Source organism: Halobellus clavatus (assembly GCF_900107195.1).
GTDB classification, from domain to species: Archaea; Halobacteriota; Halobacteria; order Halobacteriales; family Haloferacaceae; genus Haloquadratum; species Haloquadratum clavatum.
Genome location: NZ_FNPB01000005.1, coordinates 52735 through 107009, shown reverse-complemented (window position 1 = coordinate 107009; position 54275 = coordinate 52735). Strand labels below are relative to the sequence as shown.

The window sequence follows — 54275 nt, the reverse complement described above, 5'->3', positions numbered from 1 at the left end:
CTCTGGTGGACGATCCCGCCGGCGCGCGCGCGGAGCGAATCCACCGGGACGTGATCGATCCGCTGTTCGAGTACGCCCTCCACGAGGGGTTCGCCCCCGCGACGAAGGCGCTCCTCGTCGAGCGAGAGGTGCTCTCCGCGAACGACGTACGACCGCCGCTCGTCGCCGACACAGTCAGCGAGGTCGACGCGCTTGCGGCAGCGCAGCACCGATACTGACACGGAGTCGAGCAGGCGCAGATCGGAGCCACATCGGCGCGTGGTGCCGCAGTCTGTCTGTAGCGAGGACCCCGAGATGAACCACACCACCGAGCGGAAACCGGAGAGTTAAACGGCTCCGAGGGCATCACCCCGAGTGCAGTGCGAGGGTGGCCGAGTCTGGAAAAGGCGGCGGACTCAAGATCCGCTCTCGTAGGAGTCCGTGGGTTCAAATCCCTCCCCTCGCATCTCGTGTCCGAACGACAGTGAGGACCGTGTATGGCACGGGGGATTTGAATCAGGGAGCAGTTCCGCTGTGACCGTGGTTCAAATCCCTCCCCTCGCATCTCGTGTCCGAACGACAGTGAGAGGCTGTACGGCACCCGAAATCTGTTCTGCGAGCACCAGTGATCGACAGCGACCGCTACACCATCGTCACGCTGGCAGGCGGGGAGACACCAACGGGTACTCGCAATCGAAGCAAAACAAGAAAGCATATATCACACACACGGAATGCCCACGTGTCCCGACAGGGACGCCGCCGATCCACTGCCAGGTGATCGGCATAGTACCGGGCTCGCATCCCGAGATCACTGCTTTCTGAAAGTGGCCAAGGGCGCCAGCGGTCACGCTGTGAGCCCTCGGGAATTGAACCGTGGCATCGCAGTCAGGATGGCTCTGGAGCGAGTGGCGGTGGCCCGAAGCTTCATGCCCGGACGGCCCGTTCTATGCCCGTGGATCGTACTGAACTGCGTCGGGCCTGGGACGACGTCGCCGAGATGTACGCACGCCGACGCGACCCCGACGGCTCGGATGGGGCGCTGCTCGACGACCTCCTCGACGACCTCCCCGAGGAACCGCGGATCCTCGATATCGGCCCCTGCGACGGGGCGCGAACGCTCGCGAACCTCCCGGAGGGGACGCTCGGTCTGGACATCTCCCGGACGGCATTGGACCTCGCGAGAGAGACGGTTCCCGCCGCCGAGTTGCTGCAGGGGGATATGTCGACGCTCCCCATCGCCGAGGAGAGCGTCGATGCCGTCACGGCCTACCACGCCGTGTTTCACCTCCCCAGAGACGAACAGCCGGCCGTCTACCGCGAGTTCGCGCGTGTCCTTCGGCCCGGCGGCCGACTCCTGATGACGCTGCCGGGTGGCCGCTTCCAGACGGTCCGGCGGGGGTGGATGGGCGGCGAGATGTTCTTCGCCGCTCCCGGGCGCGAACAGACGCTATCGCAGCTACGCGAGGCCGGATTCACCGATCTCCGAACGGAGACCGCGACCGACCCGCTGGGAAGCAGCACGGAGTTCGTCTTCGGCCGGCTGCCGTGATCGCGGGCCGTCAGCCCTGGTCGCCGGCCGCCTCCCGCTCGTCGATCATCCGCGCGGCCAGTTCCGCCCAGTCGTCGCCGAACATCCTCGCGCCGACGATGACCGCCCGTGAGACGTACGAGAGGACGATCCCGACGTAGACCCCCGAGAGGCCGTAGTCGAGCGTCACCGCGAGCAGGAACGAGACGCCGAGCAGGAACACGTACGATCCGACGACGCCGGCCCAGAACGGCGTCCGCGTGTCACCGCTCCCCTTCAGTGCGCCCGAAAAGGGGAAGTAGATGCCGATGAACGCCATCGCGACGGCGAAGGTCCGGTTGAACCCGGTCGCGAATCGAATCGTCGCGGGGTCGTCGGTGAAAATCGTCGACAGCGGGCCGGCCCCCGCGAACAGGAGTGCACCGAGCGCACCGAGCACCGCGAGGCTGAGTCCGCAGATCGCGAACGCCGTGTAGCGCGCATCGTCCGGCCGATCCGATCCCAGCGCTTGCCCGACCAGAATGCTCGAAACCGTTCGAAACGCCCTGAACAGCGGCGCAGCCAGTTGCTGGTAGAGCCGGTTGGCGATGTGGTACGCGGCCGTGGCCTCGGTCCCGAACAGGAGTAGCAGCGAGTTGAACGGAAACCGGGCGATTTCGGTGCTCAGCCCGCCGGCGACGTCCGGAACGGCCACTTCGAGCAACTGACGCGTCAGGAGGAGACCGCGCGGGCGAGCGAACGACAGCGAGACGCGATCACTGGCGATCGTAGCGGTGACGAGTCCGGTTTCGACCGTCCGTCCGACCGCCGTGGCGACGCCGACACCGACGATTCCCAGACGGGGGAGACCGGCGAGGCCGAGGCCGAGCGCGAGAGACAGGAGGATGTTGAGGAGGGTCGCGCTCCCGTTGATGAGCATCGGCGTCCGGGTGTCGCCGGTGCCCTGGAGCGCGCGGGCGCCGACGAAGCCCGCGATCCGCATCGGTGCAGCGACGAGGATGATCGCCAGATACTGTCCACCGAGCCGGGCAACCTCGGACGAAGCGCCGAGGAGTGCGACGAGGTCCTCGCCGAACGCGAGTCCGACGGCGACGAGCGGCAGCCCGGCGAGAAATCCGAGCAGTAGCGCCTGGGTGATAGCGCGGTCGCGGGTGTCCTCGGCACCGCGTCCGGTCTCCTGACTGGAGAGAGCGATCGCGCCGCTCCCGAGTCCCATCCCGATCCGAAGCGGCAGTCGCGAGTAGAGATCTGCGAGCCCGATGGCGGCCACGGCGGCCGGAGAGAAGAACCCGGTCACGAGGATGTCCACCGTTCGCATCAGCGTGTTGAGCGTCTGCTGGACGGCGACGGGCCATCCCAGTGAGACGGTCTGCGCCCAGACCGAACGGAGACGATCGCTGGGAAACACGTACCAGGCGATACACGCTGCGGGACGAATAGGTTACTGTCGGGACGGCGGCACCGACGGAGGGTGGCGGCTACTCCACGAGCGGTTCGCCGGTCATCGTCTCCGGCCGTTCGACGTCCATCAGTTCGAGGATCGTCGGGGCGATGTCGCAGAGCGACCCGCCGCGCTGCATCTGCCTGGCACCGTCGTCGCCCTCGGGCGTGAGATAGATGACCGGCACGGGATTAGTGGTGTGGGCCGTGTGCGGCTCCTCGGGGGTGCCCATATCGTCGGCGTTGCCGTGGTCGGCCGTGATCAGGACGTGGGCGCCGGCGGCTTCGAGCGCGTCGACGAGTCGGCCGAGTTGCGCGTCTACCGTCTCGACGGCCGCGATCGCGGCGTCGAAGTCACCGGTGTGCCCGACCATATCGGGATTGGCGTAGTTGAGCACCATCGCGTCGGGGTCCTCGCGCTCGATCAGGTCGATCGCGGTGTCTGTGACCCCGGCGGCGCTCATCTCGGGCTGTTCGTCGTAGGTCGGCACGTCCGGACTCTCGATGATCCGACGGATCTCGCCGTCGAACGCCACCTCTCGACCGCCGTTGAGGAAGTAGGTCACGTGGGCGTACTTCTCGGACTCCGCGAGTCGGAGTTGCGTCTTGTCGGCCGCCGCGAGCGTCGCCCCGAGCGTCTCTTTCGGCTCCTCCGGGGGGAACGCGACGGGGAGGTCGAACGTCTCGTCGTACGCCGTCATCGTGACCAGCCGAACGTCGGGCGGGTCGGTCTCGAACGGCCACGCTGGCTCGATGTCCGCGAGCAGCCGAACGAGTTGGCGCGCGCGGTCCGGCCGGAAGTTGAAGAAGATCACTGCGTCGCCGTCTTCGAGGGCGGGGCCGCCGGTCACGGCCGTCGGCTCGACGAACTCGTCGGTGTCGCCGCGGTCGTAGGACTGCCGCACCGCGTCGACGCCGGTCGTGGCTTCGTGGTCGGCCTCGCGCTTCACGATGGCGTCGTAGGCGCGCTTCGTTCGCTCCCAGTTCTGATCGCGATCCATCGCGTAGTACCGGCCGGAGACGGTGGCGACGTCGCCGGTGCCGTGGTCGTCGACGACGGCTTCCAGCGTCGCGAGGTAGTCCTCACCCCCGTAGGGGTCGGTGTCGCGGCCGTCGGTGAACGCGTGAGTGACGGCCTCGACGCCGCGCTCGGCGGCGATTTCGATCAGCGCGTGGAGGTGGCCCTGTTCGGAGTGAACGCCGCCGTCGCTCAGGAGTCCCAGACAGTGGACGCGCCCGCCGGTCTCCTCGACGTGGTCGAACGCCGACGCGATTGCGTCGTTGGTCGCGAAGGTTCCCTCGGCGATCGAGTCCTCGATCCGGGTGTACGCCTGCTTGACGACGCGGCCCGCGCCGATGTTGAGGTGACCGACCTCGCTGTTGCCCATCTGTCCCTCCGGGAGTCCGACCCGACGCCCGGAGACGTCGAGCGTGCCGTAGGCACCGGCGTCGGCGAACCGATCGAAGTTCGGCGTCGACGCCGCTTTCACCGCGTCGCGTCGGGAGTGGTCCCCGAGCCCCCAGCCGTCGAGGATGACTAGCGCTGCCTGCATACCGAACGGGACGCGAGGCAGGGTGGAATAGGCTTCGTTTCTGGCCCTTCCTCCAACCACGTCGACGCCGAACGCGACACCTTCTTTCGGTTGCCCACCGTCGGTCGAGCCGATGAGCGAGGCGGCCGAGCGCGACAGCCGACTGCGGCGACCGATCCCCGAGCGGTGGGTGCAGTACTACCTCGGGAACCCGGCGAGCCTGGGCTGGCTACTCGTCGTCGACGGCGCAGCGTTCCTCGTCGGTGTGAGTTTCTACGTCCACTCCGATCCGTCGCTTGCAGACCTGAGTTCGCTGCTGTATCCTCTCTTCGGCGACTCCCCGACTGCCCTCGCGCTGGCGGCGCTGTCGGTCGCGACGCTTCTGCCGCGGCTCGGCGAGCGCGTGACTGACGCGCCCTCGAATCGCCTGCTCGAACTACTCCACACGTTCGCGTTCGTCTGGCTCGTGAAGTACGGGCTCTGGACCGGGATCGCGCTGAACCTCCGTCCCGACCTGTACGTCGGTTTCACGCCCGCGCTGCTGTGGGAGTACTGGGGTATCCTCCTCACCCACCTGTTCTTCCTGTTGCAGGCGGTGCTGATTCCCTACTACGCGAAGACGTCCCGCAGCGCGCTTCTGGCGGCGCTCGCTGCGCTCCTGCTCAACGACGTCTTCGACTACGGCTTCGGTCTCTACCCACCACTGAGATACGAGGCCGGCCCGGTGTTGGCCGCGATCACGGTCGGACTCTCGTTCGCGGTCGTCGCCTACGCCGCGTGGGTCTTCGATCGGGCCGAACGGGGCAACGACGTCGATCGGAATTGATTCAACGGGAGGCCCGCACAGCGGCTCTGGTCGGCGGTGAGTTCGCAGGAACTTCGATCATCGACGCGAACCGACGGCGAGGTTTTATATACGAAGCCGCGGCCAAGCTCTCCGTGCGCTACTGACGGCCCACGTCGCCTCGCGGTTGTTCGGCACGCCGGCGTGGGGGATAGCCGTCGCGGATCGACGCCGTCGGGTGATCGGTCCCGGCACTCGTGCCGACTGTTCGCAATCCAAGGCGTCGGGTTCGCCGGCAAATGCGTCAACGTCTTACGGGTCGGTGATTTACCTCTCGTTATGGACTCTGCGGTACTCCTCGATCTCCTCGGCAACGAGAACCGCCGGCGCATCCTCCGGCTGCTCTCGCACAAACCGTGTTACGTCACCGAGATCAGCGAGTACCTCGGAGTGAGCCCGAAGGCCGTCATCGACCATCTGCGCCGACTGGAGGAGGCCGGGCTCGTCGAGAGCCGGACGGACGAAAAGCGCCGCAAGTACTTCCACATCGCCCGGAACCTCCGACTCGAAGTGAGCGTCTCGCCGTACCGGTTCGGCGCGAAGAGCGCCTACCCAGCGAGTCGGAGCCTCGATATGCGCGGGCGGTGCCAGCACATCTCCGTCGACTGGCCGAGCGAATCGGCCGAGGAAACGGCGCGAGATGTTGCAGAGAGTGACGCCGACACGAGCCAGCGCGGCGATGCTGGGGCCGAGAGCACCCGCGAACCGGGGTCGCGCGCGGACGATGTAGAGGGGCCAGCACCGGCCGATGCGGAAGGGGCGGCACCGGCCGATGCGGAGAATCCGGCACCCAACGAATCCGAAGATTCCGCACCGAGACCCGACGGCGATCGTGCACAGCGTTCGGCCGGCGACCGATCGGACGACGTCGCCTCTCTGGCCCGCCAGTACGCCTACCTCGACGACGTCGAGAGCGAACTCTCCCTGGCACAGCGGTGGGTACACGGCCGCGTGACCGACGTACTCGACGAACTCAGCGAGCGACTCGGGTCCGAGGTCGACAGCCGGTTCCACGCCGAGGTGCTGGCGGCGTTGGCTCGGGACGCGCGAACCGTCACCGACATCGCCCGGAGCCTCAACACCGAGCACGAGCGGGTCAAGCGCGCGCTCGAACTGCTCGACGACCGCGGGCTAGTCACGCACGACGGCACCGAGTGGCGGATCGTGTAACCTACACGTCGCGCGTCAGCCCGCTGCGAAGGTCGCGACCGAAGTAGTGTCCCAGCAGCGACGCGACCAGCCCGCCACCGACCCCGACGCCGGCGATGGCGAGGCCGAAGTCCGAGAGCACAGACACTGCGACAGGCGCGAAAACGCTCGTGAGCGTGCCGAGGACGAACGCGACGCCGGCGGCCACCGCGCCCGCGAGACCGACTTCGAGGTACCGTCGGCGCGAGCCGACGAGCCCGATCGCGAAGGCGACGGCGAAGAGGCCCAGGAACCGGCCGATCGATCCCACGATCGGGATCGACCCGCCGACGACGACGCCGCCGATCGAGAGGGCCAACACGAGGAGGAACGAGCGCACGGAAACCGTCGGTCCATCGGGAAGTCGCCCGCGCAGCCGACCACCGCTGTCGGCGGTGCCTGCCGTCGCGTCGGTCGCGGGATCTGCGCGCGTGCCGCTCGCCTCCCCCTCCTCGTCGAGCAGCGAGGCCACGTCGACGTCGGTATCGACGTCGAGGTCGGATTCCGGTTCGCGTTCGTCAGAGCGCTGCATACGGGGGGAAGGGACTGCTCCGCCCTGACTCTTGCCCCGCGGCGGTCGCGCCGGCAGCGATCCGGCCGTGCGCACGAACGAATGGATTGAAGTCCGCGCCCCCGATAGCAGAGCGTATGAACCCCGGAGACCGCGTCCGCGTCGAACGCGCGGATGTCACGAACGAGGGCATCCTGATGCCCTCCTCGACCCCGGACCACCTCGTCGTGAAACTCGATGGCGGCTACAACGTCGGGATCGACCGCACGGACGCTGCCGTAGAAGTCCTCGAATCCGACGTCTACGACGTCGGATCGGCGGACACCGAGTCCCAGTCGGAGATCTCCTTCGACGACGATCTCCCCACGATCTCGCTGATCTCAACCGGTGGCACGATCGCGTCGACGGTCGACTACCGAACCGGCGCCGTCACGGCCCAGTTCGACGCCGAGGACGTCCTCCGCGCGGTCCCGGATCTCGCCGGGCGGGCGAACTACCGCGGGCGCGTCGTCACCAACATCCTCTCGGAGAATATGACGCCCGACGTCTGGCAGGAACTGGCCGAGGCTGTCGCCGAGGAGATCCGCGCCGGTGCCGACGGCGTCGTCGTAATGCACGGCACCGACACGATGCAGTTCTCCGCCTCTGCCCTGTCGTACATGCTCGACACGCCGGTCCCGATCGTCTTCACGGGCAGCCAGCGTTCCGCGGATCGCCCCTCCTCGGACAACGTGATGAACGCCGTCTGCGCCGTCGAGGCCGCGAAATCCGACGCCGCGGAGGTACTGGTCTGTATGCACGCCTCGACGTCCGACGACGAGTGCGCGCTCCACCGCGGGACGCGCGTCCGCAAGAACCACACCTCCCGCCGCGATGCCTTCGAAACCGTCGGGGCGGCACCGCTGGGCCGGGTCGACTACGACGCCGAGGTCGTGGAGTTCCGGCGGGAGTACACCGAACGCGGCGCGGTCGACCTGACGGTTCAGACGGCGCTCGACGGGGACGTCGACCTCCTGAAGTTCACACCGGGAATGGACGTCGATCGATACGCGGCGATGCTCGAGGATGCGGCCCTCGACGGCCTCGTCGTCGAGGGGACGGGCCTCGGTCACGTCCACACGGACCTGATCCCAGTCCTCGAATCGCTCGTCGAGGACGGCGTCGTCGTTGCGATGACGAGCCAGTGCCTCGAAGGGCGGGTGTGCGACCGCGTCTACGACACGGGTCGGGACCTCCTCGACGCCGGCGTCGTCGAAGCCGGCGACACCCTCCCCGGGACGGCGAAGGTGAAACTGATGTGGGCGCTGGCGAACCACGACGATCCCGAGAGTGCAATGGTACGGTCCCTCGCTGGCGAACTCCAGCAGCGGTCAGTCCCGTGGACGTAGGGGCCGTTCGACTCCCGACAGGGCCGCAGAACCGAGTGACGACCGCCACCGGACGCCTTCCGCACAATGACTGAACACGACACCAGCGACCGTTCGATCCGGCGCACAGACGGTGGCCAACCCACGTTCGATTGCGACGTCTGTGGCCGGCGCTTCCACACCGAGGACCTCCTCGTGTTACACCGGGGCGTCAGACACCCAGGCGACATCGACGCGAGCGAACAGGAGGCCTACCGCGAGGCCTACGCGGCCGAAGAGCGCGCCATCCGCTCGTTCCGACTCCGCGCGGTCGGCATCCTGGTGCTGCTGTACTTCGGCTTCCTCTTCCTCTACGTGATCTATGCGTCGTGAAGCGACCGAGCGGTCCGACGAGAAGTCGTCTTCGGGACGCGGCCGGAAACGTCGAACGCTGGTCGCCGCGGCCGCTGCGGCGGTGCTCGGGATCGCGCTCCTGGCTCGCGGCGTCGCCGCCAGCAACGCCGCTGTCGGTCTCTCGGAAGCCTCCCGCGACGCGCTCGCGATTCCGCGCTGGCTCTACGTCGCCACCGGTGGGGCTGCGGTCGGCGCGTCGGCTCTGCTGGCGGGGTTCGTTACCGATCGCGGCTTCGTGCGGCGGATTCACGACTGGCGCGACGACGTCCTCTCGAGCGAACCACTCGGACGAGGCGGACGGATCGCGCTGGGAGTCGTGGGTCTCGTCGCGCTCGCACTGGTACTGTATCGGGGGATCGTCGGCCCGCAGCTCGCGACCATCAACTTCGCGGTAGTCGTGGTCTTCGCCGGCGGCCGCGCGGGCCTCACGATGGCTACGTACGCGGTCGGGAACGCGTGGCCGGCGCTGAACCCCTTCCGAACGCTGACCGGCCCGCTCCCGACGGGCCTGGTCGAGTACCCCGACCGGCTCGGCCGGTGGCCGGCCGTCGCCGGCCTCTTGCTGCTCATCTGGCTCGAAACGACCACGCCCGTCACGACCGATCCGCGACTCCTCGGCGTCGCCGTCGCGGGCTACGGGGTCGTGACCGTCGCGGGCGCGCTCCTCGTCGGGCGGGACGCCTGGTTCCGCAACGGGGACCCCGTGTCGGTGTTCCTGCGGTTCTACGGGCGCGTCGCCCCGTTCCGGTGGACCGATGGACGGCTTCGCGCGTCGATCCCGGCGATGCGACTCGTCAGCGGCCCCGCGGAGTTGGCCGACCAGCGAGCGGATGCCGGCGAGAGCCACGCCGCCGGCGATGGAGACACCGACGGTCGACTCGTCACCGGCCTCGACGACGTGGCGTTCGCCGTCGCGCTGGTCTGGGAACTCACCTTCAGCGGCTTCGTCACGACCGAACAGGGTGCGGCCGCGATCCGGACGGTCGCCGGTATCGGCCTCCCGCCGCTGCTCGTCTACGGCCTGCTGTTCCTCGGTGGGTTCGGGGTCTTCTACGGAGCGTTCCGACTCGCTGCACGGGTCGCCGTCTCCCGGATCCTGACGGCGCGCCCGCCGCGGGAACTGACCGTCGCCTTCGCCCCGTCGCTGGTCGCGATCGCCGCCGGCTATCACCTCGCGCATTATTTCGCGTTCTTCCTCTCGCTCGCGCCCTCCCTGGCCGACGTTCTCGCGTCGCCGCTGTCAGCCCCGACGAATCCGGTCGTTTTGACCCTCCCCGGGTGGGTGTCGGCGCTGAACATCGCCTTCGTCCTCGTCGGGCACCTCGTCGCGATCTGGGTCGCTCACTCCACGGCGTATCGGCTCTTCCCGAGTCGGCTCCAGGCGATCCGGAGTCAGTACCCCTTCGTGTTCGTGATGGTCGGGTACACCGCGGTAAGTCTGTGGCTCATCTCGCTCCCGACGACGACACCGGCGTTCCTCGGCTGAGCGACGACGACACCGGCGTTCCTCGGCTGAGCGACGGGACACCCGCATCTCTCGGCTGAGCGACGGGACGCCTGCGTTCCCCGGCTAAGCGATGGGATGCTCCCGTTCTCGGGACGAACGTGGAGACGCTCTCGTGCGCAAAGCACTTGCCCGCTGACGCACTCCCAGCGAGGGGATGCTGCTAGCCGGAACCGTCGTCGCCGATCCGACCACCGTGTACGAGGATGGGGCCGTCGTCGTCGCAGACGATCGTATCGCGGCCGTCGGAGAGCGCTCCGAGGTGGCGGACACCTACCCCGACCACCCGGTTCGGGAGTTCGACCTCCTCGCGCCCGGACTGGTCGGCGGACACGTCCACTCCGTGCAGAGTCTCGGCCGCGGAATCGCCGACGACACCGCCCTGCTCGAGTGGCTCTTCGACCACGTGTTGCCGATGGAAGCCTCGCTCGACGAACGCGAGATGCGGATCGCGGCCGAACTCGGCTACCTGGAGTTACTGGAGAGCGGGACGACGACCGCGATCGATCACCTCTCGGTCGATCACGCGGACGCCGCGTTCGAGGCGGCGATCGACCTCGGAATTCGCGGCCGGATGGGCAAGGTCCTGATGGACAAGCGCGCACCCGAGGGACTCGAAGAGGACACCGACGCGGCACTGGAGGAGACCGAGCGCCTCCTCCAGACGTACCACGGCGCAGCCGACGAGCGGATTCGGTACGCCGTGACGCCGCGCTTCGCAGTGAGTTGTACCGAGGCGTGTCTGCGAGGCGCGCGGGACATCGCGGACCGATACGAGGGCGTCCGGATCCACACCCACGCCAGCGAGAACACCGACGAGATCGAGACCGTCCGAGAGGACACTGGGATGCGGAACATCGCGTGGCTCGACGAGGTTGGGCTGACCGGCGAGGACGTCGTGTTGGCTCACTGCGTCCACACGACCGAGCGCGAGCGCGAGATCCTCGCGACGACCGGGACCCACGTCACGTACTGTCCGTCGTCGAATATGAAGCTCGCCTCCGGGATCGCGCCAATCGTCGACTACCTCGATCGCGGCATCACCGTCGCGCTCGGCAACGACGGGCCGCCCTGCAACAACACGTTGGATCAGTTCACCGAGATGCGACAGGCGAGCCTCCTCCAGAAGGTCGAGCGCCTCGATCCGGAGGTGACGCCTGCGCGGGCCGTCTTCGAGATGGCGACACTCGGTGGCGCCCGGGCCGCCGGCTTCGAGGAGGTCGGCGCACTCCGCGAGGGCTGGCGGGCGGACGTCATCGCACTCGACACCGATCTCACCCGGGCGACGCCGCTTCCCGACCCGCTCTCGCATCTGGTCTTTTCGGCCCACGGCGACGACGTGACGTTCACGATGGTCGACGGGACGGTCGTCTACGACGAGGCTTTCGGCGGCCTCCAGACCGGCGACGGGGACCGGATCCGTCGCCGGGCACGGGAGGTCGCTGCCGAACTCCACGAGTGAGGGCGACTCGAAGCGTCAACGTACCCGACTGAAACCGTCAACGTACCCAACTGAACCGGTACCTCACTTGGGTTCGTACGTGACTCGATAGTCCCCGTCGGTGCGCGTGAATTCGTCGACGACCCGGAACTGGATCGCCCGCTCCTGACGGGTCCGGACGGGAAAGTCGTAGTTCGCGGCCTCGTACGCGAACTCGTCACCGGCCGCCTGACGCTGTTCGACGAACGCCCGGTGGGCATCGAGACGGTCGGTGACGACCCGTTCGGTACGCGCTGGGACGTCGTCGACGCGGCCGTCCAGGTCTGCGAGGATCGCCGGATCGAGTTCGTAGCCGACGGAGTTGCGGCCGGCGACCATCGCCGCGAGCGTCGTCGTTCCGATCCCGAGGAACGGATCGAGGACGGTATCGCCGTACAGCGAGTACATACAGATCAAGCGGTAGGGGATCTCGAACGGATACGCCGCCGACTGGTCGCGGTTCAGTGAATCCCCCTCCCCGTCCGGCGAGGCGGCGCGTGCGTCGGATCCGGAGCCGTCACGATCCCCGTGGAGACGGTCCTGTCGCGTCCCCCGAACGCCCGTCCAGATGTCCGAGAACCAGCAGTTGCGCTCTTCCCAGAAGTACGCCGACTCGTAGCGGCGGGACGCGCCCGGTTCGAAGGACCGGGAGTCCTCGCCGTTGCGAAAGAGGAGCACGTACTCGTGTTCGAGGGTCACGTACGCGTTCGGGGGCACCATTCCACTCCCCATAAACTTCGCCGCGCCATTCGCCGGCTTCCGCCAGAGGACGTCCGGCAGTGGATCGAACCCGAGCGACACGAACGCCTCGGTGACGCGGGCGTGGTTCGGATACACGCGGAACCGGTCGTCGATGGTTCGTGTGGCGTCCCCGACGACGACGGCGGCGATGCCACCCGAGCAAAGCACCCGCGACACCTCCCGCCAGACCGAGTCGAGTACCCCGTGCATCGCCTCGAACGCCGCGTCGCCGTCACCGGATTCGAGGGCGGCCGCGCTGGCCTCGGACTGCGCGGCGAACTGTTCGTCCCACAGCTCGATCATCGGATACGGCGGCGAGGTGACGACGAGGTCGACGGCGTCGTCCTCGATGGCCGTCATCGCGCTCGCATCGCCCGCGTAGGTCCGATGCCGAGTCTCCACGGGTGTTCTATAGACGCGTTGCCACTTAAGCTACGGCCGGCGACAGCGGTCAGTCCTCGCCACCCTGCGTCGGGAGGGTCCGGCGCTCAGACACATAATAGAGACCGACGATGAACCCGGCCGCGGGGACGATGATACCGAGGCCGTACGTGGCGGGGTTTTCGACCCCGAGGCGTCTGGCGTCGAGATACACGAGCGCGCCCATCGGGTACTGGACCAGCAGGGCGGCGATGAACGGGGCGGGAAGCTCTTGGACCATTGCGTCTACCTCTGTCTTGAGAAGCATAGTCCTGGGTGTCAGAGACGGAGGGGTTGTGGAGGACCGCGCTGTCGCTCGGTGAGTTATACTGAAAGGAGTGCTCGGTCAGGGATTTGAACCACGGTCGCAGCGAGACTGCTCCCTGATTCAAATCCCTTCACTGCGCGCTCTTCTTCGTCGTGACCTCCTCAGAAGAGTGCTCGGTCAGGGATTTGAACCCTGGTCCTCGGCTCGAAAGGCCAAGATGATTGGCCGGACTACACCAACCGAGCCTGCATCAGTAACTGGCGGGCAGAATCGTTTAAACATTCCGTTACAGAGGCGGTACGCCACCGCGTCGCGTACGCCACCGCCCGGCTCCGACATCGACCCGTCGTCGACCAGATCGCGCCGTCACCGGACCACGGTCACCGGCACCGGCGAGCGGTTGAACACCGTCTTCGCGACGTTGCCAACCACGAGTCGCTCAGCGATCGTCCCGCCGTGGCTCCCGAGGACGACGGTATCGTACTCGTCGGCTCGGTTGATGATTTCACGGGCGGGATGTCCGAGTCCGACGACGGTATCGATCGATCGACCACGCGCATCAGCGATTTCCTGAGCGCGCTCGAGGACCGGAGCAGCGAGCTCTGCTGCTTTCGCCCGCGGATCGTCGGCCATCGCCACCGCCGTCGCCTCCCCCATCAGTTGCGACGGCTCGCCGACCACGGTCAGGACCGTGACGTCCGCGTCGCCGTGCACGTCGAGTGCGTATTCCAGCGCGTTCTCGGCCATCTCTGAGTCGTCCATCGGAACCAAGAGGCGTGACACCATATCCCACTGCTCGGGCGGCACCCACTAAGCTACTTGCCCTCGAACTCCGGCTCGTGATCGCCCATAAACGCCGTCATTCCCGTCATCAGATCCTCGGTGTCGAAGAGTAGCCCGAAGGACTGCGCCTCGACGTCGAGCCCGGCGTCCACGTCGTCCCATCCACGGTGCATCGCGCGCTTGGTGTATCGCTGTGCGATCGGCGGTCCCGACGCGAGGTCGCGCGCCAACTCGAATGCGCGGTCCTCGAACTCGGCGTTCGGCACGACGTCGGTAAGGAACCCGTACTCCCGCATCGTCTCGGGGAGAAACCGGTCGGCGGTGAAGATGATCTCCTTGGCGCGGCCCATCCCAACGATCCGTGGCAGCCGGACCGTTCCGCCCCAACCGGGCAGCAGGCCGAGGTCGTGTTCCGGCTGTCCGAACTCTGAGCGCTCGGAGGCGATCCGCAGGTCTGCACCCATCGCGAGTTCCATCCCGCCGCCGAGACAGTAGCCGTCGATCCCGGCGACGACCGGCAGGTCGACGCGCTCGAGTCCTGCCACTACCTCCTGGCCGCGCCGGGAGATGTCGGCCGCGGCGTTGGCGTCGCCGACGCCGCCGGCCATCGACTGGATGTCCGCCCCGGCCGAGAAGGCCCTGTCGCCCGCCCCCGTGACGAGGATCGCTCGTATCGCATCGTCGGCTTCGAGCCGCGAGACGGCGTCGTCGAGTTCGTCGAGCAGTTCCGTCGTGATCGTGTTCATCCGGTGCGGACGGTCAAGTTTGATGTGCCCGACCGAGTCGCGGATCTCGACCGTGAGAGTCTCGTACTCGGACGCGTCGGCGACGTCATCGCCGTCACCCTCGTGGAACCGTCCGTCTGAAGCAGCGAGTTCACGGAGGAACGGGACCGGCTCGTAGCGCGCTGCGCCGGTCGCTTCGTGTCGTGTTTCCAGTACGTCGAGGAGGTGTGCGACATCGGCCTCGTCGATCATCTTCGCGGGACCGTCCGACCACCGGCCCCCGAGTTTGACCGCGGTGTCGATGGCGTCGGGATCGGCGACGTCCTCGCCGACGAGTCCGGCCACTTCGTTCGCGAGGACCGCCAGCAGTCGGTCGGCGACGTCGTCGCGGATCCGGTCGGAGGGTACCTGTGCGCCCTCGCCGTCCTCGTAGTCGTAGAAGCCCTCGCCGGTCTTCTGTCCGAGCGCGTCGGCCTCCACTTTCGATTCGAGCAACGGACAGGGACGGTACCGATCGCCCAGTGCCTCGTGCATATAGTCGAGAACGTGGTACCCGACGTCGATGCCGACCTGATCTGCGAGTTCGAACGCGCCCATCGGGAGCCCGAGCCCGTACTTCGCGGTCGAATCGACTTCCGCAATCGTCGCCTCGTCGGTGTGAACGAGCCACGCCGCCTCGTTCATCAGCGGGACCAAGACGCGGTTGACGATGAATCCGGGGCTGTCTTTGCGGACTCGAACGGGGGTCTTGTCCATCGCGACGGCGAGATCCGAAATCAGCGCCGCAGTCGCCTCGGTCGTCTCCGCGCCGGAGATGACTTCCACCAGATCCATCCGGACGGGCGGATTGAAGAAGTGCATCCCACAGAACCGCTCGGGGCGGTCGGTGACGCTGCTCAATTCCGTGATCGAGAGGCTCGACGTGTTCGTCGCGAACACCGCGTCTTCGGGTGCGACGGCCTCGAGATCCTGATAGACGTCCTTCTTGATCGCCATCTTCTCGGGGACGGCTTCGATCACGACTTCGGCGTCGTCGACGGCATCCTCAAGGTCGACGTGGGTCGAGACCCGGTCGAGCGTCGTCGACGCGTCGTCGGGTTCGAGTTGCCCTTGCTCGACGAGTTTGTCGAGTGACCACTCGATCTGTTCGTAGCCGTCTTCGACGAACGCTCTCTCGATATCTCGGAGCCGGACATCGAATCCCGCGAGGGCAGCCACCTCGGCGATCCCGTGACCCATACTTCCCGCGCCGAGAACCGTGATCGTGTTGACGTCGTCGATATCCATACGTCGTCGTGGGCGGCGCGGCGTTTCAACGTTTCTTTGACTCGAATAAGAAACTAGAGAGGCGTTTATTCGTCCACGCGCGTCAGTCGACAGCGTGCCAGAGGTACCGACTCGCGTAACTCCGATACGGTCGCCATCGCTCGGCGTGCCCGATCATCCCTTCGCGATCGTCGTTCTCGAACCCGTAGAGCGTCGCCATCCCGGCCCGGATCCCCAGGTCCTCGACCGGGAAGACGTCGGGACGGCCGAGGACAAAAATGAGGTACATCTTCGCGGTCCAAGTCCCGACGCCGCGGATCTCAGTCAGCGTCGCGATGACCTCCTCGTCGGCCACTCCGGCGAGGCCCTCCCGGGAGAGGTCCCGTTCACGGAATGCTTCCGCGACGTTGCGGACGTAGTCGATCTTCTGCCGTGAGAGCCCGACGTCGCGGAGCGTCGACTCCTCGGTCGCGAGGATCTCCTCCGGCGTCACGTCGACGCGGTCGAAGAGCCGTTCGCGGATCGCCGCGGCTGATTCCGTCGAGAGCTGTTGATTAACGATCGCGACGACGAAGCGCGCGAACTCGTCGTCGGCCGCGCCGATGGGAAGCTCACCGTGCTCCTCGACCAGCGGCCCGAGCTTCGGATCGGTGCGTACCGGGTCCATCGCACGGAGGTGAGAGCGCAGGATGCAAAGAACCCCCGCACCCGACCGTATATCAGTCCTCCGAGCGAACGGACCGTATGGGCGACTCGGACGATCCGTCGGACGCGAGTGCGGCGGTCGCCATCGAACGCCCCGACGTCGACGAGGTCGAGACCCTGGTGGAGCTGTGGGTCGCGCTCGCGGCCGGCCAGCGGGCGTTCGGCTCACACGTCGAGGCCGAGGCCAACCGAGCCCACGTTCGGGACACGCTGGCACGACACGCCGTGACTGGCGGTGTCAAGATCGCGCGGGTCGATGGATCGATCGTCGGATTCGTCACGTTCGGCCCTGAACGCGGCGGATACGATCAGAATGCGACGCGCGGCGTGGTCCGGAACCTCTACGTTCGCCCGGCGTACAGGGGTCTGGGGATCGGAGGCCGGTTGCTCGACGCTGCGGAGGCCGCGCTCAGCGACTCCGGCGTGGCCGTCGTCGCGCTGGAGACGATGGCGGAGAACGCCCGGGCCCGAGCATTTTATCGGGAGCGGGGATACGAACCCCACCGAGTGGAGTTCGAGAAATCGGTCGTGGACGGCGAATCGTCCGATGAAGCCGACAGCAAGGCCGACGACGGTGGCAAGTCGACCGACGACGGCGACAAGTCGACTAACGGCGGTGGCAACACGACCGGCAACAACGGCACGGCGACTGACGACAGCGACAAGACGACCGGCGACGGCAACACCAGCAGTGCGGACACCAAACCGGTCGAGGACGGGCTCGCAACCGCCGGCGAAGACGGCGCGGACGACCACAAGTGAGTGCCTGTGGCGGCACCGATCGGGAGACGACGCTCGGCGAAAACGACACACACTCAAAGGAGGACTGAATACGTCGATTCGCGCCAGGGGAGCATGGGCGGTTCATGCACTCGACTTGTAATCGAGACTTCGTGGGTTCAAATCCCACCCCTGGCTCTCTCACCGGATCCGATGTCGGACCGCAGCACTGTAGCACGGCGCCGAACACTCAGACCAAACAGCCAGGCGGTCAGCGAGTCACACCGATGACGGGACGACTGGTCGTCGTCGCCGGCCTGCCCGGCGTCGGCAAGACCACCGTCTCCCGGGAGATCGCCGAGCGCCTCGACGGCCGACTCGTCCGGACCGACGTGGTTCGCCGGGACTGTTTTTCCGACCCGCAGTACACCGCTGCGGAGCGTGCCACAGTCTACGAGGAGTTGTTCGACCGTGGCCGCGAGATTGTCGCCCAGGGCGACGTCGCGGTCCTCGACGGAACGTTTCGGAAGCGGACGGATCGGGAGCGCGCGGCCGCTGTAGCCGACGCGGAGGACGTCCCCCTCGACGTCGTCGCCGTCGAGTGTACGGAGGCCGTCGTCAGAGAACGGATCCAGAAGCGGGAGGACGACGAGAGCGACGCGGACTTCGAGATCCACCGCCGCTTCCGCGAGCGGTACGAACCGATCGAGAGGGAACATATCACGATCGATAACTCCGGCGACCTCGACTCGATGCAGACACAGCTCGACGACGTATTCTGAGCAGATCGACCGCAGCTTCGAGATCCGAAGCAGCGGGGGCGAACCGGAGGGAACGTGCGTCAGCGGGATGCCCGGTGAGGGCCACCGTGGGGGTGTGGGGAGGGGAAGGTGCGGGTGAACGGACCGGAGGTGTGCGTCGGCGGGGAACCGATTCGGGGGCGGCCCAACCGGGGCACTCACTGCTACGAGGGAAAGGCACCTAAAAGCGACTTAGTCTCAAAGAGCCGTTTGACTTATCGGCTCACTGGCTCCGATTCGCCGGGAGAAGAATCAACGCGCCCGGAATCGAGAGCGTCAGCAATTGCAGAGGATTGTCCCGGATGTCGAATTCGGGATCCATCGGTTGCGTCTGTACGTCGGTGATGTGGAGCGACGAGTAGTAGACGATGACGTGGGTCAGCACGTAGCCGATGATGAACGGCACCTCGAGCGGATAGGAGACTCCCACGTTGGTGAGCAAATCGAAGACCACAGCCACGGCCGACGTGACCGCAAGCAGATCGCCCAGGTGGAGTGTAATTCCCGTAAACGCCGTGACCGCGGTGTCGATTCTCGACGAGGTGGTCGGCGTGTAGAGAAACGCGGTCAGGACACTGGTGGCGATGAGCCCCATCCCAACGAAGAACCCGACGATCGGGTACGCGTACTCCATTACGTGAGGGATGCGCACCGACGAATATAATCCTATCCCCCGGATATCAAATTCGAATATTGGTGTCCTCCCGAGGTAGAGCGCCGACCGAAGCGCAGGTCAGTGATCAGGTCTCGTCGTCACGCTCGCTGTTACTGTTGCCCTTATCGTTACGGCCTGGCGCGTCGCCAGCGTTGTCCGAGCCACCGTTTGCAGCCCCCTGTCCGCTGTTACCGTTTCCCGAATCGCGCTCTCCGGTGGATCCCGTATCACTGTCGTCGTTGTCAGATGATTCGCTTTCAGCGGTGGTGGTATCGTCCGCAGGTGAGCCCTGTCCGTTCCCGCGACGATCCTTCGTCTCGTTGCCCACACCGTCGTCACGACCCGGGGCGTCCTCACTGTTTCCCGGGGCATCCTCTCCGCGGTTCGACTCGTCGCTACGCCCGGGCGCGTCGTCCGCTTCGGCTGGCCTCTCGCCCAGACCACGCCCGGGGTTGTCACCGGCGATACCGCGGGCGATTTCGGCCGTCTCGGGGCCGGAGAGGTTCTGCGCGTCCTCTCGGAGTCGTTGGATGTTCGAGTCGTTGATCCCGTGTCGCTCCCGGACCGGCTCGGGGAGCGACGCCGCGGTCTCGTTGGCCTGTTCGACACGCCGCTCCAGGGAGTTGATCTCGGCGGTCAGCTGCGCAGTCTGCGCTCGGTATCGGCCCTGCGAGATGGTACCGTTCTCGCGGGCGGCTTCGAGTGCTGAAAGCCGCTCACGGAGCTCGCTAATGCGGTCACGGCTATCGTTCAGCGATCCGGCGACGACGGCCGCCTTGGATTCGTTGCTGGCCGCAGCGGCGATCTGCTGACCGAAGCTCCGGGATTCGACTTCGGAGTCGATCTCCGCCCGCTGGACACCGACCACGCCGGCCAGCTGGGCACCCGGATTAGTCCCCGTCTCGTTGTCAGACCCGTTTGCGGTGTCGTTTTCCGGAGTCGCGGTCGGGGTCTCCGTCTCTGTACCCGTCGCGTTCGTCGCCGTCGTCTGTGAGACGGCTCCGCCGTCCTGGATCTGCCCGAACGCCGGCGCTCCGGGCGCCGCTCCAGCCGTCGCAGCGACTCCGATCGGCGCGGCTGCCACGACGACCACGGCAACGAAGAGTGCGGATACTGTTCTCATCGATTCACCATTGCAGCCGTATCGGCATATACATCCATCATCGTTACGCCAATTTTGTCCGGATTAAGTCGGATTATACGCCGTATTTGAGCGCTCTGAAGCCGGTTTCGGTGCGGAGTACGGATCACTCGTCTTCCCCCGGTTCGAGTTCTTCGTCCGGCAGCACGAGCACGTTCTCGCGTCCGAGACGGAACGCATCGAGCGCGTCCGCGTCGCGCATCTTCCGGACGACCTGGCTCGTCTTCGCGTCCGTCCAATCGAGGGTCTGGGCGACCTCCTGCTGTTTCATCCGTCCCCCTTCGTGTTCGACGAGCGCCAGTACGCGCTCCTCGTTGCTCAGGAGTTCGTCTTCCCACGGGGGCGTCTCCGAGTCAGACGCTGCCGCCGAGCCGTCCGCGCCGGCGTCGGCCGCCGCTGAGTCGGTGTCGGCCGTCGATCCAGCCGGGGTCTCACCGGAACCGGAATCGTCGGCCGTCGCTGCCGTCTTGCTCTCCGAATCGGCCGGGGGCTCCGCGCGCTCCGCCGTGGACGCGGCGTGCGCGGTGTCCGGATCGGGACCGCCAGCGACTGTCTCGGGAGCCCGCGAGCGGTCTCGTCGCCAGTAGAGGTACCCCCCGACGACAGCGACGAGGAGCGCGAGACCGATCGCGCCGACGAGGGCCGGGCTCGATCCTAACAGCCCGGAGTCCGGGGAGGCCGTGGTCGTGCTTGTCGAGGGCTCCGTCGCTGGAGCGGGCTCCTCGCTGACGGTCAGCGACGGCTCGTTGACCCCGAAGTCGAGCGGCCCGCTCCAGACGACGATCCGAGATTCGCGCCGCGTGTCCGTCGGCTCGGGTTGAGCCGAATCGAGCGCGTACCCTTCGGGCCAGGCGAACTGCAGGGACGTCTCGCCGTCGAGGAAGAGCCCGGCGAGCGCGTCGCCCGCGCGCAGCGTTCCGTCGTCGACGGCCGAGAAGTTCGTCCAGACGAACGTGTAGGTGATGACGCCGTAGTCCTGGGGGAGCTGTTGCCGGGTCGCTGTGACCGAGACGTTCCGGATGGTCATCTCGCGGCCGGTGGTGTTCGCTGCGGTAGCCGCGGTGGACACCATCCGGCTCCGGAATTCGCCGGTGTACTGCGACTCGTTCGTCCGGATGTCGTCGCGCAGCGAGATGAACGCGTCCGTCGTCTCGTTCGAATCGAGTTGGACCCGATAGTCGATCGCCCACACCGCGTCACCGTTCGGTCGAAGCGTGATCCGCATCGAGACGTCGTCGGGGTTGATTCCCGTCTGTGCGATCGTGTCCGTTGGCTGAGCCGACGCGCCCGGCGCTGTCGCACCGATACCGCCCACCATCGCGACAGCGACGAGAGCGACACACGCGAGCCGCGCTGCGCGCTCAGTCATTTCGTCCACCTCTCAAACCGGCACACACAAACCACTTCCGAGAGTGAGGTCCGGAGCGGTCGGTCACAGACCGGGTCAAACGTCGAAGACGACGTACGCCGACCAGCCTGTCGCCGTCTCTTCGACTCGCATCTCGGAGTAGGTGACGGCCTTCACCTCTCGGGCATCGATCGACGCCAGCGGGACGCCACGATACGTGCCCGATAGGTGCCAGTCCTCCTCGGTGTCGGCGGCGGTGTCGGACTCCGATTCGACCGTCTGGTCCGGCGGAGAGAGCCGAACACGGTGATCGACCGGGAGCACGTCTCGGACGTCCCGCTCGTAGATGAGTTGATCGAGGTAATCGAACAGGAGCGCTTCCAGCCCTTCGGCATCGACCGCGACCGCGAAGTCCGTATGACCCCCGTCGGCCGGGATCGCTTCGCACGAAGCGGCCGCGAGCCCGTCCGCGACGGCTGCGAACAGATCTGCGAGCGTCGATCCGGTCGCCTCGACAGCGACGTCGGCGGTGTGGTCGCGCAGGTCGAACGGCATACACCACACCCGACCGCGGTCGGATATACGTGTGCCGGACTCCGGCGGCGCGCGCCGGTGTCGACCGAGATCCGACGCAGCGACCCCGAAAGCTGTTAGACGCCGCGCGGACTATCAGACTCCGATGACCGTCATCGGCCTCGACGATACCGACTCCCGGGAGCGCGGGATGTGCACGACGTATCTTGCGACTCGCCTAGCGACGGCCATCGACCGGGCCGGTGGACGAATCGAGCGGCGGCTGCTGATCCGGCTGAACCCCGCCGTCGAACACAAGACGCGGGGAAACGCAGCGCTGGCACTCCACACAGATCTCGAACCGGATCGGGCCCTGGAACTCGCGGCCGCGGAACTGGAACCGCTCGCCGAGATGGGGGATCCGCGGACGAGTCCGGGCGTCGTCGTCACTGGGGACGACGCCGAAGCGGTTCCCGATTCGGTTGCGGCGTTCGCCCAGCGGGCGGTCCGCGATCTACTCGACCTCGACGACGCGCTCGGACTGCTCGAGGACCTCGGCTACCGACATCGAGGGTGGGCCGGTGGCCGCGGCCGGATCGGCGCGCTCGCCGCCGTCGGTGCATGGGCCGCCTTCGGGGAGTGGACCTACGAACACATCGCCTATCGGGCGTTCGAGCGGTGTGGCACGCCGCGCGATGTCGACGAGACGTCGGTCTTCGAGGCCGCGAGCGCGTATTATCCCGAGGCGTGGGACACCGTCGACCAGGTCGAGTCCCAGGCGGTCTGCGTCCCGAACGCGCCCGGGCCGATCCTCTACGGCATTCGGGGCGACGATTCAGCGCCGGTGCGGGCTCTCGCGAACGAGATCGAGAGCGAACCCGTCGAGCGATCGGCGACCTTCCTGACGAATCAGGGCACCGATGGCCACCTCCGCGACGGGTCGATCGGCGATCTCCGCGACGGCCGCGCGTACCGCGTCGACGGGACGGTGACGGGAGAGCCAGAGACGCGTCAGGGTGGCCACGTCTTCGTCCCGATCGCCGATCCCCCGTCCGGAGCGACCGCGGAGTGCGTCGCCTTCGAGCCGACGAAGCGGTTTCGCGACCGGGTACGCGCGCTCTCGGCCGGTGACGAGATCACGGCCTGCGGAGAGGTGAGCGGCGGGACGATCAAACTGGAGAAGTTCGCCGTCCGCTCGCTCCGGCGAACCGCGGAAACGACGCCGACGTGTGAGGTGTGTGACCGATCGATGGAGAGCGCCGGCCGGGATCAGGGCTATCGCTGCCGTGACTGCGGAACGTCGGCCCCAGGGCCGGCGACCGTCGAACTCGATCGAGACCTCGAACCGGGGTGGTACGAGGTGCCGCCGTGTGCCCGCCGTCACATCGCGAAGCCGCTGGTGCGCGGCGGGTTCGACGCCCCGACACATCCAGCGCGGTGAGGGGCGGCCGGGTCAGTGTTCGACCACCAGGATCTCCGTATTCGCCCGGCGGTCGACGAACTGACTGCCCGAGGGTGGCTTGACGTCGATCACGAGCGTTCCGGTCTCTTGATTCGCCCGTACATCGGGAGCGACTGACATCGTCACGCGCCCGTCCGCGTCCGAGGTCCCCGTGACGACGCCGTCGAGGGAGGCGCTCCCCGACCGGAGGATCACGGTCGCGCCCTCGACCGGGGCGCCGTCGTCGTCGACGACGGTGAGTCGCAGTTGCTGGTCTCCCGGCTCGATCACGTCCGGCGACGGGCGAACGTCGAGTTCGGAGACCGCGAGGCCCTGCACGCCGGAGAGCATATTCAGCATCACACTCATCGTTGCGACACCGACGACGAGCGCGATGACGAGTCTGATCGGGAGCCCTTCGATCGCCCGGTCGTCCGCCGCGAACCGTCGCAGTTCGTGGAACATAGCCGCTCTGGTCCCGTGTTTGTAGATAAACTGATGGACGAACGTTCAAGTGGGATCGGGCGGCCAGGTTCGCCGATGCACGCAGAAGTGCTCGGCCGTTCCGAGGGCGACGAAGGGGGGCCAGTGGGTCGATTCGGTGCGCACCGCGCGCGGGACGGCAGTCGCGGTACCGCAGTGGGGATCGATCTCGATCGACCGCACGCCGCGCTGGTGGTCGGAAAACGGGGATACGGAAAGTCCTACACACTGGGCGTGCTCGCCGAGGCGGTGGCGCGCGCGCCGGGCATCGCCCCAGTCGTCGTCGATCCGATGGGCGTCTTCGGCGGACTGGCGGACGCGGCCGCCGAGGGGTCGGTACCGGCGCGGATCGTCGAGGAACCGACGGTCCGGGCCGACGCACTCCCGCCGGCCAGCTGGCCGGCGCTGGTCGGCAGCGATCCCGACAGTCCAGTGGGTGCGCTCGTGTGGCACGCGGCCGCCGAGGCTGCGACCCTCGATGCGATGCGCGGCGTCGTCGCGAGTGCGGACGCGACCGACGGCGTCCGCCGGGCCGCGACGAACCGCCTCCGACGCGCTGCGTCCTGGAACGTGTTCGCCGCCGATGGCTTGGACGCGACCGCACTGCTGGGTGGCGAAGCCACCGTCCTGGACTGTTCCGGGCTCGACGATGCGCCGGCAAACGCGGTCGCGGCGGCCATCGCGGCCGCGCTCTACGATCGGCGGGTGCGAGTGAGCCGTCGACGTAACGGAGCGCCGCCATCGGAGCCGCGAACGTCTCGCCTCCCGTGGCTCCTCGTCGATGAAGCGCACGTGTTCTTCGAGGGGGTCGCCGGTGCTGCCCTCCGACGGATTCTCACGCGCGGGCGAACGCCGGGCGTCTCGCTCGTCGCAGCTACCCAGCGGCCGAGCGCGCTCCCGGAGGTAGCCGTCTCCCAGTCGGACCTACGGATCGTCCACCGACTGACTGCCGGCCCGGACGTCCGCGCGCTCACGGCGGCCGACCCGGCCTACCTCGACGGCGACGTGACGGACGCGATGCCGACCGCGCCCGGCGAGGCACTCGTGATCGACGACACCGCCGAGGCGATTCGCACGGTCGCGATCCGGGAGCGAGACACGCCTCACGGCGGCGCGAGCCCGCGGGCCGCGGCGACGGCGGGAGGCGACCGAAACTGACGAGTGCGCCGGCGCGCGACACGCGGTCGATGACCGACAGACTGGTCCCCCTGCTCGTCGCGGTGGGCGGGTTCGTCGGCGCGGCGTGCCGATACGCCGTCGGTGTGGCCGTGCCGGGGCCGGACGCCGCGGGCACGCTCGCGGTGAACGTCCTCGGGAGTTTCGCGCTGGCGGCGTCGGTCAGCGTCGTTCGATCGCGGCGGTTCCGCTACTTCCTCGCGACCGGGATGCTGTCGTCGTTCACTACCTACAGCACCTTCGCGGTGCAGACCGCCTCGCTCGGGTCCGCGTGGGGGCTCGCCAATATCGGTGCCAACTACGCGCTCGGTTTTGCGGCCGCACTCGCCGGACTGCGCCTCGGGAGGCGATTCGCGTGACCGCCTGGCTCGCGGCGCTTCCGGACGCACTACTCGTCGGGGTCGGCGGCTCGCTCGGCGCGCTCGCGCGGTACGGCGTCGACGTCGCGCTCGACGGGGGGCGGTCGAGCACGTTCGCGGTCAACGTCGTCGGGAGCATCGCGCTCGGCGCGCTCGTCACGTCGGCGGCACCGGAGCAAATCCTGACCGTCGCCGGGGCGGGCTTCTGCGGGGCGTTCACGACGTTCTCGTCGTTCGCCGTCAACGTCTCGGAGGCGGCCGCGAACGGACGGTATCGGCTGGCGGCCATCGACGCTGCTGGGACGCTCGTGACGGCGCTCGTCGGGGTTGGGATCGGTGCGGGCCTAGCTGGATTGTGATCGCTCACTCCCCCACGGATCTGCGTAGCACGTGATCGAGTCGTGAGCAGCCACAACCTCCTTTTCTGTTGCTGTGTAATGAGCCGTATGCGCATCGAGTGTCCCTACTGTGATGTCGAAGTCGACGTCACGAGTCTGACTTCTCACGTCCGCCGGATGGAGGGCGACGGACACGGCGCTCACGGGACGGTCCCAACGAAGCGGGTCGACAGTCCCTGGAACATCCGTATCGAGACGAACCCGGCGGAGGCGAAGGCCGACCAGGAATCAGACCTCGACGCGACGTACGTCGAAGAACGGATCCGCCGCGGCCGGTGTCCCGGTTGTGACCTCGGCGTCGTCGGACTCAAAGGGGGCGACGGATGGCTCTCCAGCGGTCGCCGCCGCCTGGCGTGTCCGAACTGCGGGTGGGAGAGTCCCGAGTGGGTCACAATCGATAGCTGATCTAGGGTACACGGGGCTGCTGACGTCGACAGAAGTGAGCAGAGAAGAGAGTTTGACGTAGGTGGGCAATGGGCGAGAGCGCGCTCTCTGCAGTCGCCGTGCGGCCGTGTGACTGCTGGTATTCGAATCTCGCTGCCGCTCGGGTTCGTGTGACTCACATCCCGCTGGCGACGGTTCGATATTCACCGAATCGGCACACTCTTCGGCGGTTCACGTCAGAAAACGCCCGAGGCGGGATTTGAACCCGCGTCACGACCGTGACAGGGTCGTATGATGGGCCACTACACCACCCGGGCACACATCGGAGCAAAGCAAACGCCCGAGGCGGGATTTGAACCCGCGTCACGACCGTGACAGGGTCGTATGATGGGCCACTACACCACCCGGGCTTGCTCCACTCATTCGTAGCCCGGTAGTCTAATTAAGACTTATCATCTGCCGACGGCGTGGGAGCGGTCCCCGCAGGATCGTGGGACCGTGGCTGGCGAGTCCCCTCGTGGGCATCGAAACGACAGAAAACGAGTGACCGGGCCGAAGACGCGATACCAGTCGCCGGGAGCGATCTCAGTCGTCTGCAGAAACCGTCTCTTCCGTTTCCGATTCTGCGTCGGCCTCCGCCTCTTCGGCCTCCGCTTCCTCCTCGGCCTCTTTTTCCTCTTCGGCTTCCTCTTCTTCCTTCTTGTTCTTGATCTTCTTGAGCCGGAAGATCTCCTCGCGCTCCTGCTCTTCGAGTTTCTGTTCGATGTACTCCTGGTTCTCGTAGAGTTCGGGCAGGAGTTTGAACTCGAGCGCGTTGACGCGGCGCTTCGTGGTCTCGATCTCTTTGAGCATCTTCTTCATCGCGGTCTCGACCTCGGCCGCGAGGATGATGGTCTCCAGCAGTTCCTCGTACGCGTCGGCCGCCTCGTCGATACGCGCCGAAGAGCCCAGCAGGCCGTACCCGCGTTCGTCGAGCGACTTCCGGACCTTCGAGGACTCGATCTGTGGGACGACGACGCCCATAATGTTCTTCGATTGGGTCGTGATCTCCGGGTGTTCTTTGAGCGCAGCGGCCGCGCCACGGACAGCGACGTCGCCCTCCATCGCCCGCGCCATATTGAGTTTTGTCTGCGCCGTCTCGTAGTTCCCGTTCAGTTCGGAACGGACGTCCTGGGCCTGATCGAGAATGTCCATAAACTCCATAATGAGGCCGTCACGCTTCTGTTCGAGCGTGTCGTGACCCCGTTCGGAGAGCTGGATCCGATCCTCGATCGCCATCAGGTTCTTTCGAGTGGGTTTGACGTCTTCGGCCATTGAATCCTCGTTGTAAGCCGAGCCTGTTAACCTTTTACTGTTCGGCGGCGAGCCGGGCCAGACCCGCGCGTTCGGCCCGGTCCATCCACGTCACGATTGCGACGTGTGGCAGCGTGAGGACGGCGATGAACACGAGATACAGCGCGGCGAGGGTTCGCACGTCAGTCTGGACGCCGACGCCGACCGCGACGCCGACGAGCAGCGCGATCGAAAGCGCGGTCAGCGGCAGTGCATCCCGGCCCGTCCGGCGGAGCCCGGCCACGGCCCCGCGCTCGGCGAAGGCCGTCCGGGCCGCGGGATCGATAGCGACGAGTCGCGCGATGTGCCGGAGCGAGTGCCACACGCAGAAGTAGATCCCCACGGCGACGATCGGCGGGACGAGCAGGAAGTACGCCCACAGCAGGAGCGTCTCCGCAGCGTCCCGACGCCACGCGGGACTACCGCCGTGGCGTCGACCGAGCGTGAGCGTCGCGAGCGTGACTATCGCGAACGCGCCTCCGACGACGGCCCGCGTCTCGGGGGCGAAGAACCACGAGGCGTCCAGCCCGCCGCCGAACAGGGCGACCCACGCGTCGACGACGTCGCGGTAGCGGTCCGGAAACCGCAGCAGCGGGACGAGCATCGGCAGGCCACCGCGGACGACGAGCGTCCCGAGGCGGGTCACCCGCTCCGCGAGATGGGTCGCACCGAGCGCGTCGAGCGCGTAGACGTCGCCCTGCCCCCAGTGAAACCACGTCAGGGCGATGAAGAAGGCGGCGGACACCGCCGGTGCGACGTACCAGAGCGCGGCGTAGGCGACGCCGAGGACCAGATAGAGCAGGCCGACGGCGGCGAGCCACCGGCCCGTCGGCCGGTCGCCGACCACACGGGCGGGTGCCAGGTGATCGACGGCACCGTGAGGCAGCCCGAACACGACGAGACTCACTGCCAGCGGGGCGTACCGCGCCCACCGCGGGACCGACAGCGACGGGGCGACGAGCGCGCCGAGCACAGCGAGAAGGGTCACGCCGCCGATTGCGAGCCACGCCGGCCAGCCGCCGATCGCGAGCATCGGAGCGCGGGCGACCGAGTCCGGCGTGTGGCCGTCGGTGGAACGCTCAGCCGGACCCACACGCGTCCGTTCGGGTGCCTCTGTGGGTGTCGGTCCGGCCATCGTCACCGGTCGATGTCGATGCCGAGCGTCCGCAGTCGTCTCCGCCAGGCTGCCCCCGGCGTCGATTCCGCGGACAACAGCTCGTTCACCACCGGTCGGTACAGGACGAGCCCCTGCACCACGAACAGGTTCGTCACGAGGAAGAACGTCGCCTCCTCAACCGGCAGTCCGAGGAGGTACAGCCCCGTGGTGTACTGCTCTGAGAGGACCCAGATCCCGAGTTCGATGGCGACTCGGTCGACGGTGCAGAGATACAGGGTGGGAACGAGCGTCCCGACAGTGACGAGTCGGCGACGGGCCCACAGTTGCGGTGCACCGACGGCCCACTGGAGCGCGATGACCGGGGCGGCCCACGCGAGCGTCGCGCCGAGGTAAAACGTCGCGTCCAGCGACAGCAGCCGCCAGCCCGCGACTCCGATGCCCGCGGCGAGCAACAGCGCGAGCGCTCGGCTCCCGACAGGACGGTCGGCCGCCGGCCACTCGGTGGGAACCGAGAGGTGTGAGAGCCACAGCGCGGTCAGCCACGGCTGGACGAGGATGAAGAGGTACTCTTCGATCGGCGCGTGCCCCACGGTCGCGATCGTGGTGCCGTCGCCGTACCACCAGACGCCACGGGCGATGAGGAGGTTGTCCCACGGCGTCGTGTACGCGATCGCGACGACGGTGATGATCGCCACGCCGACCCAGTACCGACGGAGGCCGACGCTGCTCCAGCTCGTTCCTGACTCCCGGATCCGCCCGCGGCTCACGACTCCCGTGGCTGCAAGGAGCATCACCGCCGGCAGCAGGAACGCCAAGTGGAACTGGAGGTACGTGAGTGTCGTCGTCATTATTCAGTCCGTCGGGTTGGAGTCAGGGTTGGCGTAGCCGACGGGAAACGGTTACGGACGCCGCCGGACGCGACGCCTCGAACGCGGCGGTCCGTCGGCGCCCAGTCGCAACAATCAGTCTCGCGATGCGATTACGGAAGGACGGCGGCTGGACCGATCAGTCGGCCGCTTCAGCGCCGGAAGCGCTGCCTGCGGCGTCGAGCACCTCGCGGCTCGACAGCAGGATGATCCCGAAGCCGACCTTGGCGACCAGGTCTAAGACCATGAATCCAGCCGTCTCGATGTTCAGCGAGATGATACCGAGGCCCTCGGTCCCGACGATCCACCACACCGGGTAGACCAGCCAGACGACGACGATCAGCGTCCGGAGGGTGCTGAACGTCGACGCGGCGTCGCCGGAGAGCCGGCTCGCTTTGTCACCGAGGGAGCCGTACAGCATGTAGAGCAGGACGAGCAGGAAGCCCGTCGAGACGCCCCACCAGATGATCCGACGCGCGCCACCGGAGAGGACACCGGCGCCGCCCGAAAGCGTCGCGAGCGCACCCGTCCCGATCATCAGCATATCGAGGCCGACGAGCGAGGCGAGTTCGTTCCGGTTCGCCCCGGCGAGGAGGCCGAGGTCGATGAGCAGGAGCGGCGTGGTGAAGAACCAATCAGTGTACCGCGCCCAGTAGATTGGGAGTTCTTCGCCACCGACCGTGACGGTCGTGAGCCCGAAGCCCAACGCCATCGAGAGATAGTTTACAAACGCGATGGCGGTGATGAATATCGTGACGATGTAGAACTCCTGCCGCCGCCGGTCCGTTTCGCCCCAGCCCCTGGCGATGAAGTACAGCATCCCCAGGAACATTCCGAGCGTGCCGATCCATAGCCAGATTCCTTCGCTACCAGGTTGTGGCATAGTACATATAATTATAGGAGGGTAAAGGGTGTAAGCGGCATACACAACCAGTTGGGCTATCGGTCGGTCTCGCCCTGTGGCCGGAACGTCTCCCGATCGATGATGGCTCCGGCGAGTTTGCGCTGGGCCGCCCGCAGGTGCTGGTGGAAGGTGGATCGACCGATGTTCATCGATTCGGCAATCTCCTCGCCCGTCGCCTCGTGGGGCCACTCGAAGTACCCCGCCGTGTACGCCCGCGTCAGTGCGGCCTGCTGTCGCCCCGTCAACTCGGCTTTGAGGTCGGCCACGAACTCCCGGGACGTCTCGTTGCGCTGTTGGTGTCGGCGGTAACCGGTCAGTTCCGCGTCTGTGAACCGGTGAGTCGCCGCGTCAGCGAGCGATTGTGCCAGCGACTCCCGGCCGACTTCGGCGGTGAGTTTGGCCTCGCCGCTCCCGACGGTCAACTCTCGAAGTTCCGCGCCGTACTCGGCGAGCAGGCCATTGAACCGGGAGCCGGTGAGTGAGAGCTCGATCACCGGATGATCGGCGGATTCCGCGAGCACGCTGTGGACCTGGATCGGTCCGACCGCCGAGGCCGCGTCCTGAACCGCTTCCGTGTCGAGGTCGTCCTCCGTGGCCGCCACCTCGAACAGCATCGAGGAACGGTCGCGGTCGCCGACGGAGCCGGCGTACGACAGCCGACAGCAGAGGGCACTGGCGAAGCTGACGAGGGGATGTTCGCCGATCGAGAGGCGGACCTCGATGACGGATTCGTTTTGGAGGGTTCGCTGACTCTCGAGGGCGTTGATTCCGATGGCGACTGTCCGGCCTAGGGCAGTCAAGACAGCCCGTTCGTAGCTGTGGAAGGGATCCTCGCGAGCGTACACACCGATGGCCCCGTACGTGGCGTCGCCGTAGTGCAGGGAGACGGCGGCCACGGCTGATACGGCGTCCGCGCCCGAGCCGTCGATGGGTTCGATGTGCACGTACTGGTCCGCGACTGCGCCGGAGACGGCGTCGGCCGTGGCCGCGGACACGACGGGCGAGTCGGAGAGCGAACCGCCGCTCTCGGCCGGCGATCCCTCGAGCGGGATCCGACTGTCGCTGTCGACGCCGCCGGTCGACCCGAGGGCGTTCCGGACGCGGATCGACTCGTCGCTGGGGTCGTAGGTCCCGATCCACGCGCCGGCGTACGTCTCGTCGATCGTTCCGGCGACCGCCCGCTCGAGTTCCGAACGTGAGTCGGCCCGTGTTACCGCCTCCGAGATGTCGGTGACCACGCCGTCGAGCCGTTCGAGGAGGCGGTTCTGCGCCGTTCGCTCCCGCTCGATCCGTCCCGCACGCCGGTCGGCCGCCCGCTCGGCGCGCTTGCGGCGGGTGACGTCCTGCTGGAATCCCACGTAGTACGCGACCTCGCCGTCGTCGTCGCGGAGCGGTGCGATCGTGACCTCGTTCCAGAACAGTTCTCCGTCGCGGCGGTAGTTGCGGATTTCGACCGTCGTCGCGCGACCGGCTTCGATGGCCGCGCGCATCTTCGCGACCGGTTCCTCACTCGTTTCTTCTCCCTGCAGGAACCGACAGTTGCGCCCGACGGCGTACTCCGGCGAATAGCCGGTGATCCGCTCGAAGGCTGCGTTGGCGTACACGAGCGGCATATCCGGAGAACGGGCGTCCGCGATAGTGATGCCCACCGGCGCCTCGTCCATCGCCCGCGTTTTCAACGCTTCGTCGACGGCGTCGGTGCTCGCGGAGGTCGCCGCTCGCTGCTCAGTCTCGAAGCCCTGTCCGAGAGCGCGATCGGACCCATCGTCGACGTCAGCCCTCCGTTCCATACCGACCCGAGGGATCGTAGCGACAAAACAGGTGGGGCTCTCCCCGAATCAGCCACAGCGCCGACGCGACGGTGTTGGACGGTGGCCGGTAGAAAGCAAAGCGAGTGCGATCTGCGAACGCCGTTCCGGTGCTCAGTCGGCCGTCGCTTCGGTTTCGGTCTCGCCGCCAGCGTCCTCGCGGTAGTACTCCTCGATGAAGTCCTGGTCGACGCGGTTGAGCTCCTCTTTCGGCAGCATCGACAGCAGGTCCCAGCCGATCTCGAGGGTCTCCTCGAGGCCGCGGTTGGTATCGAAGCCCTGGTCGATGAACTCCTTCTCGAAGCGGTCCGCAAAGTCGAGATACTTGTTGTCACGCTCGGAGAGCGCCTCGCGACCGACGATGTTCACGAGGTCGCGCAGGTCTTCACCCTCCGCGTAGGCGGCGTACATCTGATCGGAGACGTCGCCGTGGTCCGCGCGGGTGAGGCCCTCGCCGATCCCGTCGTCCATCAGCCGCGAGAGGCTAGGCAGGACGTTCACGGGGGGCTGGAGGCCCTGGCTGTTGAGGTCGGGGTCGACGTAGATCTGCCCCTCGGTGATGTAGCCGGTCAGATCCGGAATCGGGTGGGTGTCGTCGTCGCCCGGCATCGTGAGGATCGGGATCTGCGTGACAGACCCGTCGCGCCCCTCGATGCGGCCGGCGCGCTCGTAGAGCTGCGCCAGGTCGGTGTACATATATCCGGGGTAGCCACGACGGCCCGGGACCTCCTCGCGGGCGGCCCCGATCTCACGGAGCGCCTCGCAGTAGTTGGTCATATCCGTCAGGATGACGAGGACGTGGTAGTCCTTCTCGAAGGCGAGGTACTCCGCGGTCGTCAGCACCATCCGCGGGGTGACCGTCCGCTCGACTGCGGGGTCGTCTGCGAGGTTCATAAAGACGACCGAGCGCTCCAAGGCACCGGTGCGCTCGAAGTCCTCCATGAACTCGTTTGCCTCCTCGGCGGTGATCCCCATCGCGCCGAAGATGACGGCGAACTCCGACGCCTCGCCGTCGCCCTCCTCTTCTTCGGGCACGCTGGCCTGGCGGGCGATCTGCATCGCCAGTTCGCTGTGGGGCTGACCCGAACTGGAGAAGATCGGGAGCTTCTGGCCGCGAACAAGCGTGTTCATCCCGTCGATGGCCGAGACTCCCGTCTCGATGAACTCCTCGGGGTACTCCCGGGAGTAGGGGTTGATCGCCGCGCCGACGATGTCCTGTCGCTCCTCGGGGACGATGTCGGGGCCGCCGTCGATCGGCCGGCCCGAGCCGTCAAGGACGCGTCCGAGCAGGTCCTCGGTGACGGGCATCTTCATCGTCTCGCCGAGGAAGCGAACCGATGCCTCCTGGTCGATACCGCTGGTCCCCTCGAACACCTGGATGGCGACGACGCCGTCCGAGGATTCGAGGACCTGACCGCGCAGGGTCTCACCCTGCGCCGTCTCGATCTCGACGATCTCGTCGTATCCGATGGCCTCGTCGACCTCGGCGTACACCAGCGGACCGCTGATCTCGGTGATGGTTTGGTACTCTTTCATATTAGTAGAGACTCCGGAGTTCTTCGGTGATCTCCGATTTGAGGTCGTCGACGTACTCCTCGTAGTCTTCCTGGACGCCGATCCGGTTGATCTTCGGCGCGGCGTCGATATCGATGATCTCGTCGACCGGGACGCCGGCTTCGAGCGCGTCGAACGCCTCGTCGTTGAGCGTCTTGATCGTCGTCAGCATCAGATACGTCTTCTCCGGCGGACAGTAGGTGTCGACCGGGTGGAACGCGTTCTGCTGGAGGTACGCCTCACGGAGGTAGCGCGCGACCTCGAGGGTCAGCTGCTGGTCCTCGGGGAGCGCGTCCTTGCCGACGAGCTGAACGATCTCCTGCAGTTCTGTCTCCTCGTCGAGGACGTCGACCGCCCACTGGCGCTTCTCGGGCCAGTCGTCGGCGACGGCGTCCTGGAACCACGGATCCAGCTGATCCTTGTACAGCGAGTACGACTCGTTCCAGTTGATCGACGGGAAGTGCCGACGCTCGGCGAGGTCGGCGTCGAGCGCCCAGAACGTCTTCACGATACGCAGCGTGTTCTGGGTGACCGGCTCGGAGAAGTCGCCGCCGGGCGGCGAGACGGCCCCGATCGCCGAGACCGATCCCTCGGTCCCGTTGATGTTCTCGAAGTAGCCGGCGCGCTCGTAGAACTGCGAGAGCCGCGCGGCCAGGTACGCGGGGTACCCCTCCTCGCCCGGCATCTCTTCGAGCCGGGAGGAGATCTCGCGCATCGCCTCCGCCCACCGCGAGGTGGAGTCGGCCATCAGCGCGACGTCGTAGCCCATATCGCGGTAGAACTCCGCGATGGTGATCCCGGTGTAGACGCAGGACTCTCGGGCCGCGACGGGCATATTCGAGGTGTTGGCGATGAGCGACGTCCGGGCCATCAGCGGGTTCCCGGTCGAGGGGTCCTCGAGCTCGGGGAAGTCGTCGATGACCTCGGTCATCTCGTTCCCGCGCTCGCCGCACCCGACGTAGATGATGATGTCGGCGTCGGCGTACTTCGCGAGCTGGTGCTGGGTGACGGTCTTCCCGGAGCCGAACGGGCCCGGAATGGCGGCCGTCCCGCCCTTCGCGATCGGGAACAGACCGTCGAGGATGCGCTGCCCCGAGACGAGCGGCGTCCGGGGCGTCTTCTTCTCGACCGTCGGTCGGGCCTCACGAACGGGCCACTCCTGTCGCATCGAGACCTCGGCGCCGTTGTCGAGTTCGACTACCGTCTCCTCGACGGTCATCGATCCCGACTCGATGGCGACGACTTCTGCGGTCTCGTCCTCCTCGAGAATGTCCGGCGGCACCATCACCTTGTGGTCGATGGTGACCGTCTCCTCGACGGTGCCGACGACGTCGCCGCGACCGACTTCGTCGCCTTCCGCGACCTCGGGCTCGAACTCCCACTCCTCGTCGAGTTCGATCCCCGGCGCGTCGACGCCGCGGTCGAGGTACGGACTTCCCATCTTGTCTTCGAGGACGTCCAGCGGACGCTGGACGCCGTCGTAGATGGTGTCGAGAAGGCCCGGACCGAGGTCGACCGTCAGGGGTTCGCCCGTGTTCTCGACGGGTTCGCCCGGGCTGATCCCGGAGGTCTCTTCGTACACTTGAATCGTCGTCGTGTCGTCCTCGATCTCGATGACTTCGCCCATCAGACCCTCGTCGCCCACGTAGACGACGTCGTTCATCCGGGCATCGAGATCGCGGGCGACCACGACGGGACCACTCACGCTCGCGATGATGCCGTCATCACGGACGGCTGCTTCTGTCTGGCTCATAAATTAGTCTTCCTCCATCAGGTCGATACCGATGGCTCGTTTGATCTGGTCTCGGAGGCCACCCGCGCCCGCACCGCCGCCCAGCGTGACCAGCGTCGGTTCGATGCTGGTCTCGACGGCGTTGCGGACCGATCGTGAGAGGTGATCGAGGTCGTCGTCGTGCATCACCACGATGCCGACGTCGTCGTCCTCGAGCACCGTCGAGACGGCCTCGTCGAGCTGTTCGTCCTTCTCGTCGTCGGCCACGGTCTCGAACTTTCGGACGCCAGCGAGGCGGAACCCCGTGGTGAAGTCCGGACTTCCGACGACGGCGATCTCCTGGCTCATAGGATCACCAGCTCCTGTTCGATCTGCTCTTCCGGGAGGCCGGCCTCCCGTCCGCGCGCGATGGCGCGGATGTTGTCGACCTCGCGCTCCTTCGCCAGGATGTACGAGGCGATCGGAGTGATCGACAGCGGAAACACGTGCCCGAGCTGGTCCGTGTACTTCAGGAGCGCCACGTCGAGTGCGCGCTCGAACCTGATGAGACTCTCTGCGCTCTCGAGTTCGTCGAGCGCGTCCGAGAGGTCGTCACCGTATTTCGACTCGCGGATCTTCGAGACGAGCTCGTCGCGGTTCTTCGCCAGCGTCGCGAGCTCACTCGCCGAGAACAGCGACCCGCCCTTGATGAAGTACTCGGCGGGGTCGATGTCGGCACCGGTCTGCGCGAGTCGGAGTGCGTTCCGGGCGTTTCGGAAGTCGATCTCCGCTTCGAGCAGTTCCCGGTACTGCTGGGTCGCCTCGTCGACGACGAGCCCCTCGAGTAGGTGACTGTAGTACGTTCGATCGATCGCGTTCTCGAGCGGCACGAGGACGTCGGTGTCCTCGTAGTCGGCGTATGCGTCGTCGAGACCGGGGCCGAAGATCGTCCCGGAGAGCCGCTCGACGACCTCCTCGATGCTCGGTGCGTCGAGCAGTCGGTCGAGGAACTCGTCGTCGAACTCACCGGCGCGGATGAGGTCGTCGGAGACCGCGTCGCGATCGGCCCCGGAGTAGAGGCCGCGGATGACGGTCTTGACGTTCCAGGCGTCGAACTTTCGCAGGTAACGCGCGATCAGGTCGTAGAGCCGACCGTCGGCCCACCGGAGCAGGTCGTCGAACTGCTTGGCGAGGTTCCGGTTCAGCGCGTACTCGATGAGGTCGACGCCGGAGTGTCGAGAGCCGAGGGCGTTGATCTCGTCCTCGTAATCGGACTCCTCCATAAATCGGGCGATCTCGGCCGGCCCCATCCGAATCAGTTTGCGGTACTCCTCGTCCCCGTACAGGGCGCTTTTGCGCGCCTTGACGCGGGCTGTCACGTACTCCGGATTGGAACCGCCGGCAGTACTCATTGGTCGAACAGTAGTTCGCTCACGTTCTTGAGGTTGTCCTCCCAGACGCTCGATAGCACCGAGTCGAAGGTGTTGTTCACCCGCACGCGGGAGTCGGTGCCCTCGACGACGACGCCGCCGAGACACTCGTACTCACCGGCGTACTCGAAGTCGTCGTAGTCCTCGAGGAGGTCCTCGAGTAGTTCTTCGTCCGAGGCGCGACCGTAGACCGCCACCGACTCCTCGCCTTCGAACTCCGGCGCGGCGTCTTCGAGCAGCGAGCGCGTCAGCGCCTCGCGGCGTTCTCGGGGGAGGTCGACGAGCTCGTCTTCGACCCGCGATCGAACGTCTTCGAGGACGTCGCGGCGAGCTTCGAGGCGCTCTTGTTTCGCCTCGAGTTTCGCGCTCGAGAGCGCCCGTTCGCGTTCCTGCTCGATCTGGCGCTCGACGTCTTCCTTCCGGGCCTCGAGGAGCTCGTCGGCGTCGGTCTCGGCCGTCTCGATGATCTCCTCGGCGCGGTGTTCACCCTGCTCACGTATCTCTTCTGCACGCGCGCGGGCTTCGTCTCGGATATCTTCAACGACGTTGTCCAAACTCATTGATGGAAAGAGCGGAGAGCGCTTAGATCAGGAAGAACCCGACGAGCGCGAGGATGACGAGCGTCTCCGGAAGGACTGTCAGAATCAGACCGTTGACGAAGAGGCTGTCGTCCTCGGCGATGGCGCCCATCGCGGCGGCGCCGATTCCGCGCTCCGCATAGCCTGCGCCGAAGGCGGCGAGGCCGAGCGCGAGTGCGGCGGCGGCGGACGGTTCGATAGCTGGTGCGGCTGCCTGGGTCTGCTGTAGGAGTACTTCGAACATTGTCTTGAATTTCGACTTGATCAGTCGTCTCCGAACGTGCGTTATTGGACAGAGACGACTCTTAAAGGTTCCCAAACTAACTCGCCAGAATCCGTGCGAAACAGCCGCATTCGCCGGTATTCGTCCGATCAGAGAGTCGGCTGTTCGGGCCCGCGGCCTGAGCAATATCCGGCGATTTCGGGACGCCGATTGGAGAGCGGGCCGGCGGGAGGTCGAGGAGACCCGGCTCAGTCCTCAGTGGTGAACCGCCGGTCGTAGCCGAAGGGTTCGTACTCCCGACCGCCGCCCTCGAAGAACTTGTTGAAGAACTCGACGTACTCGAGACGGACCGCCTGCAGACCGGCACTCGTGACGCCGAGCGCCAGGACGAGCAGGTGGCCGAACAGGAGCACGACGAGTCCGATCAGGATCGTCGCGGCGTCGCCGTGAACGAGGCCGCCGAACAGGATCTCGGTGACCTCGTGGCCGTGGTAGGTGTCGCCAACGTGCGGCATATGACCGAGGCCGAAGTGCCACTCGGCTCCCTCGGCCGATTCGGTCGCGAAGACGCCGAAGAACAGGAGATTGACCGTAAAGGCCATCCCCGCCTTCGCGAGTAGCACGGCCGCGAGGCGCGTGTACGACAGCACGTTCACGAGCACGTTCAGGAACTCGACGGCCTCGATCGGTTCGCCGTAGGCGAGGAGCACGAGGCCGACGAGGAAGATCAAGAGCGGGAGCGTGAACGGACCGACGCCCGGGATGGTGAACAGCTCCATCGCCGGGAAGCCGTTGAACCCGAGCGGGAGAACGCCCTCACTGGAGAACGTGGTGTAGAGGAATTCGGGAGCGACAGAGCGGAGCGCGTCGCTGAACACCCACACCCAGAGTCCGTTCATCATCAGAATCCACGAGGCGTTCTCGTAGACTGCGTGCTGGAGATCGTGGAGCTCGAGGTCCTCGAAGAACCCGAAGATCCACGCCACGTTGAGGTGGAAGATGCCGACCAGGACGCTCACGACGAGCCAACCGCGGGCCCAGTCGATGCCGGCGGGCGAGAGCCCCTTCTCGATCGGGGCGTGCGAGAGCCCGATGAGCCCCTCCCAGAGGTAGGTCGCGATCAGGTGGAGGCCGAACACCTCGCCGTAGAGGATGCCGAACAGTACGGTGAACAGTCCGGCCGCGATCGTCACGCCGCCCATACTCCGGAACGCCGGGCGGTCCTGGAAGTTCGTGTAGAGGTAGTAGCCGATGCCGGTGTAGATGAGCCCGTATCCGAGGTCCCCGATCATAAACCCGAAGAACGCCGGGAACGTGAGAAAGAGAATGACTGTCGGGTCGAACTCGTAGTAGCTCGGCCGGTTCACCGCCTGCACGAGGAGTTCGAACGGCCTGACCGCACCGGGATTGTCTTGGACGGTCGGCGGTTCGTCGTCGGCCATCACGACCGTGCTGCCGCCGTCCGCACGCGCGTCGGCGTCAGCAGCACCGCCGTCGGCGGCCGCCGGCGACTCGACGCCACCGGCACCGCCGGCGGGGACGTCCTCACGAACGTGGTCGGTCCCGTCCTTCGAGAACGTCGCGCGCTCGAGTTCCTCGATCTCGACGTGTTCGCCGACCTCGTCTTTGATCGCGCCCTTGAATTCGGTGTAGCGTTCCGAAGGGATCCACCCCTCGGCGATGAACGCGTTCTCGGTGGTCGCGAACGACAGCGGCGCCTCGGTCTTCTGGACGTCGATCGAGAGCTTCTCCTCGGCAGCCAGGAGGAAGCCCGCAGCCTCCACCTTCTCGGATTCGAGCTCGTTCTCGACCGTCGAGAGCTCCGATTCGAGCTGCTGTTTCTCGTGTTCGAGTTCTTTCTTGTACTCGCTCGGGGTGCCGTCGACCTGGGGGATTTCGTACGACGAGAAGTCCGCACTGACCAGCGCGTCCGTCAGTGCGTCGGGGTCGGCGTCGCTCGTGGGGGACGCGAAGATCCCGAGGACGTCCTCGCCGGCGAAGATCTCGTGTGAGCGGAGGTCCTCGGCGTCGACGATCGCGCGTTCGATGGCGTCGCGGTCGCCCTCACCGACGGCCACCTGCAGCGTGTCGTACCCCCACAGCAGGTCGAGGTCGATTCCGAGATCGACGAACGGATCGATCGACTCGATCTGGTCTTCGATGTCGCGGATCTCCTGGCGGAGATCGCCGCGCCGGTCGTCGAGGTCGTTGACGCGGGTCCGAATCTCTTCGAGTTCCGCTTCGATCGCGTCGTCGGTGACAATCCGGGTCGGGCCGGCGTCTTCGCTGTCGACGTCGAGGATGCTCTCGAGCGACCGCACGGTGACGAGCCGTTCGGAAGACTCCTCGGCGCCCTCGACGGGATCGCCCGGTTCGAAGCCCTCCCAGGAACCGTCGTACTCGGTGACGTGCAGGAGATTCAGACCGTGCGCGGTCTCGACGACCTCGTTCATCACGGCCTTTGATCCCGTCACCGAAACCTTGCTCATCTGCTCAGGTCTGAGCATTTACCGCCTCCTCGAACTGACTGATCGCGTATTCGACCGCCTCGTCGGCGTTCTCTTCGGCGGACGCGACCAGTTCCTTCCGTTCGGCTCTGCCCTCCTCGACGAGTTCCTCGCGCTCGGCTTCGATCTCCTCGCGAGCCTCTGCGAGTCGCTCCGCCTCGTACTCGTCCGCCTCAGCTTCTGCGTCGCTGCGGATCTCCTCGGCCTCCCGACGCGCCTCCTCGATTCGCTCGTCGCGGTCTGCTTCCGCCTCCGCGACGATCTCGTCGGCTTCGGATTCGGCCGTTTTGATCCGTTCGAGAACCTCTGGTCTCGGCATACTCGTATCACCGAAACCTTGCGCAAGCGGCGTATAAGGTGTTTGCGGAACTCCCCGGCCAGCGACGGCCGTGTGAGGGCATAGCACGCCAGTTGGAGGACGTCCCTCGGGCCCCGTCGCAGACGTCCGATCGACAACGCCTCGAAGTGGCACCTCGGTGCACTCGGATCCGCACCGTTATGCTTCCCCCGTCCGTACAACCGCGCGATGGGAGTCCTCGAAGACAAGGCCAATGCGCGCCTGTTCTACAAGTACCTCTCGAAGGTATACGACCAGATCAACCCCTTCATCTGGAACGAGGAGATGCGCGACGCGGCGCTGGAATGGCTCGCCATCGAGCAGGGCGACCGCGTCCTCGACGTCGGCTGCGGCACCGGTTTCGCGACCGAAGGGCTGCTCCGCTACACCGACAACATCCACGGGCTCGATCAGAGCCGTCACCAGATGGAGAAGGCGTTCGAGAAGTTCGGCACCCGGGAGAAGGTGCGGTTCTACCGCGGCGACGCGGAGCGCCTGCCCTTCGCCGACGACGCGTTCGACGTCGTCTGGTCGTCCGGGTCGATCGAGTACTGGCCGAACCCCGTCGACGCCTTAGCGGAGTTCCGGCGGGTCGTCAAGCCCGGCCATCGCGTTCTGGTGGTCGGCCCGGACTACCCGAACAGCCGGGTCTTCCAGGAACTCGCGGACGCGATTATGTTGTTCTACGACGAGACCGAGGCCCAGCGGATGTTCGAGGAGGCCGGGTTCGTCGACATCGAGCACCACATCCAGCAGGCCTACCCGGGAAGTCCACGAGCGATCACGACGATCGCCCGTGCGCCTGAGGAGTGAGCCGGCCCGGAGCGGACGCGACCACGTCGGTCGACGAGCAGCCAGGGGGCCGAGTCAGTCGACGACCCCGCGCACGCGACTCACACGTCTCCCCCCGACGGACACCGTGACCGCCACCGTCCGCCCCGGCGCCACTCGCGGCGCGTTCGTCGTTGCCAGGCGGAACGACCCGGTCTCGCCGGCCGACCAGACGCCGTCGCTGGCGACGTTGAACGGCCCGGTCGGCCCCGCTCGGAACCCCCTGGCCGCGAAGAAGGGGACCGGCGGCTGATGCCGGAGCGGAACGCCGTCCACAGTCACACGTAGTTCGAGCGCCGCCAGTTCGAGCGCCGGGCCCGCCTCGTGAGTCAGCGAGACGGTGTCGGTATCGAGCGTGAGCGAGAGCCCGATCGTCCGCGGTCCATCATCGGACGAGGCGGCGGTCCCGGAGGATCCACCCGTAGCCGTCAGCACGGCCTCCGCTCCCGCGGCGACGACGCCGCCGAGGCCGACACCGACGAGCAGGAGCAGCGCGACGCCGACCACCGGGGCCGAGGCTCGGGAAGTCATAGCGGGGCTGGTCGCCTCATCTGATAAGAAGGCTCGGACCCTCGCGACCGCGGAACCGGAGTGTTACGCCGAACGCTCGGGAGTCGCCGTGCCGGTCCCGTTGCTCTCGTTGCGCGTTCCGTAGACCGCCGGCGTGGAGGTCGGCTGGACCGAGAGGATGACGACCGCGCTCCCGTCGATCGCGGTCACCTGGTAGCTGCCGTTCGGTGCCAGCGTCCACAGCGACCCGTCCGGCCCGGTCTGCCCGACCACGGTGCTTCGGCCGCCGGCCGGTCCGACCGTGATCTGGGCGTCGATCGGCTCACCGGTCTCCGTACTGTTGAGCTGGAGTCTGACGGGACCGCCGGGATACGTCCGGTGCGCCGTCAGGGTCATCGCGTCTCTGGTCGCCGAGGCCGGCGACCTAGTGACCACCTGATCGATCGGCCGGTACTGGTACTCCTGGAAGACGCGCTTGCTCCCGCTGTCGACGAAGGCGACGAGTCGACCGCGGCGGTGCTCGATCGTGACGCGCGCGCTGTCACTATCAGGATTCCCCAGGGTGTCGTCGCGGAGGCGGAGGTCGGCCACGGTCGGATACGCCTGTTCGGTGGCGTTGACGGCCTCGGCGAGCGAGAACGAGTTGCTGTTCTCACCGCGGAGCGAGCCTCGGTACACCTCACGGACGTACGTCCCGTCGCGGATGACCGCGAGCGCGACGCTGTTCGACCCCGTCTGGACGAAGAAGCGACCGGCGGTCGCTTCACCGCGGAGGACGGCGGCCGCGTACCCCCGAACAGGACCGGTCAGCGTGTTCAGTTCGAGTTCGATGTTCCCGAAGCGGGAGGCGGAGATGCTGAACCCCGAGGTCGAGCGAGCGAGCGTCTGCAGCCGACTGCGTCGCTCTTCGAGTTCGCGTGCCTCGGCGTCGATCAGGGCGAGTTCGTAGAGCAACTGCCGAGGCGGGAGCTCACCCTGCCCGTACGCGGTGAAGGCTTGCCGCTGGCGGGAGCGGAGGGCGACCACACGCTGTTCCACCCCGCTGACTGCCTGGAGCAAGTAGCGCTGCCGGGCCTCGCGGGTCTCTGTGGCGTCGACACGCTCGATGACCGACTCGGTCCGCAAGCGGACGTCCGTCACGTCGGCGGAGAACCCGAGGCCGCTCCCCAGTTCGACGTACTCGGTCTCGAGCGTGCTCCGCGTCGCCTCGCCGTCGGGCACCGCGAGGACGTTGATCAGCCGCTCGGACGGGCCACTGGGGCCTGAAAGTTGTGCATTCGGGGGACCGGACGCGCCCGAGGCTCCGAGCGCCGGCGTCGAATCGGGGGCCGCCGGCGTCAGAGCGGCGTCGGGAGACGGTCCCTGAGCCACCTGCTGTGGCGGACCGTTCGGCGCGAGCGCTGGGCCGCTTCCAGCGACCGCCGAGACGAGGAGGAGGACGGCGAGCGTAAGCGGGACGGCACGCATATCCGGGAGATACAGCCGGCCGTTACAAAAAACGAGGTCATTCCGGAATCCCGCGCGATCGTCAATATCACCTGACAGGAGAGGGGTCCCACAACGACTGTGGCCCGACTCTCAGATCGGGTTTCGCGCTAAGCATCGGCGGACAGTGGCGTGATGGAAAGGGTTTTGAGCGTTCCACGAAGACTGCTTGCCAATGCGGACCTCCGCGCCGTGGCTGGCCCTCCTCCTCGTCGCCGCCGCCATCGTGCCGGCACCAGCGCTCGCGCTGGGGGCGGATCCCGACGGGGCCGCCGTCGAGCCGCAGGTGACCGACGAGGAGTCGACGCTCCCGCGAACGAGCGTCGACATTGCGCTGCGGCCCGATCGGAGCGCGTACTGGCGCGTCGAGATGCGATACCCACTCGAGACCGAAAACGAGACGCAGGCGTTCAGCCGAATCGCGTCCCGGTACGAGAACGAGGAGGCGAACGTGGGACCCGACGTGATGCTGTTCGAGTCGCTGAGCCAGCAGGCGAGTGAGGCGACCGGACGGGAGATGGCGATCGAGAACGTCACGTACCGCGGCTCTGTCGCCACCGAAGACGGGACCGGGACGCTCGCGCTCACGTTCACGTGGACCAACTTCCTCGAAGAGGGAGACAACGAGACGCTCGTCCTCGAAGACGTGTTTTCGCTCCCGGGCGCAGAGAGCGACGACCGGCAGACGTGGCTCTCGATCTTCGATGCCGATCAGACGATTCGGATCCGGCCGCCCGATGGCTACACCGTGACGAGCACGAGTATCGCCGTCCAGCAGCGCGAGAGCGCGATCGTCTTCACCGAGCCCTCGGACTTCGAGGGCGACAGCGACCTCCGGATCGTCTACTCCACCGTCGGCCCGGCGGATCAGTTGCCGTTGAGCCTGATCGCCGGCGGCGCACTCGTCGCGATCGCGATCGCTGCCGGCGCGTGGGCGCTTCGCGGGCAGCGGACTGTGCGGCCAGACGACCGCGGCGGGGCCGGAGAGGAGGCCACGCGGGCGGACGGACCGACGAACGGGTCCGACGCGGCCGACGCGTCGTCACCGACAGGTGAGTCGGGGGGCGCCGAAGCCGCCACCGCGGCTGGCACCGGCGAAGCCGCCGGTGGAGCAGACGATGCGGACGCGGACGCGGAGGACGAGCGCATCGATCCCTCGCTGCTCTCCGACGAGGAGCGCGTCGAGCACCTGCTCGAACAGAACGGCGGGCGGATGAAGCAGGCGACGATCGTCGACGAGACGGGCTGGTCGGACGCGAAGGTCTCACAGCTCCTGTCGACGATGGCAGACGAGGGGCGGATCGACAAACTCCGCCTGGGCCGCGAAAACCTGATCTCGCTCCCCGACGACGACGAGCAACCCGGTTCGGGCCAGTAACGCGCGGTGCTTCCGCGCCAGCCGGGGCGACGGACCCCCGATTCCGGTCCGAAACCGGGAGTGCTTCCGGAACCTCTTTTGCCGCGCCATCCTCAGCGACGCGTAATGGAGTATCTGGAGCGCCGGGTCTCGATGGTCGAAGACCGTCTGGAGGAGGTCATCGAGGCCGTCGATCCGCCGGAACTCTCCGCAGAGGTCGCACACGTCGCGCTGGCCGGCGGCAAGCGCGTCCGTCCGGCGGTGACCGTCCTCGCGTGCGAAGCGTGCGGTGGTGATCCGGACGTCGCCGTCGACTTCGCGGTCGCGATCGAGTTAGTCCACAACGCCTCGCTCGTCATCGACGACATCATCGACCGCTCGGACGTGCGTCGGGGGACGGCGAGCGCCTGGGCTGAGTACGGGTACGGCCCCGCGATCGTCGCCTCGGACGGCCTGCTGGGCGAAGCGTTCGCTCTCCTCTCACAGAACGACCAGGCGACGCAGATCGTTGCCGAGTCGATGGTCGAACTCGGGGAGGGCGAAGCCACCGAGTTGGTGGCGCGGCCGACGAACGAGACGGAGTATATGGAACTCGCGCGCCGGAAGACCGGGGCGTTGTTCCGCGCGGCCGCCGAACTTGGCGCGGTCGCGGCGGAGGCCGACCCCTTCACCGTCGAGGCATTCGGCGAGTACGCCGAACGGGTCGGTGTCGCCTTCCAGATCCGCGACGACGTCCTCGACGCCACCGCCGACGCCGAGGAGTTGGGCAAACCGACCGGTCAGGACGCCGAGATGGATCGCCCGTCGCTGGTGCAGGTCACAGAACTCACTGCGGTCGAAGCCAACGAGCGGGCGCACGAGCAGTCCAGTCAGGCGCTCGACGCGCTGGAGGCCTCCGAAGTCGACGACAGCGAACCGCTGGGCTACTTACAGGACCTGGCGGAGTTCGTCGTCGTCCGCGAGCGGTGAGGTCCGGGGAGTCGTCGTAGACGGTGAGAGACCGAAGCGTCACCCACGCGCGGCGTCCGCGTCAGTCTCCGGCCCCGTGGGGAACCGCGACTCCGCCACCGCGAACACGAGCGTACTGAACACGCCTAGGAGCGTCCCCGCGGTGAGCCCGATGGCGAGTTCAGTCAGCGAGAACCACTGGACGCCGTCGATACCTCGCGGTAAGAAGAACCCGGAGACCACGTAGAGGACCACCGCGATAGCGACGACGTAGAAAGGCGCGTTCAGGTAGCGCCACTTGAACCGATCGGCGAGATATTCGTCTGTTACCTGCCCGAGACTCGAGGTGACGCCCGCGGCGGCGAACCACTGGACGGCACCGTGGACGAGCGCGGCCAGTACGATCGGGGCAGTCGGGTCCGCGATGTTCGCGCGGACGGTCTCGAACAGCGCGTACCCGCGGAACCCGCCGACGACCAGCAGCGCGGCGGCCGCGACGTAGGTGATGAGCGTGACCCGGCCCTCATAAAGCACGTCTCTGATGCGCTCTGCGGTGTCGTCGACGGCGTCTTCGAGCCCCAGCCCCCGGAAGAGCGTGTAGAGGCCGAGCAGCGCAGAGATGATCCCCAGCACGACCGCGCCGGGGACGTCGAAGAAGCTCGCGATCGTGACGAACGGGTAGATGAGGAGCAGAATGCCGAGCGGGACCAGAATCGTCCCGCGCGTTTCGGGATCCGCCAGGACCTGTTTCATCGTGTAGTACATCGACTCCAGGTCCTGTGCCTGGCGGACGACGACCCGGCGGACGCTGTCGATCGGGACCCGCGAGCGGACGATCGGCAGCACCGATTCGTCCTGCGCGCCGTCGGTGATGACGATCGCGCTCACGTTCTCGCCGGTCGACAGCCCCGCGAGTACGCGGTCGATCTCCTCGCCGATCGCGCGATTGGCTTTCACGTCACCGGCCTGGGTGCCGGTGACCGCCGCGACCGTGATTTCCTCGTCGACGTCGGGGTCGGCCTCGAGGTCGTCGTACTCGTGAATCCCCTGAAAGAGGACGTTGACGTCGGAGTCTTCGGGGTCCGCGGTCGCGAGGTCCACAGCGGCCGATTCGACGGCGTCCCGGCCGACGACGGGGGTATCCAGCCCCGTCTTGCGACCGAGATCGTCGTCGAGGTCGACACAGAGGACCAGCAGCATCTACGGGGCATAAGTAATCGGAGTATATCTGCTTTCGGGAGCGAGCGAACGAGCGCCGAGATCGATTCGGTGATGTCGAACGGGCGGCACGGCTGCGGATCGGCCGTTGAAGTATTGTGGCTCGGCGTCCGAACTCACGCGTGGAACGACAGGTCACAGTCTGGCTCGTGATCGGCCTCGTGCTCGTCGCCGGGTGTAGTGCGGGCGCACCGCCGACCGACGAGCCGACGCGAAACGCGACGCTGTCGCTGTCGGGCTACGAACGGACGGCGGACGCCTCGCCGGTCGACACGCGGCTGTTCTGGGACCGCACCTCGAACTGGGAGGATCCCGAAAACCGCTCGGTGAACGTCACCAGTCGCGTCCGTACGTATCGCAACCTCAGTGGCGCAGATACCGTCGTCGTCTACACCACGCCGGAGAAGCCGTACGTGGGAGCGGACCGGATTCGGCCGATGTCGGCGGCGGAGCGAGCGCGGATGGCCACTCGATCGGCGGAGTTCCCGCGCTTCGGGAACGACACGGACCGTACCTACACGGCCTCGGTGCTGGATCGAGAACGGACGGTACAGGTGCTCGCTGATCCCGAGGGCGCCGCGACCACCCACGTTACGCACGTGTCCCGTCGTGACGCCGTCGTCGTGGTCGTGATCGATGGGGCCGATCGCTCGACCGTCGAGCGCGTGCTCGGCAGCGTCTCGTTCCGCGATGGAACCGCGCGGACCGGGTGACGTCGCGCTCGCTCGTCGCACGGCCGAGTGCCGTTCTACATAGCACGACTTTTGAGTCTCGGACCGGTATGGAAAAGCGAATGATCTCGAAGGGCTGTGAGCAGTGCGCGAAGGGCGGAAAGATGGTGCTTTTCGTCTACGGTTACTGTGACCAGCGCGACTGCTTCTACTGCCCGCTCGGCGAGAACCGCAAGAACGTCACTGACGTCTACGCGAACGAGCGACTCGTCGAGTCCGACGAAGACGTGATCGAGGAGGCCAAGCGGATGAGCGCGCTCGGCACCTCGATCACCGGAGGCGAGCCGCAGGAGGCGATGGCGAAGACGACGCGGTACCTCTCGCTGTTGAAAGACGAGTTCGGCGAAGACCACCACACGCACCTCTACACGGGCATCACCGGCGGTCGGGAGAATATGCGACGCCTCTCGGAGGCGGGGCTCGACGAGATCCGGTTCCACCCGCCGTACGAACTGTGGGGCGACCTCCACGGGACCGAGTGGGAGGAGATCCTCTATATCGCCCGCGAGGAGGGCCTCACTCCGGCGTTCGAGATTCCCGGGATCCGCGCCGAGGAGGAGTTCTTGGAGTTCCTCGACGAAGGCGCGGCGGAGTTCTGTAACGTCAACGAGTTCGAGATGAGCGACGGGAACTACCGCCGGATGCAAGAGCAGGGCTTCGAGCTTCAGGACGGCCATATGTCCGCCGTCGACGGCTCGAAAGAAGCAATTCTGGAGACGATGGGCGACCACGAGCGGGTCTACTTCTGTACCTCCGTGTTCAAGGACGCCGCGCAGCATCGGAACCGTCTCAAGCGGATGGCGCGGAACATCCGCCGCCCGTTCGACGAGGTGACCGACGACGGGACGCTCGTCTACGGGAAGACCTGGATCTCGGCCGAGGAACTCGACGCCCTCGGCGTCCCCGAGGAGTTCTACACGGTCAAGTCAGACCACGTCGAGGTGGCGTGGTGGCTGCTCGAAGAGATGATCGAGGAGGGTGACCTCTCGGAAGGAGAGATCGTCGAGCAGTATCCGACGGCCGATGGAACGGTCGTCGAGCGGACGCCGCTGGCGTAGTCCTGCGAGCGAGCGGAGCGTCACCGAACCCGCGAGGACCGTCGATCGACGTCGGACGTCAACGCCACGTAGAGACTCGGGACCACCGCGACAGACGTCCCGACCAACAGCCAGGGCGTCAGCGAACCGCCCTGAAGGGCACCGAATCCGACGACGCAGACGCCGAGCACCCCACCGGCGCCGGCGGCGAGCCGCTTCGTCCGCGCATCGAACGTGACGCCACGAGCCGTCCCGTAGAGCGCCGATCCGAGGCCGAAGACGACGCCCGCCCCGGTGCCGACGTACGGGGCGTCGAGGAGGACGCCGGTTCCGACGAGGCCGATTCCGAGGAGCCCGCCCGCGACGACGGTGATGCGGGCTGAGAGGGGGTTGACGTTCGCCTCATAGCGCGTCGCGTAACCAGTTGCCGGGGCTGCAAGGAGGCCACCGACGAGGAGCGCGAAGAGGACGCCGCGCGGGGTCGCGTCGTCGAGGAGGACCCCGAGCGCGCCGCCGGCCGCAATCACGCTCCCGGCGGCGAGGAGCCATCGCGGGCGGATCGTGGCGGCGGGGTCGTCGTCGCGGATGATCCCGAACGCGACGAAGGGATACGAGACGACAGCGGTGACGACGACAGTCGCGTAGAGACTCCACCCGAGGACCGCGCCGGAGACGACGACCGAGAGACCGAGAAATACCCCGGTGATGACGGCGAACTCGGGGACGCGACGGGACATAGTTCACCTCGGGCCGAGGCGGCCGAAAGCGTTGCGGTGGCCGGCTTCGAACGCGCGTCGGTCGCATCGAACCCTCGGTCCGACGGGAGGCGCCAGGCACCCGTCGCTCGCAGACCCGCAAGCGTTTAGACAGGCCGTGGAGTATTCGACGCTATGTCCGACTGTCCGTTAGCCGACGACTGTCCCCGGTTCTCCGAGCGGATCGACGGGATGGGGTGTCAGTACTACGGCGACCGCGGCGGCGCCGAGTGGTGTAACAACTACGATCAGCCCATCCGCGACCTGAAGGCCCAGCCGGTCAAGCCGGGCGAGGAAGTCGTCGTGGACGTCGACGACATCCACGAGAGCGGTGCCGGCGTCGGTCGGACCGACGACGGGTTCATCGTCCTGATCGACGGCCTGTTGCCGGAGGCTCGCGCGGTGGTCCGGATCGATCGGGTGAAGTCGAATCACGCGACGGCGAAGAAGGTGGTCGAGCGCCTCCCGCTCGACGAGGAGGAGCAAGCGGACGACGGCGACGAAGAGACAGAGACCACAGAAGACGATTCGGACGACGAGCGAAGGCGCGGCCCCGACAGTGGGACCGCACTCGGCAGCCGAGACAACTTCTGGGGCGGGTAGCCCCCATCGAACCGCGGGAGGAGACGGCACGGACAGTCGTCGTTGTGGACATCACCAGCCGTGATCGATCGCGACTGAGAGGCGTGCGAGGCGTCGGACTCGCCGCATCGCTTCTGTATCTTTTTTGCGCGCGGACGCAAACGGGGACGTATGGACGACGCCGAGCGGGACGACCCCGAGTCGGGCGTGGATGGAGAGACCTCCGGCGGGTCGGCCGGTACCGGGGACCGTGACGCCGACGGCGTCGACTCGTCGGAGACGGAGTCGGTGCTCGACGTCGACGAGGCGCTCGCGGAGATCGGATTCGACGCCGACGAGAGCGTTCTGACGCGGCGGCAGGCCGAAGTGCTCGTGCTCAGAGAGCAGGGCGTCCGGCAGTCGAAGATCGCGTCGATGCTCGGGACGTCACGGGCGAACGTCTCCAGCGTGGAGTCGAGTGCGCGGCGGAACGTCGAGAAGGCGCGCGAGACGGTCGCCTTCGCCGAGGCGTTGGCCGCGCCGGTCCGCGTCTCCGTCGACGAGGGGACAGATCTCTACGACGTCCCGAAGGAAGTGTACGACGCGTGCGACGAAGCCGGCGTGAAGGTAAATCGAACCGCCCCGGAGTTGATGAAGTCGATCTCCGACGCCGCGGGGGACGCCGTCCAGGGCAGAGAGGTCCGCGAGTCACTGCTCGTCGGCGTCACGACCGGCGGGCGCGTGCAGGTGCGTCGCTCCGCCGACTGAGGGGTCGCGCTCCCGCGACTCAGAACTCACCGTTCGCTTTCAGCCGTCGGACGAGCCGTTTGACGTCCTGTGCGCGGTCCTTCGGCACGACGAGAACGCGGTCGTCCCAGGTCACGACCGCGAGGTCTGAGACGCCGATCAGTGAGACGTGCGCCTCGTCGGCGGCGACGACGTTGTCGCCGGCGTCCAGCGTGCGGAGTTCGACGTTGCCGGCGGTGACGTTCCCCCCGTCGTCGGCGTCGGCGACCCGCGCCAACGCGTCCCAGGAGCCGACGTCGTCCCAAGGGAACGAGACCGGGACGACGGCGACGTCGTCTGCGACCTCGAAGATCGCGTAATCGACGCTCACGGGATCGACGGACTCGAACGCGGCCTCGACGTCCGCGGCGCCAAATTCGGTGTCGAGAGTCCCCGGCAGCTCGGCCGCGTCGAGCGCGGCCGTGGGTCCCGAGATCGGTGAGTCCGCGGCCGCACGCAGGAACGCCGACGGCCGCCAGGCGAAGAACCCGGCGTTCCAGTAGTGGCCGGCCGCGACGTAGGACTCGGCGGTTTCGGGGTCGGGTTTCTCGTGGAACGATTCGACCGGGGCCCACGCGGCGTCCGTGTCGGAGAGATCAGCGTCGGAGTCGGACTCGGGCGTGGCCGACGGTCGTCGCGCGGGTTCGATGTAGCCGTACCCCGTCTCGGGGCGGGTGGGTTCGACGCCGAACGTGACGAGACGGTCGGTCGCGGCGGCGACCTCGGTCCCCCGGCGGGTGGCGGCGGCGAAGCCTGCCCCGACGAGGTGATCACTCGGCAGCGCGAGGATCACCGGATCCGAGAACGCCGCGTCGACGCGGGCCGTGGCGTAGAGCAGCGCCGGCCCGGTATCGCGACCGGCCGGTTCGACCAGGACGTCGGCGTCGGGGACGCGTTCGTGGACGCCCTCGGCGTAGGACGCTCTGGTGACGACGACGACCTCGTCGGCGACGTCGCGTGCGCGAGAAACCGTTTGCTCCAGCAGCGACGACGCCTCGAACAGCGGGAGGAACTGCTTCGGACGGTCAGACCGACTGGCGGGATACAGCCGCGATCCGGTGCCGCCGGCGAGGACGACGGCGACCACGGGCTCAGCGGGTGTCGCGGTCGCAGTCATTCCCACGTCTCGACGATGCCGTCCCGGACGTCGCCGAGGCACCCCTCACAGTCGGGGTGGCCCGCCTCGAAGCACGCCGGAGTGCCGTCGGCGTCGACGTGGACCGCGCGGCGCTCGGCCTCGCGACGGCAGACGAGTTTGGCGCGACCCTCCTCGTCGCGGGGGAGCGCGTGGATGACGCCCTCGTCCGCGCGTCCGTTCCCCTCACCGTCGCGGCCCTCTTGGTACGCGTCCCGGGCCCGAGCGTACTGCCGCCCGGCCGCTCGGAACTTCTGCCGAAGGATCCGTTCGAGGCGGTCGCTCATCGCATAGAGGTGAGCGCGCGAATGGCATCAATCCGTTGGTCGGTTTCACGTCACAGCGGCAGTACGCGGACGGGTTTCACTTTCACCCCGGTCACGACAGTTTATTACCGATCGGGAACCAACCGTCGTGTGCCTCCCAATGGAAAACAAGGTGGAGGCGATTGCAACCATGTCAGACCTGCGAACACACGCAGCGGAGATAGCGGAACAGTTCTCAGAGCACGTAGACGTCGAGACCTCGGAAGTCGAAGAGCGACTCGAGACGCTCGTCGACGAGTACCGAGTGCCCGTCGACGAGGCGCGCCGATCCGTCGAAAACAGCTACCTCGAAGAGGCCGGTCTCGAACGCGACGAGATCGGTCAGGGCGGTAACGACGAGGTCCGTGTGGCCGACATCGACGAGGACGAACAGTGGATCGACGTGACCGCGAAGGTCGTCGATCTCTGGGAGCCGCGAAGCGAGTCGATCGCACAGGTCGGCCTGCTCGGCGACGAGTCCGGCCGGACGAAGTTCGTCGCCTTCGAGACCTCCGACCTCCCCGAACTGGAGGAGGGCGCGGTCTACCGCCTGGGGAACGTCGTCACCGACGAGTACCAGGGTGACTTCTCGGTGAAGCTCAACCGGACGACGACCATCGAGCAACTCGACGAGGACATCGAGGTCGGCGACGACGCCGTCACCGTCGAGGGCGCGCTCGTCGACATCCAGTCGGGGAGCGGTCTGATCAAGCGCTGCCCGGAGGAAGGCTGCACGCGGGTCCTCCAGAACGGTCGGTGCTCGGAGCACGGCGACGTCGAAGGCGAGTTCGACCTCCGGATCAAGGGTGTACTCGACGACGGCGAAACCGTTCACGAGGTCATCCTGGGCCGCGAGGTCACCGAGGATCTCACCGGGATCACGCTCGAAGAAGCCCAGCAGATGGCGAAAGACGCACTCGACACGACCGTCGTCGTCGAGGAGATGCGAGAAGATCTGCTGGGGACGTACTACCGCGTCTCCGGTCCGGAGCTGGGGCGGTACGTCCTAGCCGACGAAGTCGAACGGCTCACCGAACCAGCCGATCCCGAAGCGGTCCTGATCAAAGCGAGGTCGATCTGAGATGAGTTCCAACGAGATTCCGTCCCGAGAAGTCGCACGGCGTGTGTTCGCAGACGAGTTCAACGACGCCGCCTTCACCTTCAAAGAGTCCGACGACGACCGCGCGCCGGTCTACCTCCTGCTGCCCACGGGAGCGAAGGCCAATCGCGTGTTCTTCGTCGGCACGCTGACCGAGAAAGACGACGTCGGCGAAGACAGCGAGTACTGGCGCGGTCGCATCGTCGACCCCACGGGGACGTTCTTCGTCTACGCGGGGCAGTACCAGCCCGAGGCCGCGGGCACGCTTCGGGACCTCGAACCGCCGGCGTACGTCGCCGTGGTCGGCAAGCCGCGAACGTACGAAACCGACGACGGGTCGGTCAACGTCTCGGTGCGGCCGGAATCGATCCAGGTGGTCGACGCCGCGACCCGGGATCGCTGGGTCGTCGAGACTGCCGAGCGGACCCTCGACCGGATCGGCGCGTTCGACGACGAGGGGAACGAGTACGCACGGATGGCTCGCGAAGAGTACGACCTCCCCATCGACCGGTACAAGAGGTCGGCCGTCTCGGCGCTGGAGAGCCTCGAAGAGTCCGACGGTGACGAACTCGGCCTCGGCGGTGCGGGGGCCGACGGGTCGCCCGAATCGACCGAGGATCTCCAGCCGGAGCCGTAAGCGGCCCCCGGCACGGCGGATTTCGGGGCGACGTCTGACGAAACATTAAGTGGATCGGCCGACGAACTGGGAACAAGTCAATGGGCAACAAAAACAAGACCATCTCGTTCCGCGTCAACGAGGACGCGTTCGAGACGCTCCGGGAGATCGCGGAAGAACGCGACATCTCGCTGTCGGCGGTCTTCCGCGATTACGTGGACACGCTCGTTGCCCACGACGGCCAAGTCCAGGTCGTCCCCGAACACGAACTCGAACAGCTCCGCAACGGCGACGAGGAGAGCTTCCCACCGAAGGTCAAGGTGCCGAAGAGCTTCGTCAGGGAGCACGAGCGCCTCGAACTGGAGGCTGACCACCTCCGCGAGCAGCTCGAAGAGCACAAGCGGTACGTGAACTACCTCCGCGAGCAGCTCGAAGACGAGAA

The 54275-nt window shown here is 66.9% G+C and carries 57 protein-coding genes, 5 tRNA genes and 1 pseudogene (2 of these 63 only partly in view); 28 read left to right on the top strand and 35 right to left on the bottom strand.

Annotation, left to right across the window (positions count from 1 at the left end; translation table 11 throughout):
- The 3 genes from BLU74_RS09055 to BLU74_RS09045 form a co-directional block, all read left to right on the top strand.
- On the top strand, window positions 1–218 hold the 3' portion of the coding sequence (locus BLU74_RS09055; RefSeq protein WP_089766950.1) for a dihydrodipicolinate synthase family protein. 658 nt of this gene lie to the left of the window's left edge; only the last 218 of its 876 coding nucleotides appear in the window; its start codon lies beyond the left edge, outside the window; its stop codon occupies window positions 216–218.
- A gap of 143 nt (window positions 219–361) precedes the next feature.
- Window positions 362–445: transfer RNA gene (locus BLU74_RS09050), tRNA-Leu, on the top strand.
- A gap of 486 nt (window positions 446–931) precedes the next feature.
- Window positions 932–1528: a class I SAM-dependent methyltransferase gene (locus tag BLU74_RS09045; RefSeq protein ID WP_089767110.1), complete on the top strand. Its 597-nt coding sequence runs from the start codon at window positions 932–934 to the stop codon at window positions 1526–1528.
- A gap of 10 nt (window positions 1529–1538) precedes the next feature.
- On the opposite strand, the gene BLU74_RS09040 is transcribed toward BLU74_RS09045, so the two are convergent.
- Both BLU74_RS09040 and gpmI read right to left on the bottom strand, forming a co-directional pair.
- Window positions 1539–2915 carry an MATE family efflux transporter gene (locus BLU74_RS09040; RefSeq protein ID WP_089766949.1) on the bottom strand — a complete coding sequence of 459 codons (1377 nt, stop codon included), beginning with the start codon at window positions 2913–2915 and terminating at the stop codon, window positions 1539–1541.
- 70 nt (window positions 2916–2985) lie between these two features.
- The gene (gene gpmI / locus BLU74_RS09035; RefSeq protein WP_089766948.1) at window positions 2986–4500 is read right to left on the bottom strand and encodes a 2,3-bisphosphoglycerate-independent phosphoglycerate mutase; all 1515 of its coding nucleotides are present in this window, start codon (window positions 4498–4500) and stop codon (window positions 2986–2988) included.
- A gap of 112 nt (window positions 4501–4612) precedes the next feature.
- On the opposite strand from gpmI, the gene BLU74_RS09030 reads away from it, so the two are divergent.
- From BLU74_RS09030 to BLU74_RS19670, 3 genes and pseudogenes are all read left to right on the top strand, one after another.
- On the top strand, window positions 4613–5305 hold the full coding sequence (locus tag BLU74_RS09030) for a DUF1405 domain-containing protein (protein WP_089766947.1): 693 nt from the start codon (window positions 4613–4615) through the stop codon (window positions 5303–5305).
- A 297-nt stretch (window positions 5306–5602) separates the two neighbouring features.
- A pseudogene (locus BLU74_RS19295) lies at window positions 5603–5944 on the top strand (ArsR/SmtB family transcription factor); the annotation flags it as partial.
- The gene (locus tag BLU74_RS19670; RefSeq protein WP_449271655.1) at window positions 5918–6493 is read left to right on the top strand and encodes a hypothetical protein; all 576 of its coding nucleotides are present in this window, start codon (window positions 5918–5920) and stop codon (window positions 6491–6493) included. The pseudogene BLU74_RS19295 and the gene BLU74_RS19670, both read left to right, overlap by 27 nt.
- A 1-nt stretch (window position 6494) precedes the next feature.
- Here BLU74_RS19670 and BLU74_RS09020 read toward each other — a convergent pair whose 3' ends face one another.
- Window positions 6495–7043, bottom strand: coding sequence for a hypothetical protein (locus tag BLU74_RS09020; RefSeq protein WP_089766945.1), 549 nt, complete (start codon window positions 7041–7043; stop codon window positions 6495–6497).
- 116 nt (window positions 7044–7159) lie between these two features.
- Here BLU74_RS09020 and gatD point away from each other — a divergent pair, with 116 nt between their 5' ends.
- The 4 genes from gatD (at window position 7160) to BLU74_RS09000 (ending at window position 11748) form a co-directional block, all read left to right on the top strand.
- On the top strand, window positions 7160–8410 hold the full coding sequence (gene gatD / locus BLU74_RS09015; RefSeq protein WP_089766944.1) for a Glu-tRNA(Gln) amidotransferase subunit GatD: 1251 nt from the start codon (window positions 7160–7162) through the stop codon (window positions 8408–8410).
- A gap of 66 nt (window positions 8411–8476) precedes the next feature.
- Entirely contained in the window at window positions 8477–8761 is a 285-nt protein-coding gene (locus tag BLU74_RS09010) for a DNA-binding protein (RefSeq protein WP_245705771.1), read from the top strand.
- Window positions 8751–10268, top strand: a complete 1518-nt coding sequence (locus BLU74_RS09005) for a hypothetical protein (RefSeq protein ID WP_245705770.1) — start codon at window positions 8751–8753, stop codon at window positions 10266–10268. The genes BLU74_RS09010 and BLU74_RS09005 overlap by 11 nt, the downstream gene beginning before the upstream one ends.
- 175 nt (window positions 10269–10443) lie before the next feature.
- The gene (locus BLU74_RS09000; RefSeq protein WP_089766943.1) at window positions 10444–11748 is read left to right on the top strand and encodes a 5'-deoxyadenosine deaminase; all 1305 of its coding nucleotides are present in this window, start codon (window positions 10444–10446) and stop codon (window positions 11746–11748) included.
- 63 nt (window positions 11749–11811) lie between these two features.
- On the opposite strand, the gene BLU74_RS08995 is transcribed toward BLU74_RS09000, so the two are convergent.
- From BLU74_RS08995 to BLU74_RS08970, 6 genes are all read right to left on the bottom strand, one after another.
- Window positions 11812–12909, bottom strand: coding sequence for a DNA-methyltransferase (locus BLU74_RS08995; RefSeq protein WP_089766942.1), 1098 nt, complete (start codon window positions 12907–12909; stop codon window positions 11812–11814).
- 49 nt (window positions 12910–12958) lie between these two features.
- Window positions 12959–13168 carry a hypothetical protein gene (locus tag BLU74_RS08990; RefSeq protein WP_089767107.1) on the bottom strand — a complete coding sequence of 70 codons (210 nt, stop codon included), beginning with the start codon at window positions 13166–13168 and terminating at the stop codon, window positions 12959–12961.
- A gap of 197 nt (window positions 13169–13365) precedes the next feature.
- Window positions 13366–13440 (bottom strand) — tRNA-Glu (locus BLU74_RS08985).
- 121 nt (window positions 13441–13561) lie between these two features.
- Complete coding sequence (locus tag BLU74_RS08980) at window positions 13562–13981, bottom strand: universal stress protein (RefSeq protein WP_089766941.1); 420 nt, start codon at window positions 13979–13981, stop codon at window positions 13562–13564.
- A gap of 29 nt (window positions 13982–14010) precedes the next feature.
- Window positions 14011–15990 carry a 3-hydroxyacyl-CoA dehydrogenase/enoyl-CoA hydratase family protein gene (locus tag BLU74_RS08975; RefSeq protein ID WP_089766940.1) on the bottom strand — a complete coding sequence of 660 codons (1980 nt, stop codon included), beginning with the start codon at window positions 15988–15990 and terminating at the stop codon, window positions 14011–14013.
- Window positions 15991–16072: 82 nt separating this feature from the next.
- Complete coding sequence (locus tag BLU74_RS08970) at window positions 16073–16636, bottom strand: DNA-3-methyladenine glycosylase family protein (RefSeq protein WP_089766939.1); 564 nt, start codon at window positions 16634–16636, stop codon at window positions 16073–16075.
- A 77-nt stretch (window positions 16637–16713) separates the two neighbouring features.
- On the opposite strand from BLU74_RS08970, the gene BLU74_RS08965 reads away from it, so the two are divergent.
- From BLU74_RS08965 to BLU74_RS08955, 3 genes are all read left to right on the top strand, one after another.
- Entirely contained in the window at window positions 16714–17436 is a 723-nt protein-coding gene (locus tag BLU74_RS08965; RefSeq protein WP_089766938.1) for a GNAT family N-acetyltransferase, read from the top strand.
- 82 nt (window positions 17437–17518) lie between these two features.
- Window positions 17519–17592, top strand: a tRNA-Thr gene (locus BLU74_RS08960).
- Window positions 17593–17681: 89 nt separating this feature from the next.
- Window positions 17682–18176 (top strand): P-loop nucleotide/nucleoside kinase family protein, encoded by a 495-nt coding sequence (locus tag BLU74_RS08955; protein ID WP_089766937.1) that lies wholly within the window; start codon window positions 17682–17684, stop codon window positions 18174–18176.
- A gap of 241 nt (window positions 18177–18417) precedes the next feature.
- Here BLU74_RS08955 and BLU74_RS08950 read toward each other — a convergent pair whose 3' ends face one another.
- The 4 genes from BLU74_RS08950 to BLU74_RS08935 all read right to left on the bottom strand — a co-directional run bounded on the left by BLU74_RS08950 (window position 18418) and on the right by BLU74_RS08935 (window position 21893).
- Window positions 18418–18828, bottom strand: coding sequence for a DUF8133 family membrane protein (locus BLU74_RS08950; protein ID WP_089766936.1), 411 nt, complete (start codon window positions 18826–18828; stop codon window positions 18418–18420).
- Window positions 18829–18934: 106 nt separating this feature from the next.
- Window positions 18935–19972 (bottom strand): DUF7096 domain-containing protein, encoded by a 1038-nt coding sequence (locus BLU74_RS08945; protein WP_139175702.1) that lies wholly within the window; start codon window positions 19970–19972, stop codon window positions 18935–18937.
- 124 nt (window positions 19973–20096) lie between these two features.
- Window positions 20097–21359 carry a DUF7345 domain-containing protein gene (locus BLU74_RS08940; RefSeq protein ID WP_245705769.1) on the bottom strand — a complete coding sequence of 421 codons (1263 nt, stop codon included), beginning with the start codon at window positions 21357–21359 and terminating at the stop codon, window positions 20097–20099.
- 75 nt (window positions 21360–21434) lie between these two features.
- Complete coding sequence (locus tag BLU74_RS08935; protein ID WP_089766934.1) at window positions 21435–21893, bottom strand: archease; 459 nt, start codon at window positions 21891–21893, stop codon at window positions 21435–21437.
- A gap of 124 nt (window positions 21894–22017) precedes the next feature.
- Between BLU74_RS08935 and BLU74_RS08930 the strand changes: the two genes are divergently transcribed.
- Window positions 22018–23292: a tRNA(Ile)(2)-agmatinylcytidine synthase gene (locus tag BLU74_RS08930; RefSeq protein ID WP_089766933.1), complete on the top strand. Its 1275-nt coding sequence runs from the start codon at window positions 22018–22020 to the stop codon at window positions 23290–23292.
- Window positions 23293–23304: 12 nt separating this feature from the next.
- Here BLU74_RS08930 and BLU74_RS08925 read toward each other — a convergent pair whose 3' ends face one another.
- Window positions 23305–23757 carry an Ig-like domain-containing protein gene (locus BLU74_RS08925; protein WP_089766932.1) on the bottom strand — a complete coding sequence of 151 codons (453 nt, stop codon included), beginning with the start codon at window positions 23755–23757 and terminating at the stop codon, window positions 23305–23307.
- Between the two features lie 75 nt (window positions 23758–23832).
- Here BLU74_RS08925 and BLU74_RS08920 point away from each other — a divergent pair, with 75 nt between their 5' ends.
- The 4 genes from BLU74_RS08920 (at window position 23833) to BLU74_RS08905 (ending at window position 26113) form a co-directional block, all read left to right on the top strand.
- Window positions 23833–24933 carry an ATP-binding protein gene (locus BLU74_RS08920; protein ID WP_089766931.1) on the top strand — a complete coding sequence of 367 codons (1101 nt, stop codon included), beginning with the start codon at window positions 23833–23835 and terminating at the stop codon, window positions 24931–24933.
- Between the two features lie 29 nt (window positions 24934–24962).
- On the top strand, window positions 24963–25310 hold the full coding sequence (locus BLU74_RS08915) for a fluoride efflux transporter FluC (RefSeq protein WP_089766930.1): 348 nt from the start codon (window positions 24963–24965) through the stop codon (window positions 25308–25310).
- Window positions 25307–25669: a fluoride efflux transporter FluC gene (locus BLU74_RS08910; protein ID WP_089766929.1), complete on the top strand. Its 363-nt coding sequence runs from the start codon at window positions 25307–25309 to the stop codon at window positions 25667–25669. The genes BLU74_RS08915 and BLU74_RS08910 overlap by 4 nt, the downstream gene beginning before the upstream one ends.
- Window positions 25670–25756: 87 nt before the next feature.
- Window positions 25757–26113, top strand: coding sequence for a hypothetical protein (locus tag BLU74_RS08905; RefSeq protein WP_139175700.1), 357 nt, complete (start codon window positions 25757–25759; stop codon window positions 26111–26113).
- Between the two features lie 223 nt (window positions 26114–26336).
- Here the strand turns inward: BLU74_RS08905 and BLU74_RS08900 are convergent.
- The 15 genes from BLU74_RS08900 to ahaH all read right to left on the bottom strand — a co-directional run bounded on the left by BLU74_RS08900 (window position 26337) and on the right by ahaH (window position 40441).
- A tRNA-Asp gene (locus BLU74_RS08900) sits at window positions 26337–26409 on the bottom strand.
- A gap of 20 nt (window positions 26410–26429) precedes the next feature.
- A tRNA-Asp gene (locus BLU74_RS08895) sits at window positions 26430–26502 on the bottom strand.
- Between the two features lie 175 nt (window positions 26503–26677).
- Window positions 26678–27406, bottom strand: a complete 729-nt coding sequence (locus tag BLU74_RS08890) for a V-type ATP synthase subunit D (protein WP_089766927.1) — start codon at window positions 27404–27406, stop codon at window positions 26678–26680.
- Between the two features lie 34 nt (window positions 27407–27440).
- Window positions 27441–28559, bottom strand: a complete 1119-nt coding sequence (locus BLU74_RS08885; RefSeq protein ID WP_217635354.1) for a Brp/Blh family beta-carotene 15,15'-dioxygenase — start codon at window positions 28557–28559, stop codon at window positions 27441–27443.
- Between the two features lie 2 nt (window positions 28560–28561).
- On the bottom strand, window positions 28562–29389 hold the full coding sequence (locus BLU74_RS08880; protein ID WP_089766926.1) for a lycopene cyclase domain-containing protein: 828 nt from the start codon (window positions 29387–29389) through the stop codon (window positions 28562–28564).
- A gap of 157 nt (window positions 29390–29546) precedes the next feature.
- On the bottom strand, window positions 29547–30290 hold the full coding sequence (locus tag BLU74_RS08875; RefSeq protein ID WP_089766925.1) for a bacteriorhodopsin: 744 nt from the start codon (window positions 30288–30290) through the stop codon (window positions 29547–29549).
- 56 nt (window positions 30291–30346) lie between these two features.
- Window positions 30347–32101 carry a PAS domain-containing protein gene (locus tag BLU74_RS08870; protein ID WP_089766924.1) on the bottom strand — a complete coding sequence of 585 codons (1755 nt, stop codon included), beginning with the start codon at window positions 32099–32101 and terminating at the stop codon, window positions 30347–30349.
- A 132-nt stretch (window positions 32102–32233) separates the two neighbouring features.
- The gene (locus BLU74_RS08865) at window positions 32234–33655 is read right to left on the bottom strand and encodes a V-type ATP synthase subunit B (protein WP_089766923.1); all 1422 of its coding nucleotides are present in this window, start codon (window positions 33653–33655) and stop codon (window positions 32234–32236) included.
- Between the two features lies 1 nt (window position 33656).
- Complete coding sequence (locus BLU74_RS08860; RefSeq protein WP_089766922.1) at window positions 33657–35426, bottom strand: ATP synthase subunit A; 1770 nt, start codon at window positions 35424–35426, stop codon at window positions 33657–33659.
- Window positions 35427–35429: 3 nt separating this feature from the next.
- A complete protein-coding gene (locus BLU74_RS08855; RefSeq protein WP_089766921.1) occupies window positions 35430–35753 on the bottom strand; it encodes a V-type ATP synthase subunit F in 324 nt (107 codons plus the stop codon).
- Entirely contained in the window at window positions 35750–36796 is a 1047-nt protein-coding gene (locus BLU74_RS08850) for a V-type ATP synthase subunit C (protein WP_089766920.1), read from the bottom strand. The genes BLU74_RS08855 and BLU74_RS08850 overlap by 4 nt, the downstream gene beginning before the upstream one ends.
- Window positions 36793–37374, bottom strand: a complete 582-nt coding sequence (locus tag BLU74_RS08845) for a V-type ATP synthase subunit E (RefSeq protein ID WP_089766919.1) — start codon at window positions 37372–37374, stop codon at window positions 36793–36795. The genes BLU74_RS08850 and BLU74_RS08845 overlap by 4 nt, the downstream gene beginning before the upstream one ends.
- Window positions 37375–37396: 22 nt before the next feature.
- Complete coding sequence (locus tag BLU74_RS08840) at window positions 37397–37636, bottom strand: hypothetical protein (protein WP_089766918.1); 240 nt, start codon at window positions 37634–37636, stop codon at window positions 37397–37399.
- A 227-nt stretch (window positions 37637–37863) separates the two neighbouring features.
- A complete protein-coding gene (locus BLU74_RS08835; protein WP_089766917.1) occupies window positions 37864–40122 on the bottom strand; it encodes a V-type ATP synthase subunit I in 2259 nt (752 codons plus the stop codon).
- Window positions 40109–40441 (bottom strand): ATP synthase archaeal subunit H, encoded by a 333-nt coding sequence (ahaH, locus tag BLU74_RS08830; RefSeq protein ID WP_089766916.1) that lies wholly within the window; start codon window positions 40439–40441, stop codon window positions 40109–40111. Before ahaH ends, BLU74_RS08835 begins: the two co-directional genes overlap by 14 nt.
- 207 nt (window positions 40442–40648) lie before the next feature.
- Here ahaH and BLU74_RS08825 point away from each other — a divergent pair, with 207 nt between their 5' ends.
- The gene (locus tag BLU74_RS08825) at window positions 40649–41272 is read left to right on the top strand and encodes a methyltransferase domain-containing protein (protein WP_089766915.1); all 624 of its coding nucleotides are present in this window, start codon (window positions 40649–40651) and stop codon (window positions 41270–41272) included.
- Between the two features lie 54 nt (window positions 41273–41326).
- On the opposite strand, the gene BLU74_RS08820 is transcribed toward BLU74_RS08825, so the two are convergent.
- A complete protein-coding gene (locus BLU74_RS08820) occupies window positions 41327–41821 on the bottom strand; it encodes a hypothetical protein (RefSeq protein WP_089766914.1) in 495 nt (164 codons plus the stop codon).
- Window positions 41822–41884: 63 nt separating this feature from the next.
- Complete coding sequence (locus BLU74_RS08815) at window positions 41885–43267, bottom strand: DUF7094 domain-containing protein (RefSeq protein WP_089766913.1); 1383 nt, start codon at window positions 43265–43267, stop codon at window positions 41885–41887.
- A 193-nt stretch (window positions 43268–43460) separates the two neighbouring features.
- Between BLU74_RS08815 and BLU74_RS08810 the strand changes: the two genes are divergently transcribed.
- Window positions 43461–44663, top strand: a complete 1203-nt coding sequence (locus BLU74_RS08810) for a helix-turn-helix transcriptional regulator (protein ID WP_089766912.1) — start codon at window positions 43461–43463, stop codon at window positions 44661–44663.
- A gap of 105 nt (window positions 44664–44768) precedes the next feature.
- The gene (locus BLU74_RS08805; RefSeq protein ID WP_089766911.1) at window positions 44769–45611 is read left to right on the top strand and encodes a polyprenyl synthetase family protein; all 843 of its coding nucleotides are present in this window, start codon (window positions 44769–44771) and stop codon (window positions 45609–45611) included.
- Window positions 45612–45650: 39 nt separating this feature from the next.
- Here BLU74_RS08805 and BLU74_RS08800 read toward each other — a convergent pair whose 3' ends face one another.
- Window positions 45651–46790 (bottom strand): DUF373 family protein, encoded by a 1140-nt coding sequence (locus BLU74_RS08800; RefSeq protein WP_089766910.1) that lies wholly within the window; start codon window positions 46788–46790, stop codon window positions 45651–45653.
- A gap of 140 nt (window positions 46791–46930) precedes the next feature.
- Between BLU74_RS08800 and BLU74_RS08795 the strand changes: the two genes are divergently transcribed.
- On the top strand, window positions 46931–47521 hold the full coding sequence (locus tag BLU74_RS08795) for a hypothetical protein (protein WP_089766909.1): 591 nt from the start codon (window positions 46931–46933) through the stop codon (window positions 47519–47521).
- A gap of 80 nt (window positions 47522–47601) precedes the next feature.
- Entirely contained in the window at window positions 47602–48597 is a 996-nt protein-coding gene (locus BLU74_RS08790; protein ID WP_089766908.1) for a radical SAM protein, read from the top strand.
- 20 nt (window positions 48598–48617) lie between these two features.
- Here the strand turns inward: BLU74_RS08790 and BLU74_RS08785 are convergent, their stop codons facing one another.
- Entirely contained in the window at window positions 48618–49313 is a 696-nt protein-coding gene (locus BLU74_RS08785) for a hypothetical protein (RefSeq protein ID WP_089766907.1), read from the bottom strand.
- 153 nt (window positions 49314–49466) lie between these two features.
- On the opposite strand from BLU74_RS08785, the gene BLU74_RS08780 reads away from it, so the two are divergent.
- Window positions 49467–49934, top strand: a complete 468-nt coding sequence (locus tag BLU74_RS08780; RefSeq protein ID WP_089766906.1) for a TRAM domain-containing protein — start codon at window positions 49467–49469, stop codon at window positions 49932–49934.
- Between the two features lie 150 nt (window positions 49935–50084).
- Window positions 50085–50660, top strand: a complete 576-nt coding sequence (locus BLU74_RS08775; protein ID WP_089766905.1) for a Tfx family DNA-binding protein — start codon at window positions 50085–50087, stop codon at window positions 50658–50660.
- Between the two features lie 19 nt (window positions 50661–50679).
- On the opposite strand, the gene BLU74_RS08770 is transcribed toward BLU74_RS08775, so the two are convergent.
- Both BLU74_RS08770 and BLU74_RS08765 read right to left on the bottom strand, forming a co-directional pair.
- Window positions 50680–51795, bottom strand: coding sequence for a mannose-1-phosphate guanylyltransferase (locus BLU74_RS08770; RefSeq protein ID WP_089766904.1), 1116 nt, complete (start codon window positions 51793–51795; stop codon window positions 50680–50682).
- Window positions 51792–52100, bottom strand: a complete 309-nt coding sequence (locus tag BLU74_RS08765) for a DUF7091 family protein (protein WP_089766903.1) — start codon at window positions 52098–52100, stop codon at window positions 51792–51794. The genes BLU74_RS08770 and BLU74_RS08765 overlap by 4 nt, the downstream gene beginning before the upstream one ends.
- 169 nt (window positions 52101–52269) lie before the next feature.
- Between BLU74_RS08765 and BLU74_RS08760 the strand changes: the two genes are divergently transcribed.
- From BLU74_RS08760 to BLU74_RS08750, 3 genes are all read left to right on the top strand, one after another.
- Window positions 52270–53199 carry a replication factor A gene (locus BLU74_RS08760; protein WP_089767104.1) on the top strand — a complete coding sequence of 310 codons (930 nt, stop codon included), beginning with the start codon at window positions 52270–52272 and terminating at the stop codon, window positions 53197–53199.
- A 1-nt stretch (window position 53200) separates the two neighbouring features.
- Window positions 53201–53854 (top strand): RPA family protein, encoded by a 654-nt coding sequence (locus tag BLU74_RS08755; protein ID WP_089766902.1) that lies wholly within the window; start codon window positions 53201–53203, stop codon window positions 53852–53854.
- An 80-nt stretch (window positions 53855–53934) separates the two neighbouring features.
- Window positions 53935–54275, top strand: partial view of a DUF8146 domain-containing protein gene (locus tag BLU74_RS08750; RefSeq protein WP_089766901.1) — the 5' portion only. Its footprint extends 70 nt past the window's final position; 341 of the gene's 411 nt are visible here — the first part of the coding sequence; it begins with the start codon at window positions 53935–53937; its stop codon lies beyond the right edge, outside the window.

What these genes read in the sequence shown, in the direction of transcription:
- gpmI (WP_089766948.1), bottom strand. Translation starts at nt 4,500, where the DNA reads ATGCAGGCAGCGCTAGTCATCCTCGACGGCTGGGGGCTCGGGGACCAC.
- BLU74_RS09030 (WP_089766947.1), top strand. Translation starts at nt 4,613, where the DNA reads ATGAGCGAGGCGGCCGAGCGCGACAGCCGACTGCGGCGACCGATCCCC.
- BLU74_RS09020 (WP_089766945.1), bottom strand. Translation starts at nt 7,043, where the DNA reads ATGCAGCGCTCTGACGAACGCGAACCGGAATCCGACCTCGACGTCGAT.
- gatD (WP_089766944.1), top strand. Translation starts at nt 7,160, where the DNA reads ATGAACCCCGGAGACCGCGTCCGCGTCGAACGCGCGGATGTCACGAAC.
- BLU74_RS09010 (WP_245705771.1), top strand. Translation starts at nt 8,477, where the DNA reads ATGACTGAACACGACACCAGCGACCGTTCGATCCGGCGCACAGACGGT.
- BLU74_RS09005 (WP_245705770.1), top strand. Translation starts at nt 8,751, where the DNA reads ATGCGTCGTGAAGCGACCGAGCGGTCCGACGAGAAGTCGTCTTCGGGA.
- BLU74_RS09000 (WP_089766943.1), top strand. Translation starts at nt 10,444, where the DNA reads ATGCTGCTAGCCGGAACCGTCGTCGCCGATCCGACCACCGTGTACGAG.
- BLU74_RS08990 (WP_089767107.1), bottom strand. Translation starts at nt 13,168, where the DNA reads ATGGTCCAAGAGCTTCCCGCCCCGTTCATCGCCGCCCTGCTGGTCCAG.
- BLU74_RS08980 (WP_089766941.1), bottom strand. Translation starts at nt 13,981, where the DNA reads ATGGTGTCACGCCTCTTGGTTCCGATGGACGACTCAGAGATGGCCGAG.
- BLU74_RS08975 (WP_089766940.1), bottom strand. Translation starts at nt 15,990, where the DNA reads ATGGATATCGACGACGTCAACACGATCACGGTTCTCGGCGCGGGAAGT.
- BLU74_RS08970 (WP_089766939.1), bottom strand. Translation starts at nt 16,636, where the DNA reads ATGGACCCGGTACGCACCGATCCGAAGCTCGGGCCGCTGGTCGAGGAG.
- BLU74_RS08965 (WP_089766938.1), top strand. Translation starts at nt 16,714, where the DNA reads ATGGGCGACTCGGACGATCCGTCGGACGCGAGTGCGGCGGTCGCCATC.
- BLU74_RS08955 (WP_089766937.1), top strand. Translation starts at nt 17,682, where the DNA reads ATGACGGGACGACTGGTCGTCGTCGCCGGCCTGCCCGGCGTCGGCAAG.
- BLU74_RS08950 (WP_089766936.1), bottom strand. Translation starts at nt 18,828, where the DNA reads ATGGAGTACGCGTACCCGATCGTCGGGTTCTTCGTTGGGATGGGGCTC.
- BLU74_RS08945 (WP_139175702.1), bottom strand. Translation starts at nt 19,972, where the DNA reads ATGAGAACAGTATCCGCACTCTTCGTTGCCGTGGTCGTCGTGGCAGCC.
- BLU74_RS08940 (WP_245705769.1), bottom strand. Translation starts at nt 21,359, where the DNA reads ATGACTGAGCGCGCAGCGCGGCTCGCGTGTGTCGCTCTCGTCGCTGTC.
- BLU74_RS08935 (WP_089766934.1), bottom strand. Translation starts at nt 21,893, where the DNA reads ATGCCGTTCGACCTGCGCGACCACACCGCCGACGTCGCTGTCGAGGCG.
- BLU74_RS08930 (WP_089766933.1), top strand. Translation starts at nt 22,018, where the DNA reads ATGACCGTCATCGGCCTCGACGATACCGACTCCCGGGAGCGCGGGATG.
- BLU74_RS08925 (WP_089766932.1), bottom strand. Translation starts at nt 23,757, where the DNA reads ATGTTCCACGAACTGCGACGGTTCGCGGCGGACGACCGGGCGATCGAA.
- BLU74_RS08920 (WP_089766931.1), top strand. Translation starts at nt 23,833, where the DNA reads ATGCACGCAGAAGTGCTCGGCCGTTCCGAGGGCGACGAAGGGGGGCCA.
- BLU74_RS08915 (WP_089766930.1), top strand. Translation starts at nt 24,963, where the DNA reads ATGACCGACAGACTGGTCCCCCTGCTCGTCGCGGTGGGCGGGTTCGTC.
- BLU74_RS08905 (WP_139175700.1), top strand. Translation starts at nt 25,757, where the DNA reads ATGCGCATCGAGTGTCCCTACTGTGATGTCGAAGTCGACGTCACGAGT.
- BLU74_RS08890 (WP_089766927.1), bottom strand. Translation starts at nt 27,406, where the DNA reads ATGGCCGAAGACGTCAAACCCACTCGAAAGAACCTGATGGCGATCGAG.
- BLU74_RS08885 (WP_217635354.1), bottom strand. Translation starts at nt 28,559, where the DNA reads ATGGCCGGACCGACACCCACAGAGGCACCCGAACGGACGCGTGTGGGT.
- BLU74_RS08880 (WP_089766926.1), bottom strand. Translation starts at nt 29,389, where the DNA reads ATGACGACGACACTCACGTACCTCCAGTTCCACTTGGCGTTCCTGCTG.
- BLU74_RS08875 (WP_089766925.1), bottom strand. Translation starts at nt 30,290, where the DNA reads ATGCCACAACCTGGTAGCGAAGGAATCTGGCTATGGATCGGCACGCTC.
- BLU74_RS08870 (WP_089766924.1), bottom strand. Translation starts at nt 32,101, where the DNA reads ATGGAACGGAGGGCTGACGTCGACGATGGGTCCGATCGCGCTCTCGGA.
- BLU74_RS08865 (WP_089766923.1), bottom strand. Translation starts at nt 33,655, where the DNA reads ATGAAAGAGTACCAAACCATCACCGAGATCAGCGGTCCGCTGGTGTAC.
- BLU74_RS08860 (WP_089766922.1), bottom strand. Translation starts at nt 35,426, where the DNA reads ATGAGCCAGACAGAAGCAGCCGTCCGTGATGACGGCATCATCGCGAGC.
- BLU74_RS08855 (WP_089766921.1), bottom strand. Translation starts at nt 35,753, where the DNA reads ATGAGCCAGGAGATCGCCGTCGTCGGAAGTCCGGACTTCACCACGGGG.
- BLU74_RS08850 (WP_089766920.1), bottom strand. Translation starts at nt 36,796, where the DNA reads ATGAGTACTGCCGGCGGTTCCAATCCGGAGTACGTGACAGCCCGCGTC.
- BLU74_RS08845 (WP_089766919.1), bottom strand. Translation starts at nt 37,374, where the DNA reads ATGAGTTTGGACAACGTCGTTGAAGATATCCGAGACGAAGCCCGCGCG.
- BLU74_RS08840 (WP_089766918.1), bottom strand. Translation starts at nt 37,636, where the DNA reads ATGTTCGAAGTACTCCTACAGCAGACCCAGGCAGCCGCACCAGCTATC.
- BLU74_RS08835 (WP_089766917.1), bottom strand. Translation starts at nt 40,122, where the DNA reads ATGCTCAGACCTGAGCAGATGAGCAAGGTTTCGGTGACGGGATCAAAG.
- ahaH (WP_089766916.1), bottom strand. Translation starts at nt 40,441, where the DNA reads ATGCCGAGACCAGAGGTTCTCGAACGGATCAAAACGGCCGAATCCGAA.
- BLU74_RS08825 (WP_089766915.1), top strand. Translation starts at nt 40,649, where the DNA reads ATGGGAGTCCTCGAAGACAAGGCCAATGCGCGCCTGTTCTACAAGTAC.
- BLU74_RS08820 (WP_089766914.1), bottom strand. Translation starts at nt 41,821, where the DNA reads ATGACTTCCCGAGCCTCGGCCCCGGTGGTCGGCGTCGCGCTGCTCCTG.
- BLU74_RS08815 (WP_089766913.1), bottom strand. Translation starts at nt 43,267, where the DNA reads ATGCGTGCCGTCCCGCTTACGCTCGCCGTCCTCCTCCTCGTCTCGGCG.
- BLU74_RS08810 (WP_089766912.1), top strand. Translation starts at nt 43,461, where the DNA reads ATGCGGACCTCCGCGCCGTGGCTGGCCCTCCTCCTCGTCGCCGCCGCC.
- BLU74_RS08805 (WP_089766911.1), top strand. Translation starts at nt 44,769, where the DNA reads ATGGAGTATCTGGAGCGCCGGGTCTCGATGGTCGAAGACCGTCTGGAG.
- BLU74_RS08800 (WP_089766910.1), bottom strand. Translation starts at nt 46,790, where the DNA reads ATGCTGCTGGTCCTCTGTGTCGACCTCGACGACGATCTCGGTCGCAAG.
- BLU74_RS08790 (WP_089766908.1), top strand. Translation starts at nt 47,602, where the DNA reads ATGATCTCGAAGGGCTGTGAGCAGTGCGCGAAGGGCGGAAAGATGGTG.
- BLU74_RS08785 (WP_089766907.1), bottom strand. Translation starts at nt 49,313, where the DNA reads ATGTCCCGTCGCGTCCCCGAGTTCGCCGTCATCACCGGGGTATTTCTC.
- BLU74_RS08780 (WP_089766906.1), top strand. Translation starts at nt 49,467, where the DNA reads ATGTCCGACTGTCCGTTAGCCGACGACTGTCCCCGGTTCTCCGAGCGG.
- BLU74_RS08775 (WP_089766905.1), top strand. Translation starts at nt 50,085, where the DNA reads ATGGACGACGCCGAGCGGGACGACCCCGAGTCGGGCGTGGATGGAGAG.
- BLU74_RS08770 (WP_089766904.1), bottom strand. Translation starts at nt 51,795, where the DNA reads ATGACTGCGACCGCGACACCCGCTGAGCCCGTGGTCGCCGTCGTCCTC.
- BLU74_RS08765 (WP_089766903.1), bottom strand. Translation starts at nt 52,100, where the DNA reads ATGAGCGACCGCCTCGAACGGATCCTTCGGCAGAAGTTCCGAGCGGCC.
- BLU74_RS08760 (WP_089767104.1), top strand. Translation starts at nt 52,270, where the DNA reads ATGTCAGACCTGCGAACACACGCAGCGGAGATAGCGGAACAGTTCTCA.
- BLU74_RS08755 (WP_089766902.1), top strand. Translation starts at nt 53,201, where the DNA reads ATGAGTTCCAACGAGATTCCGTCCCGAGAAGTCGCACGGCGTGTGTTC.